General features: G+C 60.5%; 52 protein-coding genes (2 of these 52 cut by a window edge). 39 read left to right on the top strand and 13 right to left on the bottom strand.

Annotated features, from left to right (window positions below; genetic code table 11):
• A protein-coding gene (gene aspA / locus AC0Z4S_RS07290) for an aspartate ammonia-lyase (RefSeq protein WP_016772472.1) crosses the window boundary here: on the bottom strand, positions 1-582 show its beginning. 843 nt of this gene lie to the left of the window's left edge; 582 of the gene's 1425 nt are visible here — the first part of the coding sequence; it begins with the start codon at positions 580-582; its stop codon lies beyond the left edge, outside the window.
• Between the two features lie 180 nt (positions 583-762).
• Here aspA and AC0Z4S_RS07295 point away from each other — a divergent pair, with 180 nt between their 5' ends.
• The 5 genes from AC0Z4S_RS07295 (at position 763) to AC0Z4S_RS07315 (ending at position 4574) form a co-directional block, all read left to right on the top strand.
• Entirely contained in the window at positions 763-1671 is a 909-nt protein-coding gene (locus AC0Z4S_RS07295; RefSeq protein WP_123417696.1) for a LysR substrate-binding domain-containing protein, read from the top strand.
• Between the two features lie 331 nt (positions 1672-2002).
• Positions 2003-2494: a 5-(carboxyamino)imidazole ribonucleotide mutase gene (gene purE / locus AC0Z4S_RS07300; RefSeq protein ID WP_007920220.1), complete on the top strand. Its 492-nt coding sequence runs from the start codon at positions 2003-2005 to the stop codon at positions 2492-2494.
• 10 nt (positions 2495-2504) lie between these two features.
• Complete coding sequence (locus AC0Z4S_RS07305; RefSeq protein WP_485622555.1) at positions 2505-3587, top strand: 5-(carboxyamino)imidazole ribonucleotide synthase; 1083 nt, start codon at positions 2505-2507, stop codon at positions 3585-3587.
• A 112-nt stretch (positions 3588-3699) separates the two neighbouring features.
• Positions 3700-3945 carry a GlsB/YeaQ/YmgE family stress response membrane protein gene (locus AC0Z4S_RS07310; RefSeq protein ID WP_016772475.1) on the top strand — a complete coding sequence of 82 codons (246 nt, stop codon included), beginning with the start codon at positions 3700-3702 and terminating at the stop codon, positions 3943-3945.
• Positions 3946-4037: 92 nt separating this feature from the next.
• Entirely contained in the window at positions 4038-4574 is a 537-nt protein-coding gene (locus AC0Z4S_RS07315; protein ID WP_485622644.1) for a DUF3299 domain-containing protein, read from the top strand.
• 85 nt (positions 4575-4659) lie between these two features.
• On the opposite strand, the gene AC0Z4S_RS07320 is transcribed toward AC0Z4S_RS07315, so the two are convergent.
• Positions 4660-5559, bottom strand: coding sequence for a D-hexose-6-phosphate mutarotase (locus tag AC0Z4S_RS07320; RefSeq protein ID WP_485622556.1), 900 nt, complete (start codon positions 5557-5559; stop codon positions 4660-4662).
• A 57-nt stretch (positions 5560-5616) separates the two neighbouring features.
• On the bottom strand, positions 5617-6021 hold the full coding sequence (locus tag AC0Z4S_RS07325; RefSeq protein ID WP_003229628.1) for an acyl-CoA thioesterase: 405 nt from the start codon (positions 6019-6021) through the stop codon (positions 5617-5619).
• Between the two features lie 377 nt (positions 6022-6398).
• Here AC0Z4S_RS07325 and AC0Z4S_RS07330 point away from each other — a divergent pair, with 377 nt between their 5' ends.
• The 8 genes from AC0Z4S_RS07330 (at position 6399) to AC0Z4S_RS07365 (ending at position 17238) form a co-directional block, all read left to right on the top strand.
• Positions 6399-7697 carry an MFS transporter gene (locus AC0Z4S_RS07330; protein ID WP_485622557.1) on the top strand — a complete coding sequence of 433 codons (1299 nt, stop codon included), beginning with the start codon at positions 6399-6401 and terminating at the stop codon, positions 7695-7697.
• Between the two features lie 233 nt (positions 7698-7930).
• Positions 7931-8929: a phosphate ABC transporter substrate-binding protein PstS gene (locus AC0Z4S_RS07335; protein WP_253497294.1), complete on the top strand. Its 999-nt coding sequence runs from the start codon at positions 7931-7933 to the stop codon at positions 8927-8929.
• A gap of 504 nt (positions 8930-9433) precedes the next feature.
• Positions 9434-11467 (top strand): ABC transporter permease subunit, encoded by a 2034-nt coding sequence (locus AC0Z4S_RS07340; protein ID WP_485622645.1) that lies wholly within the window; start codon positions 9434-9436, stop codon positions 11465-11467.
• A gap of 16 nt (positions 11468-11483) precedes the next feature.
• Positions 11484-13154 (top strand): phosphate ABC transporter permease PstA, encoded by a 1671-nt coding sequence (pstA, locus tag AC0Z4S_RS07345; RefSeq protein ID WP_485622558.1) that lies wholly within the window; start codon positions 11484-11486, stop codon positions 13152-13154.
• A gap of 169 nt (positions 13155-13323) precedes the next feature.
• Positions 13324-14157 carry a phosphate ABC transporter ATP-binding protein PstB gene (gene pstB, locus AC0Z4S_RS07350; protein ID WP_252879120.1) on the top strand — a complete coding sequence of 278 codons (834 nt, stop codon included), beginning with the start codon at positions 13324-13326 and terminating at the stop codon, positions 14155-14157.
• Between the two features lie 71 nt (positions 14158-14228).
• Positions 14229-14990 carry a phosphate signaling complex protein PhoU gene (gene phoU, locus AC0Z4S_RS07355; RefSeq protein ID WP_016772483.1) on the top strand — a complete coding sequence of 254 codons (762 nt, stop codon included), beginning with the start codon at positions 14229-14231 and terminating at the stop codon, positions 14988-14990.
• Between the two features lie 187 nt (positions 14991-15177).
• Entirely contained in the window at positions 15178-16134 is a 957-nt protein-coding gene (locus AC0Z4S_RS07360) for a response regulator (RefSeq protein WP_471876963.1), read from the top strand.
• Positions 16135-16341: 207 nt separating this feature from the next.
• Positions 16342-17238, top strand: coding sequence for a peptidoglycan DD-metalloendopeptidase family protein (locus AC0Z4S_RS07365; RefSeq protein WP_485622559.1), 897 nt, complete (start codon positions 16342-16344; stop codon positions 17236-17238).
• A gap of 114 nt (positions 17239-17352) precedes the next feature.
• On the opposite strand, the gene AC0Z4S_RS07370 is transcribed toward AC0Z4S_RS07365, so the two are convergent.
• The 3 genes from AC0Z4S_RS07370 to phoB form a co-directional block, all read right to left on the bottom strand.
• Entirely contained in the window at positions 17353-18693 is a 1341-nt protein-coding gene (locus AC0Z4S_RS07370) for a hemolysin family protein (protein ID WP_016772486.1), read from the bottom strand.
• Between the two features lie 123 nt (positions 18694-18816).
• Entirely contained in the window at positions 18817-20139 is a 1323-nt protein-coding gene (phoR, locus tag AC0Z4S_RS07375) for a phosphate regulon sensor histidine kinase PhoR (RefSeq protein ID WP_485622560.1), read from the bottom strand.
• 38 nt (positions 20140-20177) lie between these two features.
• Positions 20178-20867, bottom strand: a complete 690-nt coding sequence (gene phoB / locus AC0Z4S_RS07380; RefSeq protein ID WP_007896474.1) for a phosphate regulon transcriptional regulator PhoB — start codon at positions 20865-20867, stop codon at positions 20178-20180.
• 151 nt (positions 20868-21018) lie between these two features.
• Here phoB and AC0Z4S_RS07385 point away from each other — a divergent pair, with 151 nt between their 5' ends.
• On the top strand, positions 21019-21402 hold the full coding sequence (locus AC0Z4S_RS07385; RefSeq protein ID WP_471876965.1) for a COG4315 family predicted lipoprotein: 384 nt from the start codon (positions 21019-21021) through the stop codon (positions 21400-21402).
• A gap of 113 nt (positions 21403-21515) precedes the next feature.
• Here AC0Z4S_RS07385 and ubiA read toward each other — a convergent pair whose 3' ends face one another.
• Complete coding sequence (ubiA, locus tag AC0Z4S_RS07390; RefSeq protein ID WP_485622561.1) at positions 21516-22406, bottom strand: 4-hydroxybenzoate octaprenyltransferase; 891 nt, start codon at positions 22404-22406, stop codon at positions 21516-21518.
• Positions 22406-22966 carry a chorismate--pyruvate lyase family protein gene (locus AC0Z4S_RS07395; RefSeq protein WP_485622562.1) on the bottom strand — a complete coding sequence of 187 codons (561 nt, stop codon included), beginning with the start codon at positions 22964-22966 and terminating at the stop codon, positions 22406-22408. The genes ubiA and AC0Z4S_RS07395 overlap by 1 nt, the downstream gene beginning before the upstream one ends.
• 201 nt (positions 22967-23167) lie before the next feature.
• Here AC0Z4S_RS07395 and AC0Z4S_RS07400 point away from each other — a divergent pair, with 201 nt between their 5' ends.
• From AC0Z4S_RS07400 to AC0Z4S_RS07410, 3 genes are all read left to right on the top strand, one after another.
• The gene (locus tag AC0Z4S_RS07400) at positions 23168-23335 is read left to right on the top strand and encodes a rubredoxin (RefSeq protein WP_003177199.1); all 168 of its coding nucleotides are present in this window, start codon (positions 23168-23170) and stop codon (positions 23333-23335) included.
• A gap of 20 nt (positions 23336-23355) precedes the next feature.
• A complete protein-coding gene (locus AC0Z4S_RS07405; protein ID WP_485622563.1) occupies positions 23356-24504 on the top strand; it encodes an NAD(P)/FAD-dependent oxidoreductase in 1149 nt (382 codons plus the stop codon).
• A gap of 190 nt (positions 24505-24694) precedes the next feature.
• Positions 24695-24970, top strand: coding sequence for an HU family DNA-binding protein (locus AC0Z4S_RS07410; protein WP_003213368.1), 276 nt, complete (start codon positions 24695-24697; stop codon positions 24968-24970).
• Between the two features lie 98 nt (positions 24971-25068).
• On the opposite strand, the gene AC0Z4S_RS07415 is transcribed toward AC0Z4S_RS07410, so the two are convergent.
• The 5 genes from AC0Z4S_RS07415 to tssI form a co-directional block, all read right to left on the bottom strand.
• Positions 25069-25425 carry a hypothetical protein gene (locus AC0Z4S_RS07415; protein WP_485622564.1) on the bottom strand — a complete coding sequence of 119 codons (357 nt, stop codon included), beginning with the start codon at positions 25423-25425 and terminating at the stop codon, positions 25069-25071.
• 94 nt (positions 25426-25519) lie between these two features.
• Positions 25520-27850, bottom strand: coding sequence for a lipase family protein (locus tag AC0Z4S_RS07420; RefSeq protein ID WP_485622565.1), 2331 nt, complete (start codon positions 27848-27850; stop codon positions 25520-25522).
• Positions 27847-28638, bottom strand: a complete 792-nt coding sequence (locus AC0Z4S_RS07425) for a hypothetical protein (RefSeq protein ID WP_485622566.1) — start codon at positions 28636-28638, stop codon at positions 27847-27849. The genes AC0Z4S_RS07420 and AC0Z4S_RS07425 overlap by 4 nt, the downstream gene beginning before the upstream one ends.
• Complete coding sequence (locus AC0Z4S_RS07430; protein ID WP_485622567.1) at positions 28635-29483, bottom strand: DUF4123 domain-containing protein; 849 nt, start codon at positions 29481-29483, stop codon at positions 28635-28637. The genes AC0Z4S_RS07425 and AC0Z4S_RS07430 overlap by 4 nt, the downstream gene beginning before the upstream one ends.
• Positions 29480-31504, bottom strand: coding sequence for a type VI secretion system tip protein TssI/VgrG (tssI, locus tag AC0Z4S_RS07435; protein WP_485622568.1), 2025 nt, complete (start codon positions 31502-31504; stop codon positions 29480-29482). The genes AC0Z4S_RS07430 and tssI overlap by 4 nt, the downstream gene beginning before the upstream one ends.
• A 700-nt stretch (positions 31505-32204) precedes the next feature.
• Between tssI and tssA the strand changes: the two genes are divergently transcribed.
• The 22 genes from tssA to AC0Z4S_RS07545 all read left to right on the top strand — a co-directional run.
• Positions 32205-33767: a type VI secretion system protein TssA gene (tssA, locus tag AC0Z4S_RS07440; RefSeq protein WP_485622569.1), complete on the top strand. Its 1563-nt coding sequence runs from the start codon at positions 32205-32207 to the stop codon at positions 33765-33767.
• Positions 33768-33799: 32 nt separating this feature from the next.
• Entirely contained in the window at positions 33800-34303 is a 504-nt protein-coding gene (gene tssB / locus AC0Z4S_RS07445; RefSeq protein WP_064365136.1) for a type VI secretion system contractile sheath small subunit, read from the top strand.
• Between the two features lie 28 nt (positions 34304-34331).
• Complete coding sequence (gene tssC / locus AC0Z4S_RS07450; RefSeq protein ID WP_016772499.1) at positions 34332-35807, top strand: type VI secretion system contractile sheath large subunit; 1476 nt, start codon at positions 34332-34334, stop codon at positions 35805-35807.
• A 9-nt stretch (positions 35808-35816) separates the two neighbouring features.
• Entirely contained in the window at positions 35817-36224 is a 408-nt protein-coding gene (gene tssE, locus AC0Z4S_RS07455; RefSeq protein ID WP_007920274.1) for a type VI secretion system baseplate subunit TssE, read from the top strand.
• Between the two features lie 11 nt (positions 36225-36235).
• On the top strand, positions 36236-36760 hold the full coding sequence (locus tag AC0Z4S_RS07460; RefSeq protein ID WP_041476612.1) for a PAAR domain-containing protein: 525 nt from the start codon (positions 36236-36238) through the stop codon (positions 36758-36760).
• Between the two features lie 59 nt (positions 36761-36819).
• A complete protein-coding gene (locus AC0Z4S_RS07465) occupies positions 36820-37788 on the top strand; it encodes a DUF6402 family protein (protein ID WP_485622570.1) in 969 nt (322 codons plus the stop codon).
• A gap of 20 nt (positions 37789-37808) precedes the next feature.
• On the top strand, positions 37809-38198 hold the full coding sequence (locus tag AC0Z4S_RS07470; RefSeq protein WP_485622571.1) for a hypothetical protein: 390 nt from the start codon (positions 37809-37811) through the stop codon (positions 38196-38198).
• 26 nt (positions 38199-38224) lie between these two features.
• On the top strand, positions 38225-38743 hold the full coding sequence (locus AC0Z4S_RS07475) for a hypothetical protein (protein WP_485622572.1): 519 nt from the start codon (positions 38225-38227) through the stop codon (positions 38741-38743).
• A gap of 94 nt (positions 38744-38837) precedes the next feature.
• Positions 38838-40625: a type VI secretion system baseplate subunit TssF gene (tssF, locus tag AC0Z4S_RS07480; RefSeq protein ID WP_485622573.1), complete on the top strand. Its 1788-nt coding sequence runs from the start codon at positions 38838-38840 to the stop codon at positions 40623-40625.
• On the top strand, positions 40589-41596 hold the full coding sequence (gene tssG, locus AC0Z4S_RS07485) for a type VI secretion system baseplate subunit TssG (protein ID WP_485622574.1): 1008 nt from the start codon (positions 40589-40591) through the stop codon (positions 41594-41596). Before tssF ends, tssG begins: the two co-directional genes overlap by 37 nt.
• Before the next feature lie 11 nt (positions 41597-41607).
• The gene (gene tssH / locus AC0Z4S_RS07490) at positions 41608-44265 is read left to right on the top strand and encodes a type VI secretion system ATPase TssH (protein ID WP_485622575.1); all 2658 of its coding nucleotides are present in this window, start codon (positions 41608-41610) and stop codon (positions 44263-44265) included.
• Positions 44266-44275: 10 nt separating this feature from the next.
• On the top strand, positions 44276-45796 hold the full coding sequence (locus AC0Z4S_RS07495) for a sigma-54 interaction domain-containing protein (RefSeq protein ID WP_485622576.1): 1521 nt from the start codon (positions 44276-44278) through the stop codon (positions 45794-45796).
• Positions 45797-45889: 93 nt separating this feature from the next.
• Positions 45890-46030, top strand: a complete 141-nt coding sequence (locus AC0Z4S_RS07500; RefSeq protein WP_003229566.1) for a hypothetical protein — start codon at positions 45890-45892, stop codon at positions 46028-46030.
• 18 nt (positions 46031-46048) lie between these two features.
• Positions 46049-47245 (top strand): type VI secretion system-associated FHA domain protein TagH, encoded by a 1197-nt coding sequence (gene tagH, locus AC0Z4S_RS07505; RefSeq protein ID WP_056790868.1) that lies wholly within the window; start codon positions 46049-46051, stop codon positions 47243-47245.
• A 5-nt stretch (positions 47246-47250) separates the two neighbouring features.
• A complete protein-coding gene (gene tssJ / locus AC0Z4S_RS07510) occupies positions 47251-47751 on the top strand; it encodes a type VI secretion system lipoprotein TssJ (RefSeq protein ID WP_129997958.1) in 501 nt (166 codons plus the stop codon).
• A 2-nt stretch (positions 47752-47753) separates the two neighbouring features.
• Positions 47754-49085: a type VI secretion system baseplate subunit TssK gene (tssK, locus tag AC0Z4S_RS07515; RefSeq protein WP_016772510.1), complete on the top strand. Its 1332-nt coding sequence runs from the start codon at positions 47754-47756 to the stop codon at positions 49083-49085.
• A 5-nt stretch (positions 49086-49090) separates the two neighbouring features.
• A complete protein-coding gene (gene icmH, locus AC0Z4S_RS07520) occupies positions 49091-49966 on the top strand; it encodes a type IVB secretion system protein IcmH/DotU (protein WP_016772511.1) in 876 nt (291 codons plus the stop codon).
• Between the two features lie 14 nt (positions 49967-49980).
• Complete coding sequence (tssM, locus tag AC0Z4S_RS07525) at positions 49981-53520, top strand: type VI secretion system membrane subunit TssM (RefSeq protein WP_485622577.1); 3540 nt, start codon at positions 49981-49983, stop codon at positions 53518-53520.
• Positions 53520-54248: a PP2C family protein-serine/threonine phosphatase gene (locus AC0Z4S_RS07530; protein ID WP_485622578.1), complete on the top strand. Its 729-nt coding sequence runs from the start codon at positions 53520-53522 to the stop codon at positions 54246-54248. The genes tssM and AC0Z4S_RS07530 overlap by 1 nt, the downstream gene beginning before the upstream one ends.
• Positions 54245-55246: a serine/threonine-protein kinase gene (locus AC0Z4S_RS07535; RefSeq protein WP_485622579.1), complete on the top strand. Its 1002-nt coding sequence runs from the start codon at positions 54245-54247 to the stop codon at positions 55244-55246. Before AC0Z4S_RS07530 ends, AC0Z4S_RS07535 begins: the two co-directional genes overlap by 4 nt.
• Positions 55247-55274: 28 nt before the next feature.
• Entirely contained in the window at positions 55275-57329 is a 2055-nt protein-coding gene (locus AC0Z4S_RS07540; protein ID WP_485622580.1) for a type VI secretion system Vgr family protein, read from the top strand.
• Between the two features lie 51 nt (positions 57330-57380).
• Positions 57381-57497: the start of a pesticin C-terminus-like muramidase gene (locus AC0Z4S_RS07545; protein WP_083353832.1), read on the top strand. Its footprint extends 2532 nt past the window's final position; the window shows 117 of its 2649 coding nt (coding positions 1-117); its start codon is at positions 57381-57383; its stop codon lies off the right edge, out of view.

A 57497-nucleotide genomic window follows, 5' to 3' on the forward strand; every position in this document is an offset into this window, starting at 1 on the left:
TTGCAGCTGGGTACGGCCCATTTTCAGGACGTGATCGAACTCTTTGCCCTTGGCCGCGAAGGCCTGAATCAGGCTGTCGAGGCTGGCCAGCAGCGCGTCGTGACCCAGCAGCAGACCCAGACGGATCGCCGTCGGGTAAGCGTCGTTGGTCGACTGCGCCATGTTCACGTCGTCGTTCGGGTGCAGGTACTGGTATTCGCCTTTCTCGTGACCCATCGCTTCCAGAGCGATGTTGGCGATCACTTCGTTGGCGTTCATGTTGGTGGAGGTGCCGGCGCCACCTTGAATCATGTCGACCACGAACTCTTCGTGGTAATCGCCGCGGATCAATCGGGCACAGGCTTCGCTGATCGCAGCGTGCTTGGCTTCGCTCAGGTGACCCAGCTCGCGGTTGGCGTCAGCGGCGGCCTGTTTGACCATCGCCAGGCCCACAACCAGTTTCGGGTAATGCGAAATCGGAACGCCCGAGAGGCGGAAATTGTTCACCGCTCGCAGGGTCTGGATGCCGTAATACGCATGGGCCGGTACTTCGAGGGCGCCAAGCAGGTCGGTTTCTGTGCGGAAAGATGCAGCGGAGGACATGATAGAAATCATCTCGATAAGGACCCGGTCTGTGCCGGAACGCTGCGAATGCTAGGCTTGTGGGGATTTTTGGGCCAATGCTGTTCAGCACTGCCCTATGCACATTCGGCATAATGCCCATGTGACGCCGTCTGTGCGGCAGACGTGTGACCTGTTTTGGTGCGTGTCCGGGAGGACGTGATGAATCTGGAAAGCAAATGGCTCGAGGACTTCAGTGCCCTGGCCGCCACCCGCAGCTTCTCGCAGGCGGCCGAACGGCGCTTCGTGACCCAGCCGGCGTTCAGTCGGCGGATCCGCAGCCTCGAAGCGGCGCTGGGGCTGACCCTGGTCAATCGCTCGCGCACGCCGGTCGAACTGACGGCGGCGGGGCAGTTGTTTCTGGTGACCGCGCGCACCGTGGTCGAACAGCTCGGCGAAGTGCTGCGCCATCTGCATCATCTGGAAGGCGGGCAGGGCGAGGTGATGCAGGTGGCGGCGGCACACTCGCTGGCGCTGGGCTTTTTCCCGCGCTGGATCGCCCAGTTGCGCAACGAAGGACTGAACATCGCCACGCGACTGGTGGCAACCAACGTTGGCGACGCCGTGCATGCGCTGCGCGAAGGTGGCTGCGATCTGATGCTGGCGTTCTACGACCCGGATTCGGCGATGCAGATGGACCCGGAAATCTTCCCCTCGCTGCACTTGGGCCAGACCGAGATGCTGCCGGTGTGCGCAGCGGATCTTGACGGCAAACCATTGTTCGATCTGGAAGGCGAGGCGAGCGTGCCGTTGCTGGCTTACAGCGCCGGGGCGTTTCTCGGTCGCTCGGTGAACGGCTTGCTGCGCCAGCGGCAGTTGCGCTTCACCACGATCTACGAAACCGCCATGGCCGACAGCCTGAAGAGCATGGCGCTGGAAGGCCTCGGTATCGCTTGGGTGCCGCAGTTGAGCGTACGGGCGGAACTGGCCCGCGGTGAGCTGGTGGTGTGCGGCGGCCCGCAGTGGCATGTGCCGCTGGAGATCCGCCTGTACCGCTGCGCCCTGGTGCGCAAGGCCAACGTCCGTCTGCTGTGGCGCAAGCTCGAAGGCGGCGCTGCACAAAACTCTTGAACACACCCGCAGCCCTGTGGGAGCGAGCCTGCTCGCGAAAGCGGTGTGTCAGACAACATAAATGCTGACTGATACTCCCTCTTCGCGAGCAGGCTCGCTCCCACAATGGAATTTGTGGTTGTCTGCGCTGACCTTCAAGTCAATAAAACCGGGCCTTTCGCTCATTTGACAGATGGTCGTTTCGGGGGCTGTTTATTGCCTTCTTTGCGGTATACTGCGCGGCCTTCGGCCGGCACGTCCGGCCATTTTTCGTACAATCAAGCCACGCAACCTGCGTGGCTTGTTGTTTTATGACGCGCCTGCGGGCGCTCCAGAGAGAAGAGGCGCGACGATGAGTGCACTGGTTGGCGTGATCATGGGCTCCAAGTCCGATTGGTCCACCCTTAGCCACACCGCCGATATGCTGGAAAAGCTCGGCATCCCGTACGAGGTCAAGGTGGTTTCCGCCCACCGCACCCCGGATCTGCTGTTCCAGTACGCCGAAGAGGCTGAAAGCCGCGGCATCGAGGTGATCATCGCCGGTGCCGGTGGCGCAGCCCACCTGCCAGGCATGTGTGCGGCCAAGACCCACCTGCCGGTGCTGGGCGTGCCCGTGCAATCGGCGATGCTCTCGGGCGTCGATTCGCTGCTGTCTATCGTGCAGATGCCAGCGGGCATTCCGGTCGCTACCCTGGCCATCGGCAAGGCTGGCGCGATCAACGCAGCCCTGCTCTCGGCGAGCATCCTTGGCGCCAAGCACCCGCAGTTCCACGCGGTACTGAAAACCTTCCGTGCCGAGCAGACAGACAGCGTCCTGGACAATCCAGACCCACGTATTGCCTGAGGTTGTTGAGATGAAGATCGGTGTAATCGGTGGCGGCCAGTTGGGTCGCATGTTGGCCCTGGCGGGCACTCCGCTGGGGATGAACTTCGCTTTTCTCGACCCTGCGCCGGACGCCTGTGCGGCCGCACTGGGCGAACACCTGCGGGCCGATTACGGCGATCAGGATCATCTGCGCCAACTGGCCGATGAAGTCGATCTGGTGACCTTCGAATTCGAAAGCGTCCCGGCCGAAACCGTGGCATTCCTCTCGCAATTCGTGCCGGTGTACCCAAGCGCCGAAGCCCTGCGCATCGCCCGCGATCGCTGGTTCGAAAAAAGCATGTTCAAGGACCTCGGCATTCCGACCCCGGCCTTCGCCGACATCCAGTCGCAAGCCGATCTGGAAGCCGCCGTCGCTTCCATCGGTCTGCCGGCCGTGCTGAAAACCCGCACCCTGGGTTACGACGGCAAGGGCCAGAAAGTCCTGCGCACGCCGGAAGATGTGGCGGGTACTTTTGCCGAACTGGGCAGCGTTGCCTGCCTGCTGGAGGGCTTCGTGCCATTCACCGGCGAAGTGTCGCTGATCGCCGTGCGTGCCCGCGATGGTGAAACGAAGTTCTATCCACTGGTGCACAACACCCACGACAGCGGCATCCTCAAGCTGTCGGTGGCCAGCACCGATCACCCGTTGCAGGCGCTGGCGGAAGATTATTCCAGCCGTGTGCTCAAGCACCTCGACTACGTCGGCGTGATGGCTTTCGAGTTCTTCGAAGTCGACGGTGGCCTGAAAGCCAACGAAATCGCCCCGCGCGTGCACAACTCCGGCCACTGGACCACCGAAGGCGCCGAGTGCAGCCAGTTCGAAAACCACCTGCGTGCCGTGGCCGGCCTGCCGCTGGGTTCGACCGCCAAGGTCGGCGAGAGCGCGATGCTCAACTTCATCGGCGTAGTGCCGCCGGTGGAAAAAGTCATCGCCATCGAAGACTGCCATCTGCATCACTACGGCAAAGCTTTCAAGGCCGGACGCAAGGTCGGCCACGCCAACCTGCGTTGCGCCGACATGGCCACGCTGCAAGCGCAGATCATCAAGGTCGAAGCGCTGATCGCCGAGTAAAAACGGTTTCATGTGGCAGCGGCGGAACCATTCAAGGGCCGCCGTTCTCTCATGGCAGGATGCCAAAGTCTGTCTAGGCTTTCGCATATCTACCAAATCAGAGGGAAATGCCATGGGAATTATCGGAACCATCTTTATCGGCTTGATCGTCGGCCTGCTGGCTCGGTTCCTGAAACCGGGCGATGACAGCATGGGCTGGATCATGACCATCCTGCTCGGTATCGGCGGTTCGCTGGCAGCCACCTACGGCGGCCAGGCTCTGGGCATCTATCAGGCGGGCGAGGGCGCGGGATTCCTCGGCGCACTGGTTGGCGCTGTCGTGTTGCTGGTGATCTACGGTCTGATCAAAAAGAACTGATCGAAAGCGACAAAGCCCTCTCGGCCATCGCGGCCGGGAGGGCTAGAATGCGCGGCAACTCACCGTTCATTCCTTTGCCTGCCGAGCACTTCATGCGCCGTCTTCTGTTGACTCTCCTCTTGCTGGGCAGCTATCTCGCCCACGCCGGCGAACTGCCGGAAACCGACTGGCTGGAACTGATGCCCAAGTCGGACCAGAAGGCCCTCGAGGCCATGCCGGAAATCGACCACAACTCCCCCGAGGCCACTGGCACCTTCACCGAGAAGGGCGGGATGAAGCAGGCCAAAGGTCTGCCGGCGGTGATGTATTCGACGAAAACCGTGGCGTCGATGAACGACAAGCACATTCGCCTCGGTGGTTACCCGGTGCCGCTGGAATCCGATGCCAAGGGCCGCAGCACGCTGTTCTTCCTCGTGCCGTATCCGGGCGCCTGCATCCACGTGCCGCCACCGCCGCCGAATCAACTGGTGCTGGTGCGGTATCCGAAAGGGCTGAAGCTGGACGACATCTACACACCGCTGTGGGTGACCGGCACGCTGAAAATCGAGAAGGTCAGCAATGACCTGGCGGATGCAGCGTACGCGCTGGAGGCGGAGAAGGTGCGGGTGGTGGAGGAGGCTGACCTTTAAAGCAAAAGATCGCAGCCTTCGGCAGCTCCTACATGGAAAATGCATTCCAGATGTAGGAGCTGCCGAAGGCTGCGATCTTTTGATCTCAAAGCGGTTTGCTGGCGACGCTAACACCCATCGTATGGCTCGCCCCCGGCGCCAGGGTGACTACATCATCCATCACATTCGCCGTCTCGATGCACAGCATGCGCTGCCAGCCATCGTTGTCCATGTCGGGCAGCGCGGCGGCGCGGTCGATCCACGGGTTCCAGATCACGGCAGTGCGCGAGCCGGTAGAGGTCAGCACGATGCGTCGTTCCCAGCTCGGATCAACGATGCTCAGCTGCGGCGGAGCGTCGAGATAGATGCGATCGGTCTCGCCCTTGAAATGCAGATCGCCGCTCTGGCTGGCGGTGTTCCAGTCGTCCAGGGTCTCGATGTAATTCAGCCCGGCCACGCCGTCGACGTGCACATTGCGCACGTCACTCACGGCGAAATAGGTGTGCAGCGCCTGACTCAGTGTGACGGTGTCAGTACCACGGTTATGGCTGGTCAGGCTGTAATGCAGTTGATCCGCCAGATGCAGGGTCAAGGTCAGATCAACCTCGTGCGGCCAGCCCGGCAGGCCACCTTCCGGGTAGGGCAACTTGAACTCGACCTTGATGCCGTTACTTTCCGACTCGATGCCACCTAACTCCCAATCCATCGCTCGCACCAGACCGTGGGCGGGGGCCGGTTGCTCACCGGTGTACATGGTCTGCACGCTCTGCGGGTTGCGTTCGAACTTGCCGAACCACGGCCAGCACACCGGCACACCGGCGCGGATGCTTTTGCCGGTCTTGAACTCGGCCTTGTCGTTGAGCCAGATGATCGGCGGCTGGCCGTCGATCTGATAACTGAGGATGTGCGCGCCTTGCTGGGCCACCAGCACTTCGGCCTTGCCGTGGCGGATGCGCCAGCAGTTCAGTTCATCCTGTTTGACGGCTTCAACGTTGGGCGTGTTCATGGGCGACTCTCGATCAGACACTGGGGACGACTATCGACCGCAAAACGGTCGCGAGGTTTAACGCGCGCGTGGCGGCACCGAGCGGGTGCGACCGCTGCCGTCGATGGCGACGAAGACGAAAACCGCTTCGGTGACCTTGCGCCACTCGCTGGAGAGTGGGTCATCGCTCCACACTTCGACCATCATCTGGATCGAGCTGCGGCCGATTTCCAGGGTCTGGGTATAAAAGGACAACTGCGCGCCGACGGCGACCGGCACCAGAAACGCCATGCGGTCGATGGCAACAGTGGCGACGCGGCCACCGGCAACACGGCTGGCCATGGCGGTGCCGGCCAGATCCATCTGCGCGACCAGCCAGCCGCCGAAAATATCGCCAAAGCCGTTGGTTTCGCGCGGAAGTGCGGTGATTTGCAGGGCCAGGTCGCCCTGTGGGATCGGATCTTCTTGTTCGAGCTCTATCATGCCGAGGGGCCTCTGACCCGTGACTCTTCGTGGGTATTGCGGGTGGTAGCCGTCTTCAAGAAAAACGATTCAACACCGAACACACTGCGTTCGTCACGTTTTCCATCAGGCGCCTAAAGGGAAACTCTGCGAAAAAGGCTAAATCCCGAGCAAAGGACGGGCCAACAACGTTTTCGCACAGTAACCTCTTACAAATCCTGCGCAGGTGGCGAGTATATCGGTCGATAGACCCCGCGACGACCACCCGGTTCTGATTTCGACCGTCAATTACGCACCTCTATGTGCTTTTTCGAACAATTTGCTATGGTGCCGAACCTGTCCAAGCCACCGCCAGCGTTGTTGTGGCGACAGATTCGACTATAAGAGAAGCCCTTGCCATGACCACAGCGCCTTCGAGCCTCGCGCAGCCCGAGCAACCCGCACGACCGTTGACCCGCAATGACTACAAGACTCTGTCGCTGTCCGCCCTTGGCGGGGCGCTGGAGTTTTACGATTTCATCATCTTCGTTTTCTTCGCCACCGTGGTCGGCAAGCTGTTCTTCCCGGCCGACATGCCCGAGTGGCTGCGCTTGATGCAGACCTTTGGCATTTTCGCTGCCGGCTATCTGGCGCGGCCGCTGGGCGGCATCGTCATGGCGCACTTCGGCGACCTGCTAGGGCGCAAGAAAATGTTCACCCTGAGCATTTTCATGATGGCTGTGCCGACCCTGATCATGGGCCTGCTGCCGACCTACGCGCAGATCGGCATCTGGGCGCCGATCCTGTTGCTGCTGATGCGGGTGATCCAGGGCGCCGCGATTGGCGGTGAAGTGCCGGGGGCGTGGGTCTTCGTTTCCGAACACGTACCGCAAAAGCACATCGGTTATGCCTGCGGCACCCTCACCAGCGGTCTGACTGCCGGCATCCTCCTCGGCTCACTGGTCGCCACGGCAATCAACAGCATTTATACGCCAGCCGAAGTGTCGGATTACGCCTGGCGGATCCCGTTCCTGCTTGGCGGCGTGTTCGGCCTGTTCTCGGTGTATCTGCGCCGCTGGCTGCACGAAACCCCGGTATTCGCCGAACTGCAACTGCGCAAGGCACTGGCCGAAGAAGTGCCGCTGCGCGCGGTACTGCGTGACCACCGCGGCGCCATCGCCATCTCGATGCTGCTGACCTGGTTGCTCTCGGCCGGCGTCGTCGTAGTGATTCTGATGACTCCGACCGTGCTGCAAACGGTCTACCACTTCTCGCCAACCACGGCGCTGCAAGCCAACAGCCTGGCGATCGTCTTTCTCAGCCTCGGCTGCATTGGCGCCGGCGCACTGGCCGACCGCTTCGGCGCCGGTCGCGTATTCGTGTTCGGTTGCCTGGGCCTGTTGATCAGCTCCTGGACTTTCTACCACAGCCTCGCCGACCACCCGAACTGGCTGTTCCCGTTGTACGCACTGACCGGTTTGCTGGTCGGCACCATCGGCGCGGTGCCGTACGTAATGGTCAAGGCGTTCCCGCCGGTGGTGCGATTCAGCGGGTTGTCGTTCTCGTACAACGTCGCGTACGCAATCTTCGGTGGCTTGACGCCGATGGTGGTGAGTCTGCTGTTGAAAGAAAGTGCGATGGGGCCGGCTTACTATGTGGCGGTGCTGTGCGGAATGGGGATTGTGGTAGGCGCCTGGCTCTGGAAGAAGGGGCGCTAAAGCCCAGGATCTACGCCACCAATACCGCCTCTTCGCGAGCAGGCTCGCTCCCACAGTTGAAATGCATTTCAATTGTGGGAGCGAGCCTGCTCGCGAATGGGGACGTCACAAATCATCCAGCAAATCCCGATGCTGGCCTTTCATCCAATTGTCATATTTCAGCCATAGAGTGTTCATATGGCCTGCTGATACTGGGCCCCGACTTAACACCCCCTATCTGCTAGGAGTAAGGCATGAAACTGAAGCGTTTGATGGCGGCAATGACTTTTGTCGCTGCTGGCGTTGCGACTGCCAACGCGTTCGCCGCTGTTGACCCTGCTATCCCGAGCTACACCAAGACCACTGGTGTGTCGGGCAACCTGTCCAGCGTCGGTTCCGATACCCTGGCCAACCTCATGACCTTGTGGGCCGAGAACTACAAAAAAGAATACCCGAACGTAAACATCCAGATTCAGGCTGCCGGTTCCTCCACCGCGCCACCTGCACTCACCGAAGGCACCGCCAACCTGGGCCCGATGAGTCGCAAGATGAAGGACAACGAGCTGCAGGCATTCGAGCAGAAGTACGGCTATAAGCCGACTGCGATCCCGGTTGCAGTGGATGCCCTGGCCGTGTTCGTGCACAAGGACAACCCGATCCAGCACCTGACCATGGAACAGGTTGACGCGATTTTCTCGTCGACCCGCCTGTGCGGCGCCAAGGCCGATGTGAAAACCTGGGGCGATCTGGGCGTGACCGGCGACCTGGCCAACAAGCCAGTGCAACTGTTCGGCCGTAACTCGGTTTCCGGCACCTACGGCTACTTCAAGGAAGAAGCCCTGTGCAAAGGCGACTACAAGCCAAACGTCAACGAACAACCAGGTTCGGCGTCGGTGGTGCAGTCGATCAGCAGCTCGCTTAATGGCGTCGGCTACTCGGGCATCGGCTACAAGACCGCTAGCGTGAAGACCGTCGCTCTGGCCAAGAAGGGCAGCACGGACTTCATCGAAGACACCGAAGAAAACGCTCTGAACGGCAAGTACCCGCTGTCGCGCTTCCTCTACGTTTACGTCAACAAGGCGCCGAACAAGCCTCTGGCACCTCTGGAAGCCGAGTTCGTCAAATTGATCCTGTCGAAACAGGGTCAGGAAGTCGTGGTCAAGGACGGCTACATCCCGCTGCCAGCCAAGGTTGCTGCAAAAGCACTGGCTGACCTCGGTCTGAAGGAAGGCGCTGAAGTCGCCAAGAAGTAACACCGCAGATCCGGGGCAACCCCCCGGACCTGCTGGAACCCGGTAGGAGCTGACGAGGGAACCGAGGCTGCGATCTTTTGATCTGGCTTCTGATCGCAAGATCAAAAGATCGCAGCCTCGGTTCTCTCGACAGCTCCTACACAGGTTTCACAACCTCGAATTTTCGACTCCGCTGCCGGGCCCCCGAGTGGCGGATTTGCTGCGTCACTGCACTGTCATCTTTCTGTCATACAGGATCGCTAGGGTGTGCGCATGAATGATCTGGCCAATTCCCCAATGACTACGTCTTCCCCTCCCAAGCGCATTGATTTCAATACGCCTGAGCTGCAACGCAAGCGTCGCATTCGCGCGCTCAAGGATCGCTTCACCCGTTGGTATGTCCTCGTTGGCGGCCTGGCGGTGCTCGCGGCAATCACCCTGATTTTCTTCTTCCTCGCTTACGTCGTTGCGCCATTGTTTCAAGGTGCCGACCTGACTGCGAAAGACTCCATCACCCCGGCCTGGATGCAGGACGCCGGCAAGCCGCTGATGATCTCGCTCGAAGAGCAGAATCAGGTGGCCATGCGCGTCTCCGACAAGGGCCAGGCGCTGTTCTTCGACCTCGACAGTGGCGCTGAATTGAGACGCGTCGATCTGCCGCTGCCGGCGGGCGCAACCGTAACCTCGATTGGTGAAGATCAGCCGGGTCAGCCGCTGGTGGCCGTGGGCCTGTCCAACGGTAAGGCGCTGGTGTTCCGTCACACCTATAAGGTCAGCTACCCCGACGGCAAGAAAACCATCAGCCCGGCCATCGAATATCCGTATGGTGAGGCGCCGATCGCGCTGAATGAAAGCGGCGGTGCGTTGGAACATGTCAGCCTCAACGCCACCGATTCGACCCTGATACTGGTCGGGTCCACCGGTTCGCAACTCAACGTGCTGTCGCTGACCAGCGAAGAAAACATGATGACCGGCGAAGTCACCAGCGAGCAGAAGCGTATCGATCTGCCGCAGATGACTGAACCTGTGAAAAACATCTTCGTCGACCCGCGCCAGCAATGGCTGTACGTGGTCAACGGGCGTGCCCAGGCCGACGTGTTCAGCCTGCGCGACAAGAGTCTCAACGGGCGCTACAAACTGCTGGAAAATGCCGACGCCGAAGTCACCGCGACCACGCAACTGGTAGGCGGCATCTCGCTGATCGTCGGTGACTCCAAGGGCGGTCTGGCCCAGTGGTTCATGGCCCGCGATACCGATGGCGAGCAGCGTCTGAAGCAGATTCGCACTTTCCAGATGGGCTCCACGCCAATCGTTGAAATCGCCGCCGAAGAGCGCCGCAAAGGCTTCCTCGCCCTCGATGCCAGCGGCAAGCTCGGCGTGTTCCACAGCACCGCACATCGTACTTTGCTGGTCGATCAGGTAGTTGAAGGTCAGGGCCTGTTCGGCCTGTCGCCGCGCGCCAACCGGGTGATCGTCGAAGCCGGCGGCAAGCTGCAACCGCTGCTGCTCGACAACCCGCACCCGGAAGTGTCATGGAGCGCGCTGTGGAGCAAGGTCTGGTACGAGAACTACGACGAGCCTAAATACGTCTGGCAATCCACGGCAGCCAACACCGATTTCGAACCGAAACTGAGCCTGTCGCCGCTGACTTTCGGTACTTTGAAAGCCGCGTTCTACGCGATGCTGCTGGCGGCGCCACTGGCCGTCGCTGCGGCAATTTACACCGCGTACTTCATGGCCCCGGGCATGCGTCGCAAGGTCAAACCGGTGATCGAGCTGATGGAAGCGATGCCGACGGTGATCCTCGGTTTCTTCGCCGGTCTGTTCCTCGCACCGTATGTCGAAGGCCATCTGCCCGGCATCTTCAGCCTGCTGATGCTGCTGCCGATCGGCATTCTGGTCGCCGGCTTCACCTTCAGTCGCTTGCCTGAATCCATCCGCCTCAAGGTGCCGGATGGCTGGGAAAGTGCGCTGCTGATTCCGGTGATTCTGTTTGTGGGCTGGCTGTCGCTGTACATGAGCCCGTTCATGGAGAACTGGTTCTTCGGCGGTGACATGCGCATGTGGATTTCCCACGACCTGGGCATTACCTACGACCAGCGCAACGCTCTGGTGGTCGGTCTGGCCATGGGTTTTGCGGTGATCCCGAACATCTACTCGATCGCCGAAGACGCCGTGTTCAGCGTGCCCCGTGGTCTGACCCTCGGTTCGCTGGCCCTCGGTGCCACGCCATGGCAGACCATGACTCGCGTGGTGATCCTCACCGCCAGCCCGGGCATCTTTTCGGCGCTGATGATCGGCATGGGCCGTGCGGTCGGCGAAACCATGATCGTGCTGATGGCCACCGGCAACACCCCGGTCATGGAGATGAATCTGTTCGAAGGCCTGCGCACGCTGGCTGCCAACGTCGCGGTGGAAATGCCCGAGTCGGAAGTCGGCGGCAGCCACTACCGCGTGCTGTTCCTCTCGGCGCTGGTGCTGCTGTTGTTCACCTTCGTCATGAACACCCTGGCAGAACTGATTCGTCAGCGTCTGCGCAAGAAATACTCGTCGCTTTAAGCAAAGGTAGAAGTCTGTGAAACAGAACTCCCTGAAAGGATGGTTCAAGAGCGGCGCCCCGGGCGTCTGGATCAGCGGTGGCGCAGTGTCCATCGCGGTCATCATGACCATTGGCCTGTTGGCGGTAATTGCCGTGCGCGGTCTCGGTCATTTCTGGCCGGCGGATCTGATTCATGCCCATTACGACGTGCCCGGCCAGGCCAACCACCTGATCGTCGGCGAAGTGGTGCAGAAAGAAGAAGTGCCGCGCGCACGTCTGAAGAGCGCCGGCCTGCCCGTGCCTGACGAGGGCCCGGAATTCATGACCCGCGAGCTGATCAAGGTCGGCAACCGTGACCTGAACGGCAACGACTTCACCTGGATCGTCGGCGAGTGGCTGACCAAGCAGACCACGCCGCCCGAGTTGATGGCGATCGAGCGTCGCGAGTGGGGCAATTTCTACGGTTACCTGGTCAACGTCAAACAGGACGGCAAGGTCATTGCCGAAGGCGAGGCCGCATGGCCCGAGCTGCAAGCGCGCATCGATCGGGTGAACGAGCTGGCTGCTCAGCTGAAGACGCTGGAAAAGTCTGATATCGGTGCGATCAACGCCGGCCTCGAACGCATCCGTCTGCACGGTCGCAAGCTGGAGCTGGAAGGCAAGCTTGACGCCACCGCACAAGCGGACATGGCGTCCGAGCGCGCCGAGCTGGATGCTCGCTACAAAGACATCGAAGCACGCTTGGCCGACCTGCATGCGCAATTCAACCGCGACGCGTTGACCGCTCGCGATGCCAACGGCAAAGAGATTGAAATCGGTCTGGGCAAAGTGGTTCACGCCTACCAGCCGAACGCGATGAGCACCATCACCAAGGTCGGTTTCTACTTCAGCAAGATCTGGGAATTCCTCTCCGATGACCCGCGTGAAGCGAACACCGAAGGCGGGATCTTCCCGGCGATCTTCGGCACCGTGATGATGACCCTGATCATGGCGATGATCGTCACCCCGTTCGGCGTGCTGGCGGCGGTGTACCTGCGTGAATACGCCAAGCAGAACACTCTGACGCGGATTATCCGTATCGCGGTAAACAACCTTGCCGGTGTTCCGGCCATCGTTTACGGCGTGTTCGGTCTGGGCTTCTTCGTCTACGTGCTGGGTGGTTCGGTTGACCGCTTGTTCTTCCCCGAAGCATTGCCAGCGCCAACCTTCGGTACGCCGGGCCTGCTCTGGGCTTCGCTGACCCTGGCGCTGCTGGCGGTGCCGGTGGTGATTGTGGCGACCGAGGAAGGTCTGGCGCGTATCCCGCGCACCGTGCGTGAAGGCTCGTTGGCCCTCGGCGCGACAAAGGCTGAAACCCTTTGGAAGATTGTGATCCCGATGGCCAGCCCGGCGATGATGACCGGCATGATCCTCGCCGTGGCCCGCGCCGCCGGTGAGGTGGCGCCGCTGATGCTCGTGGGTGTGGTGAAACTGGCGCCGTCGCTGCCGGTGGACGGCAACTATCCGTACCTGCACCTGGATCAGAAGATCATGCACCTGGGCTTCCACATCTATGACGTCGGCTTCCAGAGCCCGAACGTCGAAGCCGCCCGCCCGCTGGTCTACGCCACCGCGCTGCTGCTGGTGCTGGTAATCGCGACGCTGAACCTGTCGGCGGTGTATATCCGCAACCACCTGCGCGAAAAATACAAAGCACTGGACAGCTAAGGACGACGCGAACCCTGTGGGAGCGAGCTTGCTCGCGAAGCTTTTTGACGGCTGCACTGGCCCCTTCGCGAGCAAGCTCGCTCCCACATTGAACTGCGTCCGTCGCAACATTGATGGAAACTGCAAAAGCAGTGTTCCGAACCGAATTTGTTAGCACAGGGAGCCTCCCATGCAGCACGAAACACACAGCCACGGCATCAACATGTCTGCCCTGGGCCGCGACAAGCAGAGCCTGAATCTGGCGCAGGAAACCGTTGCCATCGAAGTCCCGGGCCTGAGCCTGTACTACGGCGAGAAACAGGCGCTGTTCGACGTCAGCATGAATATCCCGAAGCAGCGTGTGACCGCGTTCATCGGTCCGTCCGGCTGCGGTAAATCGACGCTGCTGCGCACCTTCAACCGGATGAACGATCTGGTCGATGGCTGCCGCGTCGAGGGCGCGATCAACCTGTACGGCAACAACATCTATCGCAAGGGCGAAGACGTTGCCGAGTTGCGTCGTCGCGTCGGCATGGTGTTCCAGAAGCCCAATCCGTTCCCGAAGACCATCTACGAAAACGTGGTCTACGGCTTGCGCATCCAGGGCATCAACAAGAAGCGCATTCTCGACGAAGCGGTCGAGTGGGCGTTGAAGGGCGCGGCGCTGTGGGATGAAGTCAAGGACCGCCTGCACGACTCGGCCCTTGGCCTTTCCGGTGGTCAGCAACAGCGTCTGGTCATCGCCCGCACCATCGCGGTCGAGCCGGAAGTGCTGCTGCTCGACGAGCCGTGCTCCGCTCTCGACCCGATCTCGACGCTGAAAGTCGAAGAGCTGATCTACGAGCTGAAGTCCAAGTTCACCATCGTCATCGTGACCCACAACATGCAACAGGCCGCGCGGGTTTCGGACTACACGGCGTTCATGTACATGGGCAAACTGGTGGAATTCGGCGACACCGATACCCTGTTCACCAATCCGGCGAAGAAGCAGACCGAAGACTACATCACCGGTCGTTATGGCTGACAGTTGCGGGTTATTCACAGAATTGACGCTGCGGCCCACCGCACCTTACCGGACGCTCCAAGGACGCCAACATGATTAGTAAAGAAGGCCTTACCCACCACATCTCCGCGCAGTTCAACGCTGAGCTCGAGGAAGTGCGCAGCCACCTCCTTGCCATGGGCGGGCTGGTCGAGAAGCAGGTCAACGACGCGGTGACCGCGCTGATCGAGGCCGACTCGGGTCTGGCTCAGCAGGTCCGTGAGATCGACGACCAGATCAATCAGATGGAACGCAACATCGACGAAGAATGCCTGCGCATTCTTGCCCGTCGTCAGCCGGCGGCGTCCGATCTGCGTTTGATCATCAGCATTTCCAAGTCGGTGATCGATCTTGAGCGTATCGGCGACGAAGCGACCAAGATCGCCCGCCGTGCCATCCAGTTGTGCGAAGAAGGCGAAGCGCCGCGTGGTTACGTCGAGGTTCGCCACATTGGCGATCAGGTGCGCAACATGGTTCGCGATGCGCTGGACGCTTTCGCGCGTTTCGACGCTGATCTGGCCTTGTCGGTGGCGCAGTACGACAAGATCATCGACCGCGAATACAAGACCGCTCTGCGCGAGTTGGCCACGTACATGATGGAAGATCCGCGCTCTATCTCGCGGGTGCTGAGCATCATCTGGGTCCTGCGTTCGCTGGAGCGCATCGGCGATCACGCACGCAACATCTCCGAGCTGGTGATCTACCTGGTGCGCGGGACCGATGTGCGGCACATGGGCCTCAAGCGCATGAAGGAAGAAGTTGAAGGCACAAGTGCCGAAACCGCTAATGTTCCGGGCGAAGCTGACGATAAGTAAGATTGCCTGAGAAAAGCGCCCGGCCCTCTGGCCGGGCGTTTTTGTTTCTGCTTTTCAAAGGCTGATGCGAATTAAAGCGAATCAAAAAGCAGCACCCGCGAACGAAAAGTCCCGGCGTGACTGAAGAGTTTTGGCAATGTGCCATCAGCCAGCGTTATGCTTGCCGGGATTTTAATAGGGGTGTTGGATGAGCAAGATCAGTGTGTTGGTCGTGGACGACGCTTCGTTCATTCGTGACCTGGTGAAAAAGTGCCTGCGTAATTACTTCCCGGGGATCCGCACCGAGGACGCCATCAACGGCAAAAAAGCCCAGGCCATGCTGGCCAGAGAGGCGTTTGACCTGGTGCTCTGCGACTGGGAAATGCCGGAAATGTCCGGTCTTGAACTGCTGACCTGGTGCCGCGAGCAGGACAACCTCAAGACCATGCCCTTCATCATGGTGACCAGCCGTGGCGACAAGGAAAACGTCGTACAGGCGATTCAGGCCGGCGTTTCCGGTTACGTCAGCAAGCCATTCACCAACGAGCAGTTGCTGACCAAGGTCAAGCAGGCGCTGAACAAGGTCGGCAAGCTCGACACCTTGATGAACAGCGCACCGACCAAAATGAACTCGGCGTTCGGCAACGATTCCCTCAGTGCCTTGACCGGTGGCAAGCCTGCCGTGGTTGGCGGTGCTCCGGCTGCCGCTGCGGCCAACCCGTTTGCCAAGCCTGCCGCTGCAGCTCCGGCAGCCGCCGCTGCGCCATCGCGTGGTTTGCTCAACAGCCCGCCGGTGCCGGCCCCTGGTGCATCCAAGGCGCCGGTGGGCGGTCGCGGTCAGGGCCAGTTGCGGTTGCCGAGCGGTACCCAGCAATGCGTGATCAAAGCGTTGAGCATCAAGGAAGCGTTGCTGGTCGTGAAGCGCACCGAGACCCTGCCGCAGATCCTCGACAGCGCCGTGCTCGATCTTGAGCAGGGTGACAACGCCGAGATCGCTCGCCTCAATGGTTACCTGCACGCCATCGTCGCCCACGAGCAGAAAGCCGACAGCGACTGGCTGCAACTGACCTTCCGCTTCGTCGACCAGGACGCGCAGAAGCTCGACTACATCTCGCGCCTGATCGCCCGTGGCACCGCGCAGAAGCATTTCGTACCTGGCGCCTGATCTTCTTCGCCTGAGACACCGCCTTCGCGAGCAAGCTCGCTCCCACAGAGATCACACCGAACCTGTGGGAGCGAGCTTGCTCGCGAAGGGGCCATCAAAAGCACTACCCATCTCCCGCTCCCGCCAATTTGAAACATCTGTCGACTAGCCTGGTCTGTCTCAGCTGCTAGGCTGATTCCCAGGCCTCCCTTCGACAGACCTTTGCCCATGCTCGCGCGCCTGCTGTTTTTCTGCGGTCTCTGCCTGGCCTCCCAGCTGGCGATGGCCATGACCATTTACAAATCCACCGACGCCAACGGCGTGGTCTCGTACAGTGACCGCCCGAGCAAAGGCGCGAAAGTGTTCGTGTTTCAGGATCGCATGGTCGAGCGTCTCGACCGTCAGGTGTACCTGGACATCAAGAAGCAGAAGGGCGTCGATGTGGTGTTCGCGCGCAACGATCTGTACGCGCCGGTCGAGGTTGCCCTGGCCTTCATCGGCACGAGCAATGTGCGCGGGGCCTCAGCGCAGGCGATCCGTCGCGTGCTGCCACCGCGCAGCAACACGCGGCTGGCGCTGCTGACGGCGATCAGCCGCGACCAGCCGCTGGTGTATTCGCCGCAGTTCCAGTATTCGCTGGGCGACCCCTCAGGCACCGCGCAGAGCTATCGCTATCCGCTGCCCTGGCGTGGCGGACCGTTCCGCCTGAGTCAAGGCGCCAACGGCCAGTACAGCCACTATGGACCGAAAAATCGCTACGCCATGGACATCGCCATGCCGGTGGGCACACCGATCATTGCCGCGCGAGCGGGGGTGGTGGTCAAGACCGAGAATTCCCAGAGCGGGCGCGGCACCGATGCCTCCGGCAACTTCGTCCGGGTGCTGCACGACGACGGCACCATGGGCGTGTATCTGCATCTCAAGCAGGGCTCGGTGAGTGTGCGCGAAGGGCAGCGGGTCAAGGTCGGCAGCCCGCTGGCGCTGTCGGGGAACACCGGCAACAGCAGCGGCCCGCACCTGCACTTTGTGGTGCAGCGCAATACCGGCGAAGGGCTGGTGTCGATTCCGTATCAGTTCAACCAGCCGCTGGGGGCGTTGCCCAACTTTGCGTTGGGCAAACAGTGATGAGGTGACCGTGCTGGCCCCTTCGCGAGCAAGCTCGCTCCCACAGATGAAATGTATTCCAATGTGGGAGCGAGCTTGCTCGCGAAAGGCGCGGCGCGGTGCAGGATCAGCGTATCAATCGAGCATCAACACCTTGGCCAGGACAATCTTCGGCCCTTTCATCTTCTTGATGATGATCCGCAGGCCTTCGACTTCCAGCACTTCTTCCTCTTCCGGCACCCGTTTCAGGGTTTCGTAGACCAGCCCGGCGAGGGTTTCCGCTTCGATGTGATCGAGGTCGATACCGAGCAGACGTTCCACCTTGAACAGCGGCGTATCACCACGCACCAGCAGCTTGCCCGGCTGATAGGCGAGAATGCCGCGTTCAGCCTTGCGGTGTTCGTCCTGAATGTCGCCGACCAGCACTTCCAGCACGTCTTCCATGGTCAGGTAGCCGATGATGTTGCCATCAGCCTCCTCGACCACGGCGAAGTGCGAGCCGCCCTTGCGGAACTGCTCCAGCAGCTGCGACAGCGGCATGTGCCGCGATACGCGCTCCAGCGGACGGGTCAGCTCAGCCAGGTTGAACGACTCCGGAATGTGGTCCAGCGCCGCCAGCTCCAGCAGCAGATCCTTGATGTGCAGCAGGCCGACGAACTCCTGGCGCTCGCTGTCGTACACCGGATAACGGCTGAACTTGTGGCGACGGAACATCGCCAGGATTTCCTTCAGCGGCGCGTTGAATTCCAGGGTGATCAGGTCTTCGCGGGAGTTGGCCCAGTCGACCACTTCCAGCTCGCCCATTTCCACCGCCGAGGCCAATACGCGCATGCCCTGATCGCTGGGATCCTGGCCACGGCTGGAGTGCAGGATCAGTTTCAGTTCTTCGCGGCTGTAATGGTGTTCATGGTGCGGGCCGGGTTCACCTTGCCCGGCGATACGCAAAATCGCGTTGGCGCTGGCGTTGAGCAGGTAGATCGCCGGGTACATCGCCCAGTAGAACAGGTACAGCGGCACCGCCGTCCACAGCGACAGCAGCTCGGGTTTGCGGATCGCCCACGACTTGGGTGCGAGCTCACCGACGACGATGTGCAGGTACGAAATGATGAAGAACGCGGTGAAGAACGACACGCCTTTGATGATCTCGGGCGAGTCGACGCCGACTGCGCTCAGCAGCGGCTCGAGAATATGCGCGAACGCCGGTTCACCGACCCAGCCCAGGCCGAGGGAGGCGAGGGTGATGCCGAGCTGACACGCCGACAGGTAGGCATCGAGCTGACTGTGCACGGTACGCAGGATATGTCCGCGCCAGCCATGTTGTTCAGCGATGGCCTCGACCCGGGTCGAGCGCAATTTGACCATGGCGAATTCCGCTGCAACGAAAAAACCGTTGAGCAACACCAGGATCAGAGCAAAAAGGATCATGCCGAAGTCGGCAAAAATGGTTGCGAGGGACAAGCCAGGGGAAGGGTCCATGATGGAGTTTTGCGGGTTCCGTGTGATTCGAAAGTAGGGAGAAACAGCGCCTGAAAGGCAGGCACAAGTCAGCCAATGTAGCGGCTGGCCGGGCGATTGCCTAGTGGCGTGTGCCGGGCGGCATCACTCGGCGGCGCTGATCGCCCGTGCGCTGGCCACCTGGGCCGGGGCGAAATGGCAGGTGAATGTGCTGCCGTGGCCGGGCACGCTACTGATCTCCATGCGCGCGCGGTGGCGCAACAACACGTGCTTGACGATGGCCAGGCCGAGGCCGGTGCCGCCGGTGTTGGAGTTGCGACTGGAGTCCACACGGTAGAAGCGTTCGGTCAGGCGCGGCAGGTGTTTGCTGTCGATACCGATGCCGGAATCCTGCACGCTCAGGTGCGCGCCTTGCTCGTCGCCCCACCAGCGAATGCGGATGTTGCCCTCGGCCGGGGTGTACTTGACCGCGTTGAACACCAGATTGGAAAACGCACTGCGCAGCTCGGCCTCGCTGCCCTTGAGCAGCAGGCGCGCGTCGGCTTCGAGGCTGATGCGCTGGTTTTTCGCGCCGGACAATTGCTGCGCATCGCTGGTGATCGATTGCAGCAACGTGTCGATCTGCACCGGCTGGTTGTCCGATGGGTAATCGGTGGCTTCCAGCTTGGCCAATAGCAACAAATCGTTGAGCAGCGTCTGCATGCGCCCGCCCTGTTGCTGCATCTGTTGCAGGGCACGGCTCCAGCGCGGGTTCACTTCTTCGACATTGTCGAGCAGGGTTTCCAGATAGCCGCAGATCACCGTCAGCGGCGTGCGTAATTCGTGGGAGACGTTGGCGATGAAGTCCTTGCGCATCTGTTCCAGCTGATGGATGCGCGTGACATCGCGGACCAGCATCAGGTGTTCATTGTTGCCGTAGCGGGTCAGGTACAGCTGAATGCGCACGCGATCGTTGGTCGGCGAGGGAATTTCCAGCGGCTCGGCGAAGTTGTCCTGCTCGAAGTATTCCTTGAAACGCGGATGGCGCACCAGGTTGGTCACCGGTTGGCCGCTGTCCTGTGGGGTCTTGAGGCCGAGCAGGGTTTCGGCGGCGCGGTTCCACCATTCCAGATTGCCGTCGCTGTCGAGCATGATCACTGCATCTTTCAGCGCGGCGGTGGATTCCTGTACCCGGTCGATGACCGCTTGCAGACGCCCGCGCACCCGTTGGTCGCGGCGTTGCAGATGGTAGATGCTGTCGAACACCTCGCCCCACAGGCCATAGCCATCGGGCGGCGCTTCATCGGGTTGGTGCTGGCGCAGCCATTCGTGCAGACGCAGCAATTGCTTGAGCGTCCAGGCCAGATAAAGGCCCAGACCGGCCGCAAGGCTCCAGCCGTAATAGCCGGTGATCAGGCCGATCACCAGGCAGGCGGTGACCAGCAACAGCATGTGGCGAATCAGGGTGCCATGCCAGTTTTGATTCACAGTCGATACGGTCCTTGTCAGCGAGTCTGGCGGGCGGATCAGGCTTTGGTCGAGAACCGGTAGCCGGTGCCGCGCACGGTTTGTACCAGATTTTCGTAGGCGTCGCCGAGGGCCTTGCGCAGGCGGCGTATGTGCACGTCGACGGTGCGCTCTTCAACATAGACGTTGCCGCCCCAGACCTGGTCGAGCAACTGGCCACGGGTGTAGGCGCGTTCCTGATGGGTCATGAAGAATTGCAGCAGGCGGTATTCGGTCGGGCCCATCTCGGCGGGTTTGCCGTCGATGGTCACGCGGTGGCTGATAGGGTCGAGCAGCAGGCCACCGACTTCAATCGGCGCTTCGCCATCGGTGGGGCCGGCGCGGCGCAGCACGGCTTTGAGGCGGGCGACCAGTTCACGGGGGGAAAACGGTTTGGTGATGTAGTCGTCGGCACCGACTTCCAGGCCCTGGATCTTGTTGTCCTCTTCGCCCTTGGCGGTGAGCATGATGATCGGGATGTCCCCGGTCAGCTCGTCACGCTTGAGGCGCCGGGCCAGTTCGATGCCGGAAGTGCCGGGCAGCATCCAGTCGAGCAGGATCAGATCCGGCTTGCGGTCGACGATGATGGCGTGGGCCTGCTGTGAGTTCTCTGCCTCGAGGCAGTCATAGCCGGCCATTTCCAACGCCACGGCGATCATTTCGCGAATGGGCGCTTCGTCGTCGACGATCAGAATGCTCCTGCCAACCATGCCTTAATCCTCTTGTCATTTAACTGTCTTGCGCCGCATTAGATAACGGAATTATTGCAGTCGTGTGACAGTATTTCAGAGTGGCGGCGTTTGTGCTGATCCTGAACTAAGCTCCAAGTCCGAATCCTGACAACCACCAAAGAAGGTTTCCATGACTCAGATGACTGCTTCTTTCAAAGCCCTGCTGATGACCGCCGCCCTGACACTGCCGGGGCTGGCCATGGCGGCCGATCCGGCGATGGAGAAGGACGGCATGTACACCGATCACAAGGGCATGACCCTGTACACCTTCGCCAAGGACTCCGCTGGCAAGTCTGCCTGCAACGACAAATGCGCCGCGAATTGGCCACCGCTGAAGGCTGAGGCCGGCGACAAATCCATGGGCGACTGGACGGTGATCAAGCGTGACGACGGTACGATGCAGTGGGCCTACCAGGGCATGCCGCTGTACACCTTCGTAATGGACAAGAAGGCCGGCGACATGACCGGCGACGGCAAAATGGACGGCGCCTGGAAAGTCGCCAAGGCCAAGTAACCGCAAATCCCCTGTGGGAGCGAGCTTGCTCGCGAAGGCGTCGTATCAGTCAACCAATGCGTTAACTGACACACCGCTTTCGCGAGCAAGCTCGCTCCCACAGGTTTGAATCCTTATCGCAACGCGTAATCCAGGACGATCCCGACAAAGATCGCCAACCCCGCCCAGTGGTTGTGCAAAAACGCCTGGAAACAACGCATGCGGTCCTTGCTGCGCGTGTACCAGAACTCCCACGCATAACACCCCGCAGCCACCAGCAAGCCGAGGTGGAACCAGATCCCCAGCTCGAACTTCGTCCCGGCCAGAATCAGGCAACCCAGCGACAGCGCCTGCAAGCTGAGGATGATCACCCGATCCGCCTCGCCAAACAGGATCGCCGTGGATTTCACGCCGATCTTCAGATCGTCATCGCGGTCGGTCATCGCGTAATAAGTGTCATAACCCACCGTCCACAGCAGATTGGCGATCCACAGCAGCCAAGCCGCCGCTGGCAACTCGCCGGTCTCGGCGGTGAAGGCCATGGGCATGCCCCAGGAAAACGCCGCGCCCAGCACCACTTGCGGGTAGTAGGTGTAGCGCTTCATGAACGGATAAGTGAACGCCAGCGCCAGACCGCCGAGCGACAGCCAGATGGTCGGGGCATTGGTGCACAGCACCAGCAGAAAACTGATGCCCATCAGCACGGCAAAGAACACCAGCGCTTCCTTCGAGCTGATCCGGCCAGCGGCGAGCGGCCGTTGCGCGGTGCGTTTGACATGGCCGTCGACCTTGCGGTCGGCCCAGTCGTTGATCACGCAACCGCCGGCACGGGTCAGCACCACGCCGAGGACGAAGATGACGATGTTGGCCAGCGACGGCGAACCCTTGCCGGCAATCCACAATGCCCACAGCGTCGGCCACAGCAGCAGGTAAATGCCGATCGGCTTGTCCATGCGCGTCAACTGCACGAAGTCCCAGGCGCGCGGGTTCAGACGGTTGAGGGACTTGAGCAGGCTCTGGTACATCAGCAGTTCTCCGGATGGGCGCGGGCGGCGTCCCACAGGCTCGGCAGGAAGATTTCCGCGACCAGCACACTCAGCGCGCCACGGTCGAAACGCGAACGCCGGCCCCACAGCTCAGGGGCTTTCACCGTTGATGGCAGCCATTGTTCAGGGTAGTGGCAGACTTCAATCGCGCGACGCTGAAACGCCTGATCGCAAAACAGCAACTCGCCCAGCGAGCGGCTGCCCAGTTCATCCATGTGCAAACCGTCACCTTGCAGGGCCGCCCGCGAGGCGACGCTGCGGGCAAACACCCAGGCCTCGCCGTGGCCGCGCAAATACACCTCACGGACCCAGCCTTCGCTGCCCTCGGCCAGATCCAGCGCTGCGCATTCATCAGCACGCAGGGTGGCCCAGCCTTCGAACAGCGGCGACACGCTGAAGCCATCCTCGGACAAACGGGTCAGACGGCGGGTCAACGAACCTTCGTCGAACAGCCAGTCGAGGGTCAACGGATCGGGGCGGGGCGTCAGGCGGTCTTGGGTCAGCCAGAGCGGGGCGGGACAGGCATTTGAATGTTGCACAATGAGTCATTATTGGCCGCAAATGAGGCGGCGAGCTTACCATGGCGGGCGACAGGATTGAGCGGCGCCGGCCGCCGTTGCGCCGAACAGGCTTGCATCTGCGCGGCACCCTCAGTACAAAACGCCCTGAGCCGGATGGCAACGCAGCACCCATCGACCGTCCGCGCCGGCACTACGCCTGAAACCTGAGGAAGTACCTGAATGAAGAAGTGGCAATGTATCGTCTGTGGCCTGATCTATAACGAAGCCGATGGCTGGCCGGATGACGGCATCGCGCCGGGCACCCGCTGGGAAGACGTACCGGCAGACTGGCTGTGCCCTGACTGCGGCGTCGGCAAGATGGACTTCGAAATGATCGAAATCAACTGAACACAACCAAGGAGTAAGGCATGAGCGCACCAGTCGTCATCATCGGCACCGGGCTTGCGGGCTACAACCTGGCCCGCGAGTTTCGCAAGCTCGACAGCGAAACCCCGTTGCTGCTGATCACCGCCGATGACGGCCGCTCTTACTCCAAGCCGATGCTCTCCACCGGTTTCGGCAAGAACAAGGACGCCGAGGGCCTGAGCATGGCCGAACCCGGCGTCATGGCCGAGCAGTTGAAGGCCGAAGTGCGCACCCACACGCGCATCAGCGGCATCGACGCCGGCCACAAGCGCTTGTGGATCGGCGAAGAAGCCGTGCCCTATCGCGACCTGATCCTGGCCTGGGGCGCGGAAACCGTGCGCGTGCCAATCGAAGGCGACGGCGCAGATCTGGTATTCCCGATCAACGATCTCGAAGACTACGCGCGCTTCCGTGCCGCAGCGGCGGGCAAGCGTCGGGTGTTGTTGCTCGGCGCCGGGCTGATCGGCTGTGAGTTCGCCAATGACCTGATCCTCGGCGGCTACGAAGTGCAACTGGTCGCACCGTGTGAACAGGTCATGCCGATGCTCTTGCATCCCGCCGCGGCGGCGGCCGTGCAGGCCGGGCTGGAAAGTATCGGGGCGAAGTTTCATCTCGGCCCGGTGCTGACCCGGCTGGAGAAAGTCGCCGACGGCCTGGAAGCGCACCTGTCCGACGGCCAGGTTATCCCGTGCGATGTCGTGGTCTCGGCGATCGGCCTTCGCCCGCGCATCGATCTGGCGGCGGCTGCCGGCGTGCAGGTCAATCGCGGCGTGATGGTCGACCGTTACCTGAAAACCTCCCACGCCAACATCTACGCTCTGGGCGACTGCGCCGAAGTCGACGGGCTCAATCTGCTCTACGTGATGCCGCTGATGAGTTGCGCTCGAGCGCTGGCGCAAACCCTCGCCGGAAACCCGACCGCGGTCAGCTACGGGCCGATGCCGATCACCGTGAAAACCCCGGTGTGCCCGCTGGTGGTTTCGCCGCCGCCACGGGGCAGCGAAGGCGTGTGGAGCGTCGAAGGGCAGGGCGCCGACATCAAAGCGCTGTGCCACAGTGCCGACGGTCAGTTGCTCGGTTACGCCCTGACCGGCGGGGCGGTCATGGAAAAACTGGCCCTGAACAAACAGCTGCCGCCGCTGCTGGCGTAAATGCCGGTCGTTCTGTCGCAAACACCGCTCTTTTGCCCCGACAAAGGTCTTGGGGAGACTGGCGCCGCCGTTGGCGGCGTGCCATTCTCACTCCCGTCTGCCGCAGAGTAGAGCCTGCGGCGCCTTGGGCGCTGTTCCAACGAGAACAGCACGGACATAACAACAAAAAACCGTCAAAGGGGCTTCACTAATGCGTAAACCAGAACTCGCCGCTGCAATCGCCGAAAAGGCAGACCTGACCAAAGAACAGGCCAACCGCGTCCTCAACGCCGTCCTCGAAGAAATCACCGGCGCCCTGCACCGCAAGGACAGCGTGACGCTGGTCGGCTTCGGCACCTTCCTGCAACGCCACCGCGGCGCCCGCACCGGCAAAAACCCGCAAACCGGCGAACCGGTCAAGATCAAGGCCAGCAACACCGTGGCGTTCAAGCCAGGCAAATCGTTGAAAGACAGCGTCAATCCTTGATCGCGGCGCGCTCCCCTGAATGACGGGGAGAACCGCAAATGAAAAATGGGCACACCGATTGCGGTCGGGTGCCCATTTTTTTGTGGTTGCCTGATGACTTACTGGCGGCGGAAGCAAGCCTTGCCGTTGCCGAAATCCACGGCCAGGCAGTTTGGCTCGATCGCTAGTTGCAGGTCCTGAAACAGGCCGCCCAGATCGCTGTTCGAGGCAGGCTTGGTTTTGCTCTCCAGCACCACTGTCTGGTTCTCGACTTTCCAGGTGCCTTTGGCAAAACCGTCGGCGCTGCCATACGCCACACCGGCGTCAAAGGTACCGTCCTTGCGCAAGAGCAATTCGGCGCCCATTTCCATTGCGCCGGTCAGGTAGTAATGGCCGTCCAGTGGCGGGGTATCCGCTGACGCTTGGGAGGCGGGCAGCCACATGAGTGCGGCGAAAAACAGTGGTTTCAGTTCCATGAAATGAAGCTCCTTGGCAGCAGTAGTAGAGAGACCGAATTTTCGAGCGTTGGATTCTGGCACAGCCATGTTTTGCCCGCTCGTTGTTCAGGCGCTACACGATCGAATCGATGTCCAGATGAAACGGCGCGCCAACCGCATGCCCTCCGGTCATCGCGGCGATTGCGGCATCGTGATCGTCAGCGGCTGGCGGAGTCATCGCCAGTTGTTCCTGAACAAGGTTTTCCGGGTGGTTGTTCCAGCGCAGCAGACTTTCCTCGACCCATTCGGGCTGGTCGGCATAGCTGCCGTAAACGTCGGTCTCAGTGACCCGTTGACTGCGCAGCGCTGTCAGGCGGGCCTTGGTCATGCTGATCTTGTCTATTTCCTGATTGAGCATCAGCGTCTTGTGCGCGCGCTCCTGCTCTCGCACGTAAGAACGGTGGTTGTTTTGCAGATCGCGCTTAACGGCCCGCAGCTGTTGCTGAATATTCTCCAGCGCGCTGCTGATCCACTCGAATTCGCGATTGGTCACCAGCGAACGCTTGAGCTGCAGTGCTTCCTGCCAACGGCGCAAGCTGGCCCAGCAGCCGGGGATGTAGCTGCCGACCATTGAGTGGTGACCCCGGTCGAACAACTGCCGCAGAAACGATCCGCGTTCGGGCAAGCCGTTGGTAGCGCGCAGGGCCTTGGCGCAGCCGTGATCGACGATCGTGCTGCAACCCGGCTCCCAGAGAAGGGAGGATCGGTGGTCCTTGTCGAACTCAACGGGCATGAAATGGCGCAAAGCACCGTGATGCCCATAGTCGTCGCCAAAGAAATTGATGATTCCCCAGATCAGCAGGCCGAGGCCGGCGACCGGGTTGAAGCCCAGCACCACGGCGTTGGTTGCGTACATCGGCCCAGGCTTGGCAAAGGTGTTCATCCAGGTCGCCGGCACGCTCGGTACCGGATCGTTCTGATTGACGATGCGGTGATGCACCAGCGATCTGGCGCTTTCGATGAAGGAGGTGTCGCCGGCGCGGGGGGCGCCGTAGGTGTAGAGCACGATTTGCGGGGAGAACTCCAGGTTGCGTCTCAGCATCTCGGACAGGATCAGTGCAACTGCACCGCCCAGACTGTGACCCGTGATCAGCAGCTTTTGCCCGCTGTAGAATTTTTCCAGATAAGTCACGATGAATGGATAAACCGCCAAAGCGCCACCGTAGAAACCGCGGTGCACTTTGCCTTCGCCTTCGGCAAAGGGAACCTGATAGGCATCGCCGTCACGCAAGCCGTCGGGCCAGAATTCACTGGTACCCCGCACGCTGATCAGGATCAGTTCGTCGTGGTGGCAGATGAAGGCTTGAGTGTCCGTGCTTTCGACCTGTTTGCGATCATCGAAAAAATGCAGTCTGGCGGGGTGTTCCTGTTGATTCCCTAACGAGGGGTCATTCACTTCGCGGTAAAGATTCGGGTCAAACGGCACCACTTCCAGGCGTTTCGAGTACGGTACGTCTTCATACAGTGGGTAGTATTTCTGCGTTTGCGAGTCATCGACCTTCCACAACTCATCGAACTGCGGTAGCGCGTGGCCGAACCAGTTGCCGCTGCTGGGCTGCAGCGGAAAGCTTACCGTGTCGGTCTGCACCGGTTGAGTGTTGGGTTGCTGTCCGAAATCGGTGTAGCTCAGCGTGGCCATTACCGACAGCTGATAAAGGTTGAGCGCGCAGAACGCCTCGCCTGTCGACAGCATTGGCCGTAGCGCTCTCATCGGACGTACTTCCAGCACATGGTGCTTGTTCGGCAGCAGTGCGACGCCCTTGGGCGGCGGCGGGGAAAACCCCAGTTCGACGGTGGCCATCTCCGCCGCACTCAGGATTGCGTGCAGTCCGCCATCCGCGGCGGTTTTATCGACGACCGAGAAGTCTCGGGATTTCGCAGCGGGTCGCATGAGCTTGTGCGCCGCCCTCTTCGGAGGGTCGCGACGAGCAGCCAGCGGTGGCAGGTGGGCGATGTGTTTTACCAGTTCACTGACTTCGACCTGGCAGTACGCATCGGTTTCGGGCAGGTCCTTGGCGGGGTTGGCCTGGGTACGAGTGCCTGTTTTGTGGAAGAAGCGGGTTTTTTCGGCGCGGACCTGGAGTTCGGTAATGGGGAGGGGGTAGTCCAGTCTTTTTCTCAAGTCTCGATACAGCGCGTCTGCTCCTTGAAAAGGCTTATTCAGCTTGAGCACTACCGGGCCACAATGGTGGTTGTCTACCTTTGCCCAGCCTTTCGCATCCAGTTTTCCAGTATGAACGGTGTCTTCGTAGTCGGTGATCTCATATGCCAAGCCGGCGTAGGGTGTGCCATCTCCGAACTCATTCACCAATTGAAAACTAGTCGAATGCCCGCGCATCGGGCAGGCGTGGATATCACCTTGCATGAAGGTGGTAACGCTTGTCGGTAAGGATTCAGCGTTCATGGAGTCTCGTCCGTGTTTTCATTGCAACTTGGATAGATGGTGCAAATCCGTCCATCCACCATTCTGAAGGTGCTGAAGTCTTCATAATTTCCATTGCAGTAACCACGCTGGTCCTCATAGCCTTCACCCATACAGCGCTTCCACCCACCCGGAACCTGAACCCAAGTGTCCCCCCAGCCAGGCCTCTCTTCATTCGCCATTTTTATTTTCAACCTCATGGTTTTATTCGAAAGCTGATCTAGCGTGTACGCAGCGAAAGGACGGCTCCGCGCTACATTTCCCTGTGCATCCATACCTTTGCATCTCAACATTTTTATTAGGTTACGCTTGGAGCTGACTGTCCGAAAAAACCACATACATTGGCCTAAGATCTCGCCTTCACCATCCTCACTGAAAGTCCCCATCTGTCGTTCCAACAGCTCCGGACGTACAGCAATCGAGGCGTAGTCATAGCTGAAGTTGCTTCGCCCTGGACCATAAATACCGATGACCTTGATCTCGATGTAATTCAGTGCGAGAGGACATTCGCTTACGGTTCTGTACAGCGGGATCTCGGAAGTCCCTTGGTACTTCATATTGGTTTTGTTGTATCCCAGCTGCGTGTTTCTCCCGCCAGGGACGGTGCATGTTTGGCCCTTGGCCGGAACATAGGTGGCCGTCAGGTCGTACTTGAATCCGGGCGGGAAATCCGGAACAAACATAAAGGTGTTCGGGGTCTTCACCGTCGTACAACCCACCAGCCATCCCAGGCAACCACTCAGCAGCAACCCTTGTTTCAATTTCCTCATCGACCTGCTTCTCCCTGCCAATACAACGCTTCCTGATATACCCGCTCAAAATGCATCGCCGGATCTTCACCGGGTTTGGGCAGCCATGATTTGCCTGGCCGATATCCCGGTAACTGCAAACTGCGCGTCAGCAAGAAATGCACTTGCTCCGGTTGTTGCCAGCCCCACAAGTGCGTCAGTTGAATCAGGCCCCACAACCATTCATCGACGTCGAGTTGTTCGGCCAGCTCGGCCATGGCTTCGGTGTGTTCGCCGACCAGGTAACGGCGGGTGTTGTCGAACAGCACGTTGGCGTAGATCAGTTCCGGGGTCGGCGTGTGCAGCCACGGCGGATCCATCGGCAGCGGATGGTGGCCGGGGTCCGGGTTGTCGATGGCGTTCCATCGTTCTGCGTGCCAATAGCAAACGCTGTTGAATGGCCCGAGAAACGCGGCGCGGTGCTCGGGTTGCAGGTGCGCCAGCGCACGGCCCAGAACCCGGTTGTCATGCACGCGGTACACCGCCAGATTCGGGCGTTCGCCGGTTATCAGGCGCTCGCGCCAATGCGCCGCCAGCAGATCAAGTTCGACGTGACGGGCACTGGCCAGCCAGCCCCAATTGCGCTCGGGCGTGGCGAGCAAGGTCTGGATGGCGGGATGCTGCGCCGTATCGATCTGCAACAGCAGCGGGCCGGTCGGCACCAGCGACTCGGCCGGCGTGCCGGTGTAGAGCGGACGAAACCGCTCGGTGCCGAGGTCGCGGGTCAACGCAGCGTGCTCTGCGCTTTGGCCGTCGGTGTCGAGCATCAGATACAGTTCGCAGCCAGCGCGGGACTGAGCGTGCAACCATTGTTCGACCGGGCTCATGCGACTTCTCCCAGCTCGCACTGACCCGCTGCGCAGGCTTCGCACAGCGGGCAAAAATCCGCTGCCTGCTGGCGCGCACTGCTGATGATCGACAGCGGTGTGGCACTGATTGGAGCAGCCAGACCAGCCTCAACCTGCAGCGGCTGTAGCGGTGCGAGACCCGCCAGTGGCGCTCCGCCCTGAACGATGGGCACGCTGCTGAAAATCCCGCCGGCATTGATCACGATGTGATGACCGCCCGCTGACAGCGTCAGGCTCATGCCGGCATCGATCACCACGTTGCTTGCCGTGACATGCGCCTGCTGGCCGGCCTGGATCACCAGAGCGCCCAAGGTCTGGCTGCTGGTGCCGCTGACCTGCAACAAGTCGTCGGCGTTGATTACTGTGCTGCGCAGTCCTTGATGAGTGCGCGAATCCTTGCCCTCGATGAGACTGGTGCTGTCATTGCCGACATGCTCATGGCGGTCGCGAGTGATCAGGCTGCGGCTGTCGTTGAGGATCAGTTGCTCCAGATCACGCTGCGCGCGCAGGTAGATCTTCTCCTGCCCGGCGCGATCCTCGATCGACAGTTCGTTGTAGCCGCCATTGCGCGGTGAGCTCTGGCTGCGTAATACCGTGCGGGTTTTGCTCGCCGGCAAGGGATGGGCGACGGCATTGACCTTGTTGGCGACGCAGCCGGTAATCAGCGGTTGGTCCGGGTCGCCTTCCTGGAAGGTCACGACCACTTCCATGTCGACCCGGGGCACGGTCACCGTGCCGAATCCGTCGCCTGCCCAACTGGAAGCTACGCGTAGCCAGCAGCTGCTTTTTTCGCTGTTGCGTTCAGCGCGATCCCAATGAAACTCGACACGAACCCTGCCGTATTCATCACAGAAGATCTCCTCTCCGGGAGGCCCGGTAACGCGCGCGGTCTGGCAGACCAGCAAGGGTCTTGGCGCGGGCAAAGGCGGACGGTAAACCACCTCTGCGGGAATGGCCCTGAAGGCATTGCGGTACCCTTGGGAAAAACTATCGGCAGGTTTCGCCTCGCTGCTGAAAGCTTCTTCGAGCACCGCCGGTTGCTTGCCTTCGTGAGTAAGACTGACCAACAACCACAACTCGTTGCAGTCGGCCCTGGGATGTTCGCTCAGCTCGAACAGGTGACCGCTGCGCAAAATCGCCTGATCGCTTTTGCCTTCAATCCATTGATAGTCGCTGCGATGGCGCTCCAAGGCCTGACGCGTCAGCTGTTTGCCGTGCTTTTCGGACTTCAGCAACAGTGGATAGCGATAGTCCTCCAGAGCCGGCGTGAACTCTGCGGTGAAGCGGCTTTCCAGCAGCAGGCTTGGGCGCTTGAGGTCATAGTCACGGCGCGTGACGGTGCTGGTACGGGTGTTGAAGCCCATGGTCAGGTGGTTGACCTCCGGGTGTTCGGCAACCATGCCGCTATCCACCCTGAAGGGTGTCGTGCCCAATTTGCGCGCGAACACCGGGCTGTCGCTGAACACCAGTAAATGCCTGTCGATCGAATGCTGGTGATGCCAGGCAATACCCTCTTCGGCGCACAGGCGCTGAATGAACAGGAAGTCGCTTTCGCCGTACTGCGTGCAGTACTCACGTGGCTCGCCGACGGTGACATTGAACGTGAAGTCATCGGGCTGGATGCCATGCCCTTTGAGCACTTGCGCGATGATCTGCGGCACTGTCAGCTGCTGGAAAATCCGCTGGTCGTGGCTCATTTGCAGATAATGCAGCGCCGGTACCAGTGTCAGCTCATAACGGGTCAGACGCTTGCCTGACTTACCGAGCATGACGTTTTCGATTCGCCCGTGAATGCCTTCGCCGGCAAACCCGAACTGCAGGAATGCGGGCCGGCTGAGCAGGCTTTCCAGATCGATATCTGCGTGCTCGCTCACCAGCTCGATGCGAATCGCGTAGAGCTGACTGATCGCTTCTGTGCCAGTGAATGCAAGCACCTTGAAGTCGTGGCGAATGGTCGGGATGTGCAGTGAGAATGGCGCGCAGTGGCCTTTGCCGAACATGGCTTGTCCTTAAGCAAAGTGAGTCAAAGCGCGATGCCGTTCCTCCCTGATCGCCGCGCATGAAAAGTTGCCAGGGCAAGCTAGCGGCGCGGAAAATTAATTGATGTAAGAAGTATCCCTGACATTTGTCAGAGTATTCCGGTGTGAAAGTGTGGGTCGGAATGAGGGAAGTGTCTGTAGGGAGCGGCTTCGATAACTATCGAGTTGGCAGTGTTTGCTGGCGCAGGGAAAGTTTCAGAATAATGAAGTGCTATCATTATGGTGGCACTTTTTGCGTTGCTCGTTGTCGCGGAAAACTTGTTGGAGCAAACCAGTCATTTTCGGAAGTGTCCTACTTCTATTTTTTTTTGAATTTGGCATGCTGCACGCCGCTCGAGGACACGGGCGTCCGGTAAACTCGCCCGGCTGCGGCGGGAGGCTCTGGGTCAATGGTTTGGCGGGAGCGGGAAAAATGCGCTGATTAATAAGCGGCCTCAGGGAAACCCCTGTGACATATAGGGCGATCTCCTACAGAGCCCACTGAACAGTTCGTCTTGTTGTTTAATCAGATGCTTGCTAGTGGCCATCATTGTGATTACGATGCGCCCACTTGTAAGAGCACATCTCAATTGGATGAGTCGCTGAACCGCTCTTCGATACTGTCCCGCGTTGCTGAAACTCCATTCGCGCGCCTGACTGTAATCCTTAATAAAGGCCATGGATGTCCTACTCAAGCAAACTTTCCGCCCATTACCTCGAACTCGCAAAAGTCTCTGTTTCCAAAGAGAATTTCGCGGGCGAAGACGTTCGTTTTTCGAGCGAATTCGAGGCGCTGGAAAGTGAGCTGGCCAAGGCTTCGTCGATGCACGAAAGCGGGCAGATCGACTGGCTGAAAATCCGCGAAAACAGCGAAAATCTGCTGCGTACCCAATCCAAGGATCTGCGTGTCGGCGCCTGGCTGACGTGGTCGCTGTATCAGCGCGAATCCTTCCCGGGCCTGCTCGCCGGCCTCGGTCTGCTGCACCATCTGTCGGAAAATAACTGGGCCGACGTCCATCCGCTCAAACCCCGCACCCGCGCCGCCGCAATCGGCTGGCTGGTGCCGCGTCTCGAGCAGGTCATCACCGAAAACATTGCGATCAAAGAACAGTTGCCGATGTTCCGGCAGCTCTCCGAGCACCTGGCCGGTCTCGAGGCTGCCTGCACTGAACATCTGGGCGATGACGCGCCGCTGCTGCTGCCGATCTCCCGCCGCCTGAAAACCATGATCCAGCGCGCTGCCGACAACCAGCCGGCCCCCGGCGTGGTGGGCGCGGCGGTGGCGCAGGTCAAGCAGGCCGCAAGCCAGTTGCTCACCCCCGGCGCGCCGATCGACAACGAACGCGATGCGCACAAAGCCCTGCGCGCGCAGCAGGAAAGCGCCCGCCCGTTGTGCGCCTGGTGGCTCAAGCAGAAGGCCACCGACCTGCGCGCCCTGCGCCTGAACCGTACTTTGCTGTGGATGACCATCGACGCGGTGCCCGAGCGCAACGCCGAGCAGATCACCGTGCTGCGCGGCCTGCCGCTGGAAAAGCTCAAGCTCTATCAGGACCGCTTCGATCAGGGCAAATACGCCGACCTGCTGGTGGAACTGGAGGCGAGCCTGGCGAAGGCGCCGTTCTGGTTCGATGGCCAGAGGATGGTCTGGGAATGTCTCCAGAACCTCAACGCCGAGCTGGCCATGCGCGAAGTGGAAATCCACTTCGCGCTTTTGATTCAGCGCCTGCCGGGCATCATCGAGCTGCGCTTCCATGACGGCGCGCCGTTCGCCGATCCGTCCACCCGGGCGTGGATCGCCGCCAACGTCATGCCGCACCTGCAAAGCGCCAGCGCGCCGCGCAAGGTCGAAAGCGAAAACGTCGAAACCCAGCCGGCCTGGGAAAAAGCCCTCGAGGACGTCCAGCCGATCCTGCGCAAGGAAGGTTTGAAACCCGCCGTGCAGATTCTCAAGCAGGGTTTGCAATCAGCCTTCGGCGGGCGCGAACGCTTTTTCTGGCAGTTCGCCCTCGCGCGGCTGTGCTTCCTGGCCAAGAAATACGAACTGGCCAAGAACCAGCTCGAAACCCTCGATCAGACATTACTGGACTCAGGCCTGCACGCCTGGGAGCCGGAGCTTGCATTGCAAGTGCTGCACCTGCTGCACAGTTGCTGCGAGTTGTTGCCGCAGAACCATGCCGTACGTGAACGCAAGGAAGAGATTTATCGCAGGCTGTGCCACCTCGACCTCGAAGTGGTACTCGAATAGGCCCCAGGGCCACAACCGCAAGGAGAAAAGCCATGGCCAAAGAAGGCTCGGTAGCCCCCAAGGAACGCATCAACGTCACCTTCAAACCCGCCACCGGCGGTGCTCAGGAAGAGATTGAACTGCCGCTGAAACTGCTGGCAATCGGTGACTACACCCACCGCAAGGACGAGCGCAAGATCGAAGATCGCAAGCCGATCAGCATCGACAAGATGACCTTCGACGAAGTGCTGGCCAAGCAAGAGCTCAGCCTGACGATGAACGTGCCGAACCGTCTGCAGGAAGAGGGCAGCACTGAAGAGCTGGGCGTGCAACTGCGCGTCAATTCGATGAAGGACTTCAACCCGGCCAGCCTGGTCGAGCAAGTGCCTGAGCTGAAAAAACTGATGGAACTGCGCGATGCGCTGGTGGCCCTCAAAGGCCCGCTGGGTAACGCACCTGCGTTCCGTAAAGCGATCGAAGGCGTGCTCGCCGACGACGAATCCCGCGGTCGCGTACTCGGTGAGCTGGGCCTGAACGCCGCAGCCCCGGACGCCTGAGACTCCAGTAGCCAAGGAAGCCAACACAATGAGCACTAGCGCAGCACAAGAGAAGAGCGCCGCCAGCGGCGAATACAGCATTCTCGACAGCATCATCGCCGAAACCCGTCTGACGCCGGACGACGAAGCCTACGACATCGCCAAGCGTGGCGTGTCGGCGTTCATCGAAGAGCTGCTCAAGCCGCAGAACAACGGTGAGCCGGTCAAGAAAGCCATGGTTGACCGCATGATCGCCGAGATCGATGCCAAGCTCAGCCGGCAGATGGACGAGATCCTGCACCACCCGGATTTCCAGGCGCTGGAATCGTCGTGGCGTGGTCTGCAGTTGCTGGTCGACCGCACCAATTTCCGCGAAAACATCAAGATCGAAATCCTCAACGTCTCCAAAGAAGACCTGCTGGACGATTTCGAAGATTCGCCGGAAGTCATGCAGTCGGGCCTGTACAAGCACATCTACACCGCTGAATACGGCCAGTTCGGTGGTCAGCCGGTTGGCGCGATCATCGCCAACTACTACATGTCGCCAAGCTCGCCAGACGTCAAGCTGATGCAGTACGTGGCCAGCGTTTCGTGCATGTCCCACGCGCCGTTCATCGCTGCCGCCGGGCCGAAATTCTTCGGTCTGGAAAGCTTCACCGGCCTGCCCGATCTGAAGGATCTGAAAGACCACTTCGAAGGCCCGCAATTCGCCAAATGGCAGAGCTTCCGTACCTCCGAAGACTCCCGCTACGTTGGCCTGACCGTGCCGCGTTTCCTGCTGCGCAACCCGTACGATCCGGAAGAAAACCCGGTCAAGTCGTTCGTGTACAAGGAAACCGTTGCCAACAGCCACGAGCACTACCTGTGGGGCAACACCGCTTACGCGTTCGGCACCAAGCTGACCGACAGCTTCGCCAAATTCCGCTGGTGCCCGAACATCATCGGCCCGCAGAGCGGTGGCGCGGTTGAGGATCTGCCTCTGCACCACTTCGAAAGCATGGGCGAAATCGAAACCAAGATCCCTACCGAGGTACTGGTCAGCGATCGTCGTGAATACGAACTGGCCGAGGAAGGCTTCATCTCCCTGACCATGCGTAAAGGCTCCGACAACGCGGCGTTCTTCTCCGCCAGCTCGGTGCAGAAGCCGAAGTTCTTCGGCATCAGCGCAGAAGGCAAGGCTGCAGAGCTGAACTACAAGCTCGGCACCCAACTGCCGTACATGATGATCGTCAACCGTCTGGCTCACTACCTCAAAGTGCTGCAGCGTGAGCAACTCGGTTCGTGGAAAGAGCGTACCGACCTCGAGCTGGAACTGAACAAGTGGATCCGTCAGTACGTCGCCGACCAGGAAAACCCGAGCGCCGAAGTGCGTGGCCGTCGTCCGCTGCGCGCTGCGCAAGTGATCGTCAGCGACGTTGAAGGCGAGCCGGGCTGGTACCGCGTGAGCTTGAACGTGCGTCCGCACTTCAAGTACATGGGTGCCGATTTCACCCTGTCGCTGGTTGGCAAGCTGGACAAAGAGTAAGAGCGACTCATGGACGGATACGGCAGCCTGTTCGAACGCCTCAACGGCGACGCGCAACTACGCAAGGGCAACAGCCTTGAGGCTTGTGCCATGGCGTCAGTGGCTGCCCATCTGGCCAAAATGCTCAGCACCCGGGCCGGCAGCGTGCAAACGCTGGCCGACTACGGGTTGCCCGATCTCAATGACATGCGTCTGAGCCTGCACGACTCCCTGAGTCAGGCCCGCCTGGCTATCGAAAACTTCATCGAAGCCTACGAGCCGCGCCTGAGCAACGTGCGTGTCATTTCCCTGCCGCGTGACCACGATCAACTTCGCCTGGCCTTCAGTATCGAAGGCCTGCTGGAAGTTGAGGGGTTCAAGCGTCAGGTCAGTTTTTCCGCGCGCCTGGATGGCAGCGGTCAAGTCAAGGTCACCTAAGGAGATCCCCGATGTCTGGCAAACCCGCAGCACGCGTATCCGACCCCACCGCTTGCCCGCTCCCCGGCCACGGCACCAACCCGATCGCCGCCGGTTCCGGCGACGTGTTCTTCGACGGCCTCGCGGCCGCCCGCCAAGGCGATGCCTCGGCGTGTGGTGGTGCGATGTCCGGCGGTTTGGCGACCACTGTGTTGATCAACGGCAAGCCTGCCGCGACGGTTGATTCGGTGGGGACCCATGGCAACAAGGTCACGGCTGGGTCCGGGACGGTGATTATTGGCAATTCGCATTCGCCGGCGCCGTTTGTTCCGCCGTTGCCGGTGGAGATTCAGTGGCCGTTTAACGAGCACTTTGTGATCAATTGCGAAGAAACAGGCAAACCCCTTGCAGGCGTGGAGTACACACTTAAAACCGCATCGGGAAAAATCATAAACGGCGTTACTGGCGCGGATGGGAAAACTCAAAAAGTATTCTCCGCTACTGCAGAGGCAATTGAGTTGATTATTGAGCCTCAGAGTAGAGTCGTGCTCGCTTAGTTTCTCTTTTGAATTACAGAAATTTTGATTGCTGGAAAATATAGCAAAGGGATATAGGAATGGCAGCGAAGACAGTGGCAACCATGATGACTCCGGCAAGTAATAACTCCGGTCAGATTGCTACTGCTCGCCAGTTCAAGATTACCGATATTCCAAATACGATGAAAAAAATCAATTGGCCCGTTGCTGCTGATTTGATGAGCCATTGGTTCAAAGGCAAGCCATGGACAACAGAAGATGGTGGAATGGATGATGTTGTAAAAAGACATGAGGCATTTGCACCTGCAGAGTACGTCGAAGAATCCATCGTAAAAATGAATTGGGTTCTTGGGTTTGAGCGTGCAAATGCAGCATTCAAGCATTTGAAGGCCAACTGGAACAGTCCTGCTGGGATCAGTCTGATAAAAACAAGATTGCTTAAGCATTTTTCCAATAGTGCCCCTGGCTGTTATCCGTTGGCATTTAATGGCGTGGCTAGTGCCGCGGAGAGATTCGGCTACTCCAATAACAAAGTTGTGGAGTTCGAACAGGCTGGTGATGATGAAGTTAACGAACTTCGCGCTGCGCTTGCGAATTTCAATATGCGGGTGATTGCCGAAGGGACGGTGGTGGTAACAGGTAAGAGTATTATTTTTACGCCATCAAAAATCGGTTTCTACATCGAAGATGCGTATGATTTCAACGATGGAGTTGCTCTTTTTAGCCAGATTTTAGGGTATTGGAATTTTGATAAGTTAGTCACCGACCCGGTTGAAGGTGTCAAGGCTAACGCAAAGCTGGCGGCTGAAATGAATTCTGTAATGGCTGAGTCTGCATATAAGCGGGTCACGGGAGAACAAACCTCTCAGCAGAGAGAAGAGGCCGTGCGCCGGTATAGAGAGCTGGAAGGAAAATATTACATGCTGGTCCAGAATAGCGATTTTCGAGATTATCGGGATGTGAATAAGAAAGGCGGGGATTTTCGCGTTTACTCAGACGTTTTGTACGAAAGCGTATCCGTGGCTCCTATTGAGGCAACATCTAAATGAGCTCATGGAATAAGGTTTTTATGAGCTTGATTGCGTTATCGATCAGCTTGATCATTGCTGTCGCTTTTATTGTGTGCGGTATTTTGAGTCGCGTCCCGGATGTGTCGAAAAAGAGTCCGTCCGGACAGTATCTAATAGAATCCGTTCCGGCGAGCTCACTCTTGACTCCGCAGGATTCGGTTTACTTAAAGTTTACGGATTTGGGTAATCCTGGTCGAGTATATCGAACTCCCTTGTTCTCAGATATTTCATTGGACATGAATGCCAACGAAAGTGATGAAATGGTTGGTGTGGTTTTTATTGTATTGGATAAAAAGAAAAAGGAATTCACGCTGGCGTTATCTAATCCGAGAAAGCATTGGCTGGATCTTTTTATCAGTAATACGCCTTACGAGGTGCTGGAAAATTGATGTGTCGGGTCAGGGGGAAGACAGTTGTGTGTAATCGCACGAATACCAGAACTCTGTCCTTTGATGGTGCTTTTTTTCGATATTTTTTACGAGATCGTTGGATTGGTTTCAAACAAGTTGGTGAAGAATTGATGAGCGCCAAAAGAGCAGCCTTGTTCTTCAGTTTACTGGTCGTTGCAATCGGTCTGTCTGGCGTTTCTGTGAACAATCTTCTCAAACGTCCGGCGAGCAGCTCGGTTGTCAGCGAGTCAGGCAATTATCTGATCGAAAACGTACCTGTCAGAGGGTGGCTGGTGCCGTTTGATGACTTGGCGTACTTGCGCATTACCGACAAGCAAGATTCCAACGCTGTTTTTCGATCACCTTTGTACCCGCGAAGCGCGGTGGACATGGGCACCCATGAGAACGACGTCATTGTCGGCATCGTCTGGATCGATTTTTACAAACGCGATCAGCACTTCGGCATGAGAGTTCCAGAATGGAAGCCGCATTGGCTTAACAGCTTTATCAGTAATACCCCATACGACATTGTCGGGGACGATTGAGACACGGCGGAGAATCGGCCATGAGATGGCTGAACAGTCCCTCCCATCGACAGGATTTTGTTTTTGATGAGTTCCACTACCAGGCAGGTAACCCGTGTCCTTTAACCACTACTACCAAAGCGAACTCACCGCACTGCGCCAGCTCGGTCGCCGTTTCGCCGAGCGTAGTCCGGCGCTGGCGCCGTATCTGGGGCAGGCCGGGCGGGATCCGGATGTGGAGCGGTTGCTCGAAGGCTTTGCGTTTCTGACCGGGCGTTTGCGCCAGAAGCTCGATGACGAACTGCCGGAGCTCAGCCATTCGCTGATGCAACTGCTGTGGCCGAACTACATGCGCCCGTTGCCAGCGTTCAGCATCTTGCAGTTCGATCCGCTCAAGCGTTCCGGGCCGGCGCTGCTGGTTGAGCGCGACACGCCGATCGAGAGCAAGCCGATCGATGACGTGCGCTGCCGCTTCCGCACCTGCTACCCGACCGAGGTATTGCCGCTGGATCTGGCTGCGCTGAACTACTCGGTGAAGGGCGACGGCTCGCTGCTCAGCCTGCGCCTGGAAATGAGCGCTGACGGCCACCTCGGCGAACTGGAACTGAGCAAATTGCGCCTGCACTTTGCCGGCGAGCGCTACATCAGCCAGATGCTTTATCTGAGCCTGCTGCGCAACCTCGACGGCATCGAACTGATCCCGCTCGACGGCGCCGGCAAGCCGATTGATGGCGTCAGCGGCAAGCCGATGGCGTTCAAGATTCCCGGTGACCGGGTCAAACCAGTGGGCTTTGCCGAAGAAGAAGCGTTGATTCCGTATCCGCTGAACACCTTCCGTGGCTATCGCTACCTGCAGGAATATTTCGCCTTCCAGGACAAGTTCCTGTTCGTCGACGTCAACGGTCTGGACATTCTCAAGGCGCTGCCGGAAGACACCCTCAAGCAGATGCGTGGCCTCGAATTGCGTTTCGACATCCGCAAGAGCGGCATCATGCGCATGCGCCCGACGCTCGATAACGTGAAGCTGTTCTGCACGCCGATCGTCAATCTGTTCGAGCACGACGCTCTGCCGATCCGTCTAGACGGCAAGCAGGACGAATACCTGCTGCTGCCGGCGGAATACGACCTGGAAAACTGCGGTGTGTTCTCGGTGGAAACCGTCACTGGCTGGAAGCCCGGCGGTCTCGGTTATCAGGAATACGTGCCGTTCGAATCCTTCGAGCACGACCCGAGTTTCGACGTGCCCAACAGCCGTCCGCATTACAGCATTCGCCAGCGTTCGTCCTTGCTGCATGACGGCCTCGACACCTATCTGAGCTTCGGCATCCGCCACACCGAAGCCCACGAAACCCTGTCGATCGAGCTGATGTGCACCAACCAGAACCTGCCGAAAAAGCTCAAGCTCGGCGATATCTGCATGGCCAGCGAGCAGACCCCGGAATTCCTCAGTTTCCGCAACATCACCCCGGCGACTCCGAGTTTCGCGCCGCCGCTGAACCGTGACTTCCTGTGGAAGCTGATCAGCAACATGTCGCTTAACTATCTGTCGCTGGCGGACGTCAATGCGTTGAAGGTGATTCTGGAAACCTACGACCTGCCGCGCTACTACGACCAGCACGCGGAAAAGGTCAGCAAACGCCTGCTCGGCGGCCTCAAGCACATCAAGCATCACCACGTCGACCGGCTGCATCGCGGTCTGCCGGTGCGCGGTCTGCGCACCGAACTGACCATCGACCCGGAAGGCTATATCGGCGAAGGCGACCTGTTCGTTTTCGCTTCGGTTCTCAACGAGTTTTTCGCGCTTTACGCCAGTCTCAATTCATTCCATGAGCTGCGGGTAAAAAGCACACAGGGAGAGGTGTACCAATGGACACCACGTATGGGCCTGCAGCCTCTGCTTTAAGCGGGCTGACCAAGGTAATACGCGAGTACTCGCTGTTTCAGGCCGTGCTGCTGGTGATCGATCGGCTGCGCGAGGCACACCCGCATCTGAGCGAAGACGATCTGTACGACCAGGTCGAGTTCCAGGCCAACCCGAGCCTGGGCTTTCCGCGCAGCGACGTCGATCGCGTCGAGTTCTTCGAAGAGCACGGCAAGATGCGCGCGCGCATGCGCTTCAACCTGATCGGCCTGGTTGGCTCCGGTTCACCGTTGCCCGCGTTCTATGGCGAACAAGCCCTGGGCGACAGCGAGGACGGCAACCCGACGCGCAATTTCCTCGACCTGTTTCACCATCGCCTGCAACGGCTGATGCTGCCGATCTGGCGCAAGTACCGCTACCGCGCAAGCTTCCAGAGCGGCGCGATCGACCCGTTCTCGGCGCAGCTTTTTGCGCTGATCGGCCTGGGCGGCGACGAGATCCGCAAGGCCAAGGAGCTCAACTGGAAACGTCTGCTGCCGTACCTCGGTTTGCTCAGCTTGCGGGCGCACTCGGCGGCGCTGATCGAAGCCGTGCTGCGTTACTACTTCAAGCACGAAGACCTGGTCATCGAGCAGTGCATCGAGCGCCGCGTGGAAATTCTCGAGGAGCAGCGCAATCGTTTGGGCCGCGCCAACAGCATGCTCGGCGAAGACCTCGTGCTGGGCGAACACGTGCGCGACCGCAGCGGCAAATTCCGCATTCACATCACCGAACTCGACTGGCAGCGATTCCATGAATTCCTGCCGATCGGTTTCGGCTACCAGCCGCTCTGCGCGCTGGTGCGGTTCACCTTGCGTGACCCGCTCGATTACGACATTCGCCTGGTCCTGCGCCAGGAAGAAATCCGCGAACTGCGCATCGGTGAGCAGAACGCCTGTCGCCTCGGTTGGACCAGTTGGCTGGGCCGCGAAAAAGCGGACGGCGTGGTGACCCTAGGCAGCAAAATTCATTAAGGACGTGAGCCATGATCAACGTAGACCTGCAACAACTCATCCAGGCGCTGGACGCCGAAACCCGTCGTGATCTGGAGCGTTCGGCCGAGCGTTGCGTCGCCCGTGGCGGCAGCAAGATTCTCGTCGAAGACTTGCTGCTGGGCTTGCTCGAGCGTCCGAACGGCTTGCTGTCGCGCGCGCTGCAAGATGCTGACGTCGACGCCGGTGAACTGACCGCTGCATTGCAATCGCGGGTCGAACACAGCGCTTCGCGCAACCCGGTATTCGCTCCGGAACTGGTGCAATGGCTGCAAGACGCGCTGCTGGTGGCCAACCTCGAGCTGGGCCAGACCCAGGTCGAAGACGCCGCGCTGATCCTGGCGTTGCTGCGCAACCCGATGCGTTATGCCGGCAGCCGCTATCAACCGCTGCTCGCCAAGCTGAACATCGATCGCCTGAAAGAATTTGCCCTGTCGCAACAGGAGCAACCGGCGGCCAATGGCAAACCGGCGGCACAGGGCGAGTCGCTGTTGCAGCGCTTCACCCACAACCTGACCCAGCAGGCCCGCGACGGCAAACTCGACCCGGTGCTGTGCCGTGACGGCGCGATCCGGCAGATGGTCGACATCCTCGCCCGTCGCCGCAAGAACAACCCGATCGTCGTCGGTGAGGCCGGTGTCGGTAAAACCGCCATCGTCGAAGGCCTCGCTTCGCGCATCGCTGCCGGTGAAGTGCCGCAGGTGCTCAAGGGCGTTGAGTTGCTGTCGCTGGACATGGGCCTGTTGCAGGCCGGCGCCAGCGTCAAAGGTGAATTCGAGCGCCGTCTGAAAGGCGTGATCGATGAAGTCAAAGCCTCGCCAAAACCGATCATTCTGTTCATCGACGAAGCCCACACTTTGATCGGCGCGGGCGGCAATGCCGGCGGCTCAGACGCGGCCAACCTGCTGAAACCGGCACTGGCCCGTGGCGAACTGCGCACCATCGCCGCGACCACCTGGGCCGAGTACAAGAAATACTTCGAGAAAGATCCGGCGCTGGCCCGTCGCTTCCAACCGGTGCAACTGCACGAACCGACCGTCAGCGAAGCGGTGACCATTCTGCGTGGTCTGGCTCAGGTCTACGAGAAGAGCCACGGCATCTACCTGCGCGATGACGCGGTGGTGTCCGCTGCTGAATTGTCCGCGCGTTATCTGGCCGGTCGGCAACTGCCGGACAAGGCTGTCGACGTCCTTGACACCGCCTGCGCCCGCGTGCGCATCAGCCTCGCCGCCGCCCCGGAAAGTCTCGAGCGCCTGCGTGGCGAACTGGCTGAAGGTGGCCGTCAGCGTCAGGCCCTGCGCCGCGATGCCGAGGCCGGTCTGCTGATCGACCACGAAGCGCTGGAAGCACTGGAAGCGCGTCTGGATGAAGCCGAAAGCGAGATGGTTACGCTCGAGACCTTGTGGACTGAGCAAAAAGAACTGGCCGAGCGCGTGCTGGAACTGCGTCAGCAACTGGCCAAGGCCCGCGAAGCCGCAGCGGTCGAGCCGACCGTCAGCGTTGAAGAAGACGCCGAAGGCACCGTGATTGAAACCGTGGTCGCCGAAGTCGAAGAAGGCCAGAGCGTCGCAGCGCTCGAAGCTCAGTTGCATGAAACCCACGCCGCGTTGACTGCCGCGCAAGTCAAAGAACGTCTGGTCAGCTTCGAAGTGTGCCCGCGTCTGGTCGCCGAAGTGATCAGCGCCTGGACCGGTGTGCCGCTGGCGCAACTGGCCCGCGAGCACAACGCCAAGGTCGCCAGTTTCGCCACCGATCTGCGCACGCGCATCCGTGGTCAGGAACAAGCCGTGCACGCGCTGGATCGCTCGATGCGCGCCACCGCTGCCGGTCTGAACAAACCGGATGCACCGGTCGGCGTGTTCCTGCTGGTCGGCCCGAGCGGCGTCGGCAAGACCGAAACCGCGCTGGCTCTGGCTGACTTGCTCTATGGCGGCGACCGTTTCATCACCACCATCAACATGTCCGAGTTCCAGGAGAAGCACACCGTCTCGCGTCTGATCGGTGCGCCACCGGGCTACGTCGGTTACGGCGAAGGCGGCATGCTCACCGAAGCCGTGCGTCAGAAGCCGTATTCGGTGGTGTTGCTCGATGAAGTCGAGAAGGCTGATCCGGACGTGCTCAACCTGTTCTACCAAATCTTCGACAAAGGCGTGGCCAACGATGGCGAAGGTCGCGAAATCGACTTCCGCAACACGTTGATCCTGATGACCTCGAACCTGGGTAGCGACAAGATCAGCGAACTCTGCGAAGACGGCGCGCGGCCGACCGCCGAGGTGCTCGAAGAAACCATTCGTCCGGTGCTCAGCAAACACTTCAAACCGGCGCTGCTGGCGCGGATGAAAGTGGTGCCGTACTACCCGGTGGGCGGCCCGGTGCTGCGCGAGCTGATCGAGATCAAACTCGGTCGTCTCGGCGAACGCCTGAACCGTCGTCAACTGGACTTCAGCTGGTGCCAGAACCTCGTCGATCACCTGTCCGAGCGTTGCACGCAAAGCGAAAGCGGCGCGCGCCTGATCGACCATCTGCTCGACCAGCACGTGCTGCCACTGGTGGCCGATCGTCTGCTCGACGCGATGGCGACCGGCGAAAGCCTCAAGCGTGTGCATGCCACGCTCGACGGCAACTCCAGCGTGACCTGCGAGTTCGTCTGAGGTGGGCGTGATGTTCACTCAGGTGCCGCAGCCACTGGTCTACGCCGAAGCGTTGCTGGCGCAGTTCGCCAGTCTGTCGCGGGCGACGGACAGTGCTGCGCTGCTGGGTGAATTCGTCCGTGGCCTGGCCGAGCTGAGCGGTTGCGAGCTGACTCAGCTGTATCTGCTCGACGCCACCCACACCTGCCTGGGCATGAACGCCGAGTGCCTCGACGGCGCGCTGCAACCGCGTCAGGCGGCGAGCCTGCCGGCGGATTACAACGGCGAACAACTGCTGCAATTCGCCCTATGCCAGAACCGCGTGGTGTGCCTCGACGACCTGACCGGCAGCCTGCACGAAACCAGTTTTCTGCCGGCGGCGAGCACGCCGTGGCAGTCGCTGTTGTGCGTGCCGCTGGTCAATCAGCACAAGTCGGTCGAGGGTTTGCTGCTCTGCGCCAGCCGTCGTCGCACTGACTTGAAAGGTTTCGCCGATTCCCTCGGCCAGCTCGGCTCGTTCGTGCTCGGCCAACTGCATCTGCTGCAACGCCTGCGTCAGCCAGCCGCCGAATCGGCCACCGCCACACGCAGCGTGCCGAGCATCAGCGGCTACGGCCTGATCGGCAAAAGCGCGGCGATGCGCCAGACCTACTCGCTGATCAGCAAGATTCTTCACAGCCCGTACACCGTGCTGTTGCGTGGCGAGACCGGCACCGGCAAGGAAGTAGTGGCGCGGGCGATCCACGATTGCGGCCCGCGTCGCTCCCAGGCGTTCATCGTGCAGAACTGCGCGGCGTTCCCGGAAAACCTGCTGGAAAGCGAACTGTTCGGCTACCGCAAAGGCGCCTTCACCGGCGCCGATCGCGATCGCGCCGGGCTGTTCGACGCGGCCAATGGCGGCACGCTGCTGCTCGATGAAATCGGTGACATGCCGTTGTCGCTGCAAGCGAAGATTCTGCGCGTGTTGCAGGAAGGCGAGATTCGTCCGCTGGGTTCCAACGACACGCACAAGATCGACGTGCGCATCATCGCCGCGACGCACCGTGATCTGGCGGCGCTGGTCAGCGAAGGCAAGTTCCGCGAGGACTTGTATTACCGCCTCGCGCAATTCCCGATCGAGCTGCCGGCCCTGCGTCAGCGCGAAGGCGACATCCTCGATCTGGCCCGGCACTTTGCCGAGAAGACCTGCACGTTTTTGCAGCGCGATCCGGTGCGCTGGTCGGACTCGGCGCTGGAGCATCTGTGCGGTTACACCTTCCCCGGCAACGTTCGCGAACTCAAGGCACTGGTCGAGCGCGCAGTGCTGCTGTGCGAGGGCGGCGAGTTGCTCGCCGAGCATTTTTCCCTGCGCCTCGAACCGATGCCCGAGGACAACAGCGGCCTGAATCTGCGCGAACGGCTGGAACAGGTCGAGCGCACTTTGCTCCTCGATTGCCTGCGCAAGAACGACGGCAACCAGACCCTCGCCGCCCGCGAACTGGGCCTGCCGCGGCGCACGCTGTTGTATCGACTGGGGCGCTTGAACATCAATCTGGGAGATTTCGATGGCTAGGCAAAAGGTCAGCGATTTTTCCGCAAAAACCCATTTCAGCGCCGCCCGCAAGGGTCGGCGCTTTGTGCTTTGTCTACACCTGGAGACCCTCTGATGTCTGTTCGTCACTGGCACGCTGTCCTGCTGACCCTCGTCGTTCTATGCGGCCTTGGCGGCTGTAGCGGCAATTACAAATTCAACGACAACGACTATCGCCCGTTGGGTGATCCGCAAGCGGTCAATCGCGGCAAGTGACCGCAAGGAGCATCAAACATGGAATTGGTTTTCGAAATGCTGAACACCAAGCAGTTCGTGCCCACCGAGTTGTGCCAGCGGACCTTCAAACAGGCCGGTGGCGTGATCGGGCGCGGCGAGGACTGCGACTGGATCATCCCTGACCGCAAGCGTCACCTGTCCAATCATCACGCGATTGTCAGTTACCGCGAGGGCTCGTTCTTCCTCACCGACACCAGCAGCAACGGTGTCCAGGACGGCAGCAGTGGCGCACGCCTGCACAAGGGCGAGCCGGTGCGCATCGAGCACGGCAGCACCTACATTCTCGGCGACTTCGAGATCCGTGCGCGGCTGGTCCGTGACCCGGCGACCTTCGACGGCGAAGTCGGCCGTCCGCGCGCCGCTGGCAGCATCATTCCGGACGACGCGTTCCTCGACCTCGACCCGCTCAATGCCCTCGAACAGCAAGAGCGTGTCTACTCGGAAATCGACGAGTTGCTGTCGCCCACCGCCAAGCCGGAAGACTCCCGTCAGCGTGCCGACTACGCGCGCATCGACATGGAAAGCCTGATGGTCCCGGAGCTGATCGCCGCCCCGGTGGAACCTGAGCCGGCGCCTGCACCGAAAGCCGTCGAGCGTCAGAGCGAAGGTTTCTGGGAGCACTTCGGCGCGGCATTGGGCGTCGACGTCAAAGGCCTCAGCCACGATGAACGCGAAGCACTGGCGCTGAATGCTGCGCGCCTGTTGCGCCAGAGCATCGGCGGTTTGCAGCAGAGCCTGCGTACCCGCTCGGAGCTGAAAAACGAGCTGCGTCTGGCCCAGACCACCGTGCAGGGCACCAACAAGAACCCGCTGAAATTCGCCGTCGATCCGAGCGAAGCACTGCAGATTCTGTTGCAGCCAAGCAAGCCCGGACACTTGCCGGCCGAGCAGGCGATCTCCCGCGCATTCCGCGATTTGCAGGCGCACCAAGTGGCTTTGCTCACTGCCAGTCGCGCCGCCGTGCGCGGCACCCTGGAGCACTTCTCGCCAGAGCAGCTGACCCTGCGCTTCGAACGCGACAACAAGCCGCTTATCGCGACGTCGGGCGGGCGCTGGAGAGCGTTCGGCCGCTATCACCAGGCACTGCGTCAGGACGATGACTGGAGCGAGCGTCTGCTGGCCCGCGACTTCGCCCAGGCCTATGAAGAACAGATCCGCCTGATCTCCACCCTCCACACCGACCACCAAGGATGATGCGCATGTCTCGCCGCTCGACCGCTTTTTTCAAGACGCTGACTGCGCTCACCGTGCTGGTGCTGCTCGCTGGTTGCTCGTCGCTGTCGCCGTACTCGAAAGTGACCAAGATCAACCTCAAGCTGACCGGCAGCGATCAGCTCAACCCGGACCTCAACGGTCGGCCGTCGCCGATCGTGGTGCGCCTGTTCGAACTCAAGCACCCGGTGACCTTCGAGAACGCTGACTTCTTCAGCCTCTACGAACGCGCCAAGGAATCCCTCAACCCGGATCTGGTGGCCAGCGAAGAACTCGAACTGCGCCCGGGTGAAACCGTGGAACTGAAACTCAGCGTGGAGGAGGGCAGCCGTTACGTGGGCGTCCTCGCCGCTTATCGCGACCTCGCGGATACGCAATGGCGGCACACCGTGCAGATCACTCCGCTGGAACTCACCGAGGCTGATCTGACCCTCGATCAGGCCGGTATCCGCAATACCCAACAAGTGCTCGCCAAGGCGGATGACTGATCATGAACACCCATAAAGTCATTTGGCAGGAAGGGATGCTGCTGCGCCCGCAGCACTTCCAGCACAACGATCGTTATTACGATCACCAGATGAAAACCCGCACGCAATTGCTTGGTGGCTACACCTGGGGTTTTCTCAATCTGGAAATCGACTTGCAGTTCCTCAACATGGGCAAACTGGTGATCAGTGAAGCCTCGGGGATTCTGCCGGACGGCAGCCTGTTCGAACTCGGCGGCAACACCGAACCGCTGGCACTGGACGTGCCGCCGAACACCGGCAACACGCCGATCTATCTGGCGCTGCCACTGGTCACCGGCAACCACATCGAGGCCCGCCGCCCGGAGCAATCGGACGTGCTCGCGCGCTACACCGCGTATGACGCCGAAGTCGCCGACTCCAACGCTGGTGATGATTCCGCCAGTCAGGTCAGCTGCGGGCGTCCGGACTTCAAACTGCTACTCGGCGAGCAGCAGAGCGATCAGGCCTACGTGAAGCTGAAAATCTGCGACGTGCTCGACACCACGCCCGACGGCGTGATCAGCCTCGATCCGGATTTCGTCCCGACCTACATTCAGGCCCACGCCTCGAGCTATCTGCTGTCGTGCCTGAAAGAAGTCATCAGCATGCTCAGTCACCGTGGCGACACCATTGCCGAGCGGATTCGCTCCAACGGCAAGGTCGGCGGCGCGGAAGTCGGCGACTTCATGATGCTGCAACTGATCAACCGCACCGAACTGCTGCTGCGCCATTACCTGGGCCTGGAGCAGGTGCACCCGGAAGAGTTGTACCGCACGCTGCTGACCATGCTCGGCGATCTGGCGACCTTCTCCGGCGAGAGCAAACGCCCGCGTCTGGACAGCCGCTATTCCCACGCCGATCAGGGCGCAAGCTTCCGCAAACTGATGGAAGCGATCCGTCAGGTGCTGTCGATGGTGCTCGAACAGCACGCCATCGAGCTGATCCTGCAGGCGCGTCAGTACGGCATCATCGTCTCGCCGTTGCATGACCACAAACTGCTCGGCTCGGCCTCGTTCGTGCTGGCAGCCAGTGCCAACTGCGACTCCGAAGAACTGCGTCAGCGTTTGCCGCAGCACCTCAAGGTCGGCCCGGTGGAGCGCATCCGCCAACTGGTCAACCTGCACTTGCCGGGGATCAAGGTCAAACCGTTGCCGGTGGCCCCACGGCAGATCGCGTTCCACTCGAACAAAACCTACTTCATCCTCGAACTCAGTTCCGAAGACCTGGCACAACTCGAGCGCTCCGGCGGTTTCGCGTTCCACGTGTCCGGCGAATTCGCCGAGCTTGAACTGAAATTCTGGGCCATCAGGAACTGACCGACATGATCAAGGAAACGGATTACAACCAGGACGACAAAACCGTCCTGCTCGACCGTCAGGGCCACGGACCGGCATCGAGTCCGCTGACCGACTTCGCCGCGCCGCCGCGTTTCGAGCAACTGGAAGAACGCATGATCTACGCCGCGCGCCTGCGTCCGGCGGAGGCATTCAACATCAGCCTCAACTCGCTGGTCGCGGCCTCCTCCGACCTGCTTTCGGAAGTGGTGCGTCTCAAGCACAGCGAAACCCGCGAAGACCTGTACGCGCTCAATGAGCGGCTGACCGCCGGGCTGAAGTTGTTCGAAGTGCGCGCCCTGCACAACGGCGCCGAAAGCAGCCAGGTGATGGCCGCGCGTTACGTGCTCTGCACCGTGGTCGACGAAGCTGTCGTGACCACGCCGTGGGGCAACGAAAGCGAGTGGTCGCAGATGAGCCTGCTGAGCAGTTTCCACAACGAAACCTTCGGCGGCGAGAAGTTTTTCCAGTTGCTCGATCGGCTGTCGAAAAACCCGGTCAAGCACCTGCCGATGCTCGAACTGATGTACCTGTGCCTGTCGCTCGGTTTCGAGGGCAAGTACCGCGTGCAGGCACGCGGCATGCTCGAACTCGAAGGCATCCGCGACGCCTTGTACCGGCAGATCCGTCAGTTACGTGGCGACGTGCCGCGCGAGTTGTCGCCGCACTGGGAAGGCCTCAACGACCAGCGCCGCAACCTGGTGCGCATCGTGCCGGCGTGGATGGTGGTGCTCTTTACTCTGGTCTGCCTGGTGGTGATGTATTCGGGCTTCGCCTGGGTCCTGAGCGAACAACGCGACACCGTTCTGCATCCTTATCAGCCGCTTGATCCAGCCGCGGTGCAACCGCAGGCGCAGCCGTAAAACAGGGACGTGTGATGAAAAAGTTTTTCAAGAAAGTCGGCGCCTTCCTGCGCCAGACCTGGGTCTGGACCTTACTGCTGGTGCTGTTCGTGGCGCTGCTGGTGTGGTTCGTCGGCCCGTTGTTGGCGGTCGATGATTACAAGTTCTGGGAAAGCGCGACCTCGCGCCTGCTGACCATCAGCGTGCTGTTCCTGATCTGGGGCCTGACCATGGTCTTCGTCAGCTGGCGCGCCGGTATCCGCAAGAAAGCCGAGGAAGAGAGCGAAGACGGCCAGGACCGCATTCGCCGCGAAGAGCTGATCGACGAAGAGCAGAAAGAGTTGAAGGCGCGTTTCAAGGACGCGCTGAAAACCCTGAAGACGTCGAGCCTGTATCGCGGTCGCAGCGAGCGCTGGCGCAGTGACTTGCCGTGGTACCTGCTGATCGGTCCGCAGGCTTCCGGCAAGACCAGCCTGCTGGACTTTTCCGGTCTGGAATTCCCGATCAACAAGATCGACCGCAAGCTCACTCGCGACACACTCGGCACCCGTCATTGCGACTGGTATTTTGCCGATCACGGTGTGCTGATCGACACCGCCGGGCGCTACACGACTCAGCCGGACGCCGAAGTCGACGGCAACGCCTGGACAACCCTGCTGGAACTGCTGCGCAAGCGTCGTCGTGGCCGTCCGTTGAACGGCGTGCTGGTGACCATTCCGGTGGAAACCCTCACCGGTGGCAGCGAGCAGGACATCGACACGCTGGCGCGCCAGGTGCGCAGCCGTTTGCAGGACGTGCATCAGAAGCTGCACGTCGATGTGCCGGTGTATCTGGTCCTGAGCAAGGCTGACAAGCTGCTCGGCTTCGACGAGTTCTTCGATCAACTGACCCGCGAAGAAAGCGATCAAGTGCTCGGCACGAGTTTCCGCAAGGATCAGGTCGGTACCGACGTCGCGGTTCTGCGCAACGAGTTCGAAGAACTGCTGCGACGCCTGAACAGCCAAGTGATCATGCGCATGCACTCCGAGCGCGATACTCAGCGCCGTGGACGTATCCTCGACTTCCCGCATCAGCTGGGGCAGATCGGTGAGCGCCTGTGCCTGTTCGTCGACATGGCGTTCACCGGCAACCGCTATCAGCGGGCCACGCAGCTGCGCGGCTTCTACCTGACCAGCGCACCGCACCTGACCCAGGAAATGGATTCGACCACCGCCGGCATCGGCGCCAGCCTCGGCATGAACGCCGGCGTGCTGCCGACCCTGCGCAGCGGCCGTTCGCGGTTCATCCACCACTTGCTCAGCCAAGTGATTTTCCCCGAGGCCGATCTGGCCGGTCTGGACAAGCGCGAGCGCAGCCGCATTCATTGGGGCCAGCGTGCGCTGTACGTCGGTGCACTGGCGGCACTGGCGCTGTTCGGCATGCTTTGGGCCGGCGGTTTCTCGGCCAACTACGAGCGTCTGGAAAACCTGCGCACGCTGGCGCAGAACTGGACCCAGCAACGCTCGGCCGTGACGCCGCGCGATGACGCCATGGGCGTGCTGAAAGTTCTCGACACCAGCTACGCTGCGACCCAGGTGTTCCCGAACAAGGGCGACGTCTCTTACCACGAGCGTGGCGGCCTGTATCAGGGCGAAGAGATCAACCCGGTGGTGAAAACCGCCTACGAGCGTGAGCTTGAAGCGCAGTTGCTGCCCCGGGTGGCGACCATGCTCGAAGGGCAGATCCGCGCCAACATGAAGGACCGCGATCGCCTGCTCAACAGCCTGCGCGCGTACCTGATGTTGAACATGAAGGATCGTCGCGACGCGGCGTGGCTCAAGGACTGGGTCGCCACTGACTGGTCGCAGCGCTACACCGGCAACACCGCTGTGCAGAACGGTCTGAATACTCACCTCGAGCGCTTGCTCAAGCAGCCGTTCATCTACCCGCTGAACGACCAACTGGTGACGCAGGCGCGTCAGGTCCTGCGCAGCGAATCGCTAGCCAACGTGGTTTACCGCATGCTCCGCGAGCAGGCGCGCAACCTGCCGGACTACCGCTTCAGCCAGCACCTTGGCCCGCAAGGCTCGTTGTTCATCGGCACCGAATACGTGATCCCGGGTTTCTACACCCAACAGGGTTATCAGCAGTATTTCTCGGTGCAGGGCGCCGCGCTGGTCACCGATATCCTGCGTGACAACTGGGTGCTGGGCGAAGGCGCGGGCATCAGCGACATGGACTTGCGTCGCCTGATGGTCGAGCTCGAGCAGCTGTACTTCCGCGACTACGCCAACTATTGGAGCGAAGCCGTTGGCCAGGTCGCGCTGCCACCGATCAGCGACGCCGGCGAAGGCGCCGAGCAACTGGCGGGCCTGACTTCGGCCAACTCGCCGGTCCTCGCATTGCTCACCGAAGTGCGTGAAAACACCCGCTTCGAAGCTGCGGTTGATCCGGTCGACGAAGCCGGCGAAGCCGCCGATGCGCTGGCCGGGCAGAAAGGCAAACTGGGCAAGGTCGGCAAACTCGCCGCCGCTGCCGCCGACAAGGCTTCGGCGCTTAACGTGGCGAAGAATCTGCCGGACACCGCGAAGAAATCCCTGCAACGCCGCTTCGAACCGCTGCATCGTCTGCTCGATGACAACAACGGCCCGGGCGCTGATCTGACGCAAGCGTTCAGCGCGCTCAACGACCTGCAACTGCAACTGGCCGGTCTGGCCCGTTCCAGCACGCCGGAACAAGCTGCGTTCGAAATGGCCAAGACGCGCATGAGCGGCCAGCGTGATGCGCTGACGAACCTGCGTAACGCCTCCGGCCGTCTGCCGCGTCCGCTCAGCGTGTGGTTCAACGTGCTGGCCGAGGACTCGTGGCGCCTGGTGCTCAACGATGCCTATCAATACCTGAACGGCCGTTATCAGAACGAGCTGTACAGCGTGTATGGCAAAACCATCAGCAAGCGTTATCCGTTCAGCGCCAGCAGCACCAGCGACGTGGCGATCAGCGATTTCCGCGAGTTCTTCCGTGCTCAAGGTACCGTCGACCGCTTCTTCGACAGCTACATGCGTCCGTTCGTCAGCGGCGATCCGGGCAACTACCGCATGCGCACCGTCGATGGTCACAGCCTGCCGGTATCCAAGGTCTACCTCGACCAGATGGCGGCGGCGCAGACGATTCGCCAGAGCTTCTTCTCGATCAACCCGGCCGAGCCGACCGTGCAGTTCAAGCTCGAGCCGTACACCCTCGATCCGGCGGTCAGTCGCTCAGAATTCAAGTTTGGCGACAAGACCATGGAATACCGTCACGGCCCGATCCTGCCAATGACCTTCAAGTGGCCGACCGATGCTGAAGACGGTCGCACCAGTCTGGTCATGGACAAGATGGCCGGGCGTCCGATCGGTATCGAGAAGAACTCCGGCCCATGGTCGCTGTTCCGTCTGTTCGACCTGATGCAGACCGAGTACCTGAACGGTCGTGACGTGCTGGTGCTGAAAGCCGACGTGGGCGGCCTGCGCGCCAACTACCTGCTGACCAGCCAGCGCGCGCCGAACCCGTTCGACATGGGCGTACTGCGCACCTTCCGTATGCCGGTGCAGCTCTGATGCTGGTGGCCAGTCCCTGGCGCAGCGCGGCGCGTACCGACCCGGGCAAGGTGCGGGCGCGCAACGAAGATGCCTTCCTCGATTCCCCGCAGCATGGGCTGTGGGTGGTCGCGGACGGCATGGGCGGTCATCAGGGTGGCGACATCGCCAGCCAGTTGATCGTCGCCAGCCTGGCTGAGTTGCCGCAACACGAGGACTTCGACGAACGCCTCAAAGCCATCCGCCAGTGCCTGCACTGGCTGAACCGGCGCTTGGGCCAGGAGTTGACCGTCACTGCCGGACGTCACGACAGCATCATGGGCAGCACCGTCGTGGCGCTGCTGGTGGAAGGCAGTCGCGCGGCCTGCATCTGGGCCGGTGACAGCCGTTGCTACATGTGGCGCGGGCAGCGGTTGTATCAGCTGTCCAAGGATCATTCGCTGCAACAGCAACTGATCGACGAACAGCAAATGAGCGTCGAGCAGGCGGCTGCGCATCCAGCGGCTCAGGCGTTGACCCGAGCCGTCGGCGCCGCCGACACACTGACCCTGGATGTGCTCGAACTCGAGGTCTATCCGGGCGATGTGTTTTTGCTCTGCAGCGATGGTTTGTATCAGGGCCTGAGCAGCGACGCCCTCGGCAACGCGCTCAGCCTCAGCGCGCCGCACGTGGCGCTGGAACGTTTGTTCGACGGCGCCCTGCGAGGCGCTGCGCGGGACAACCTGACTGCCGTGGTGATCCGCCAATGAGTGAACTCGAATCGCCCATCGATGACTTGCTGATCAGCGAGGAGCAGGCCAACAACCTGACCTACTTCGCCTTCGCCAAGGGCAACAAGGCTGAACCGTTGCTGGCGCCGACCAAGGCCAGCATCGGTGCGCTGCCGGATGTACTCGCCGGTCGCTACCACCTCGAGCGTCTGCTCGGGGCTGGTGGCATGGGCGCCGTTTACCGGGCGCGGGATCTGCTGCATGAACAGTTCGGCGATCCCGACCCTTACATTGCGCTGAAAATCCTCAGCGAAGAATTTGCCGAATCGCCGGACGCCAGTGCCTTGCTCTACAGCGAGTTCGCCCTGACCCGACGCCTGCGCCACGACAACGTCGTGCGTGCGCACACCTTTGAAGTCGACACCGATTGCCAGCGGGCCTTCATCACCATGGAATACATGCGTGGCCTGACCCTGGACAAATTGCTCTGCGAGCGGCCGCTCGGCCTGCCGTGGAAAGAACTGCGCGACATCGTCCTGCCGCTGCTCGACACGCTGGCCTACGCCCACGGTCGCGGCGTGCTGCACGGTGACCTGAAACCGAGCAACGTCATGCTCAGCGAAGACGGCCTGCGCCTGTTCGACTTCGGTCTGGGACAGGCAGAAGAGGGCACCTTGCCCGGCCTGCCGCACCTGAGCCGCGAGCGTTTCAACGCCTGGACGCCGGGCTACGCCGCCCCCGAACTGCTTGAGGGCCAACCGTTGTCGGCCAGCGCGGACGTGTACGGCGTGGCCTGCGTGATCTACGAACTGGCGAGCGGCAAACACCCGTTCCGCCGCTTGCCCTCGACCCAGGCCCGCGACGAGCACCTGGAGCGCGAGCTGCGCGCCCCAGCGAATCTACCCCAGCACGGCTGGCAAGCGCTGCGAACCGCGCTGAGCTTCAGCCCGGCAGAGCGCACCATCACTGCCCAACAACTGCGTGACGCCTTGGGCGCCACTTCGTCCTGGCTGCAACGTCTGCGACTTCGGGCGTAACGGATGACATTCGAACAGGGAGCACACGATGTTCAACTCAGCTAACGAAACCCACTTCAGCCTCAAGGTCGAAGACTACGTCGGCGACCTGCAAGTGCTGTCGTTCACCGGCACCGAAGGCATCAGCCAGGCGTATCGCTTCGACCTCGAACTGGTCAGCGAAAACCCGGATCTGGATCTCGAGCAACTGCTGCACAAGCAGGCTTTTCTCGCATTCGATCCACAGGGCTCGGGGATTCACGGGCAGATCTACCGCGTCGCTCAGGGCGATGCCGGCAAGCGCCTGACCCGCTACAAAGTCTCGATCGTGCCGCAACTGCAATACCTGCATCACCGCACCAACCAGCGCATCTACCAGCAGATGTCGGCGCCGAAAATCATCGCGCTGATCCTCGAAGAACACGGCATCAAGGGCAACGCCTACAGCTTCCAGCTCAGCCAGCCGTGCCCGGATCGCGACTACTGCGTGCAATACGACGAAACCGACCTGCATTTCGTCCAGCGCCTGTGCGAGGAGGAGGGCATTCACTACCACTTCCAGCACAGCGAAAAAGCGCATCTGTTGGTGTTCGGTGACGACCAGACCGTGTTCCAGAACCTTGGGCAGCCAACTGCTTATGTGCAGGGCAGCGGCATGGTCGCGGACGAGCCGGTAATCAAAGCCTTCAAACTGCGCCTGGAAACCCGCACCACCCGCACCACTCGCCGTGACTACGACTTCGAAAAACCGCGCCTGCGAATGGAGGCTGCGTTTAAACCAGAGAGCAGACCAGACAGCGACAGCACTGAACCGGATCTCGAAGATTACGACTACCCCGGCCGCTTCATCGACCGGGCGCGTGGCAAGTTCCTCAGCCAGCGCGCCCTCGAACGCCACCGCGCCGACTACCGCCAGGCCGAAGGTCGCGGCGACCAGACCAGACTGGTCAGCGGCCACTTCATGGAAATGTCCGATCACCCGCGCAGCGAGTGGAACGACCTGTGGCTGCTCACCGAGATCTTCCACGAAGGCAAACAACCGCAAGTCCTCGAAGAAGGCGTGACCAGCGACACCACCGACGAAAAAGACGACTTCCACCAGGGCTACCGCAACACCTTCCTCGCCACCCCGTGGGACGTGTTCTACCGTCCGGCCCTCGAGCACCCGAAACCGCGAGTGCTCGGCAGCCAGACCGCCATGGTCACCGGCCCCAAAGGCGAAGAAATCCACTGCGACCAATACGGCCGCATCAAAGTCCAGTTCCATTGGGACCGCGAAGGCCTCGCCGACGACAAAACCAGCTGCTGGCTACGCGTCTCCAGCTCCTGGGCCGGCGACCGCTACGGCGCCATCTCCATCCCGCGCATCGGCATGGAAGTCCTCGTCACCTTCCTCGAAGGCGACCCCGACCAACCCCTCGTCACCGGTTGCCTGTACCACAAAGAAAACCCGGTGCCGTATGCACTACCGGCGAACAAGACGCGCAGCGTGTTCAAGACGCTTAGCTCACCGGGTGGCGGTGGTTACAACGAACTGCGCATTGAAGACAAGAAAGGTGCCGAGCAGATCTACATCCATGCCCAGCGGGATTGGGATGAAAACGTAGAGCATGACCAGAAGATTCGGGTCGGGAATGAGCGTCACGACACGGTGGTGAAGAACACCTACACCGAGCTGAAGGCTGAAGAACACCGCACCACGATCTCCGACCGCAAGGTTGAAGCGAAGCTGGATGATCATTTGACGATTGGGCAGAACCAACACGTCAAACTCGGTACGGCGCAGCTCACTAGCGTGGGGAAAGAGATTCACCTCAAGGCTGGGGACAAGATTGTTATTGAGGCGGGGACGGAGCTGACCATTCTTGGGGGTGGGAGCTTTATCAAGCTCGATGGCGGTGGGGTGACGATGGTTGGGCCGGTGATCAAGATCAATGCGGGTGGCTCGGCTGGGTCGGGTACTGGCATCGGGATTAAACCGCCGGTGCTGCCGGGTGCGGCGGATAAGGATAAGGCGGGGAGTTTGATGGATCAGGCGTTGGGGAATGCGTCTGAGGAAAAGATCAAACGCAAACCGAAGCGGATGCTCAATTTTTCCGGGTAAGACATCGACGGCAATCCAAGCCACCAGGGATCAGAATTCAGGTAATTGGTAATGACAGAGACAACAAAGAAAGTAGAAAAATGGTCGTATCCCTTGAAAGTAGGGGCAGCCGAAGCGAGCAATCCGCAGCAGTTCTACAAGGCTCTCGCCAAAGCGAAGGATGGTTAC

This window comes from Pseudomonas sp. 1L-B-1-E-C1, from assembly GCF_057291835.1.

Bases quoted from the DNA above. Each gene is read 5' to 3' on its own strand.
- AC0Z4S_RS07295 (WP_123417696.1), top strand. From the start codon at position 763: ATGAATCTGGAAAGCAAATGGCTCGAGGACTTCAGTGCCCTGGCCGCC.
- purE (WP_007920220.1), top strand. From the start codon at position 2,003: ATGAGTGCACTGGTTGGCGTGATCATGGGCTCCAAGTCCGATTGGTCC.
- AC0Z4S_RS07305 (WP_485622555.1), top strand. From the start codon at position 2,505: ATGAAGATCGGTGTAATCGGTGGCGGCCAGTTGGGTCGCATGTTGGCC.
- AC0Z4S_RS07310 (WP_016772475.1), top strand. From the start codon at position 3,700: ATGGGAATTATCGGAACCATCTTTATCGGCTTGATCGTCGGCCTGCTG.
- AC0Z4S_RS07315 (WP_485622644.1), top strand. From the start codon at position 4,038: ATGCGCCGTCTTCTGTTGACTCTCCTCTTGCTGGGCAGCTATCTCGCC.
- AC0Z4S_RS07320 (WP_485622556.1), bottom strand. From the start codon at position 5,559: ATGAACACGCCCAACGTTGAAGCCGTCAAACAGGATGAACTGAACTGC.
- AC0Z4S_RS07325 (WP_003229628.1), bottom strand. From the start codon at position 6,021: ATGATAGAGCTCGAACAAGAAGATCCGATCCCACAGGGCGACCTGGCC.
- AC0Z4S_RS07330 (WP_485622557.1), top strand. From the start codon at position 6,399: ATGACCACAGCGCCTTCGAGCCTCGCGCAGCCCGAGCAACCCGCACGA.
- AC0Z4S_RS07335 (WP_253497294.1), top strand. From the start codon at position 7,931: ATGAAACTGAAGCGTTTGATGGCGGCAATGACTTTTGTCGCTGCTGGC.
- AC0Z4S_RS07340 (WP_485622645.1), top strand. From the start codon at position 9,434: ATGCAGGACGCCGGCAAGCCGCTGATGATCTCGCTCGAAGAGCAGAAT.
- pstB (WP_252879120.1), top strand. From the start codon at position 13,324: ATGCAGCACGAAACACACAGCCACGGCATCAACATGTCTGCCCTGGGC.
- phoU (WP_016772483.1), top strand. From the start codon at position 14,229: ATGATTAGTAAAGAAGGCCTTACCCACCACATCTCCGCGCAGTTCAAC.
- AC0Z4S_RS07360 (WP_471876963.1), top strand. From the start codon at position 15,178: ATGAGCAAGATCAGTGTGTTGGTCGTGGACGACGCTTCGTTCATTCGT.
- AC0Z4S_RS07365 (WP_485622559.1), top strand. From the start codon at position 16,342: ATGCTCGCGCGCCTGCTGTTTTTCTGCGGTCTCTGCCTGGCCTCCCAG.
- AC0Z4S_RS07370 (WP_016772486.1), bottom strand. From the start codon at position 18,693: ATGGACCCTTCCCCTGGCTTGTCCCTCGCAACCATTTTTGCCGACTTC.
- phoB (WP_007896474.1), bottom strand. From the start codon at position 20,867: ATGGTTGGCAGGAGCATTCTGATCGTCGACGACGAAGCGCCCATTCGC.
- AC0Z4S_RS07385 (WP_471876965.1), top strand. From the start codon at position 21,019: ATGACTCAGATGACTGCTTCTTTCAAAGCCCTGCTGATGACCGCCGCC.
- ubiA (WP_485622561.1), bottom strand. From the start codon at position 22,406: ATGTACCAGAGCCTGCTCAAGTCCCTCAACCGTCTGAACCCGCGCGCC.
- AC0Z4S_RS07400 (WP_003177199.1), top strand. From the start codon at position 23,168: ATGAAGAAGTGGCAATGTATCGTCTGTGGCCTGATCTATAACGAAGCC.
- AC0Z4S_RS07405 (WP_485622563.1), top strand. From the start codon at position 23,356: ATGAGCGCACCAGTCGTCATCATCGGCACCGGGCTTGCGGGCTACAAC.
- AC0Z4S_RS07410 (WP_003213368.1), top strand. From the start codon at position 24,695: ATGCGTAAACCAGAACTCGCCGCTGCAATCGCCGAAAAGGCAGACCTG.
- AC0Z4S_RS07415 (WP_485622564.1), bottom strand. From the start codon at position 25,425: ATGGAACTGAAACCACTGTTTTTCGCCGCACTCATGTGGCTGCCCGCC.
- AC0Z4S_RS07420 (WP_485622565.1), bottom strand. From the start codon at position 27,850: ATGAACGCTGAATCCTTACCGACAAGCGTTACCACCTTCATGCAAGGT.
- AC0Z4S_RS07425 (WP_485622566.1), bottom strand. From the start codon at position 28,638: ATGAGGAAATTGAAACAAGGGTTGCTGCTGAGTGGTTGCCTGGGATGG.
- AC0Z4S_RS07430 (WP_485622567.1), bottom strand. From the start codon at position 29,483: ATGAGCCCGGTCGAACAATGGTTGCACGCTCAGTCCCGCGCTGGCTGC.
- tssI (WP_485622568.1), bottom strand. From the start codon at position 31,504: ATGTTCGGCAAAGGCCACTGCGCGCCATTCTCACTGCACATCCCGACC.
- tssA (WP_485622569.1), top strand. From the start codon at position 32,205: ATGTCCTACTCAAGCAAACTTTCCGCCCATTACCTCGAACTCGCAAAA.
- tssB (WP_064365136.1), top strand. From the start codon at position 33,800: ATGGCCAAAGAAGGCTCGGTAGCCCCCAAGGAACGCATCAACGTCACC.
- tssC (WP_016772499.1), top strand. From the start codon at position 34,332: ATGAGCACTAGCGCAGCACAAGAGAAGAGCGCCGCCAGCGGCGAATAC.
- tssE (WP_007920274.1), top strand. From the start codon at position 35,817: ATGGACGGATACGGCAGCCTGTTCGAACGCCTCAACGGCGACGCGCAA.
- AC0Z4S_RS07460 (WP_041476612.1), top strand. From the start codon at position 36,236: ATGTCTGGCAAACCCGCAGCACGCGTATCCGACCCCACCGCTTGCCCG.
- AC0Z4S_RS07465 (WP_485622570.1), top strand. From the start codon at position 36,820: ATGGCAGCGAAGACAGTGGCAACCATGATGACTCCGGCAAGTAATAAC.
- AC0Z4S_RS07470 (WP_485622571.1), top strand. From the start codon at position 37,809: ATGAGCTTGATTGCGTTATCGATCAGCTTGATCATTGCTGTCGCTTTT.
- tssG (WP_485622574.1), top strand. From the start codon at position 40,589: ATGGACACCACGTATGGGCCTGCAGCCTCTGCTTTAAGCGGGCTGACC.
- tssH (WP_485622575.1), top strand. From the start codon at position 41,608: ATGATCAACGTAGACCTGCAACAACTCATCCAGGCGCTGGACGCCGAA.
- AC0Z4S_RS07495 (WP_485622576.1), top strand. From the start codon at position 44,276: ATGTTCACTCAGGTGCCGCAGCCACTGGTCTACGCCGAAGCGTTGCTG.
- AC0Z4S_RS07500 (WP_003229566.1), top strand. From the start codon at position 45,890: ATGTCTGTTCGTCACTGGCACGCTGTCCTGCTGACCCTCGTCGTTCTA.
- tagH (WP_056790868.1), top strand. From the start codon at position 46,049: ATGGAATTGGTTTTCGAAATGCTGAACACCAAGCAGTTCGTGCCCACC.
- tssJ (WP_129997958.1), top strand. From the start codon at position 47,251: ATGTCTCGCCGCTCGACCGCTTTTTTCAAGACGCTGACTGCGCTCACC.
- tssK (WP_016772510.1), top strand. From the start codon at position 47,754: ATGAACACCCATAAAGTCATTTGGCAGGAAGGGATGCTGCTGCGCCCG.
- icmH (WP_016772511.1), top strand. From the start codon at position 49,091: ATGATCAAGGAAACGGATTACAACCAGGACGACAAAACCGTCCTGCTC.
- tssM (WP_485622577.1), top strand. From the start codon at position 49,981: ATGAAAAAGTTTTTCAAGAAAGTCGGCGCCTTCCTGCGCCAGACCTGG.
- AC0Z4S_RS07530 (WP_485622578.1), top strand. From the start codon at position 53,520: ATGCTGGTGGCCAGTCCCTGGCGCAGCGCGGCGCGTACCGACCCGGGC.
- AC0Z4S_RS07535 (WP_485622579.1), top strand. From the start codon at position 54,245: ATGAGTGAACTCGAATCGCCCATCGATGACTTGCTGATCAGCGAGGAG.
- AC0Z4S_RS07540 (WP_485622580.1), top strand. From the start codon at position 55,275: ATGTTCAACTCAGCTAACGAAACCCACTTCAGCCTCAAGGTCGAAGAC.